This is a genomic window from Paraburkholderia lycopersici (assembly GCF_900096975.1).
Classification (GTDB): Bacteria; Pseudomonadota; Gammaproteobacteria; order Burkholderiales; family Burkholderiaceae; genus Paraburkholderia; species Paraburkholderia lycopersici.
Window position 1 is genome coordinate 115,344 of record NZ_FMYQ01000011.1, and the last position, 55,807, is coordinate 171,150.

Here is a 55,807-nt window from a genome sequence, read left to right on the forward strand (position 1 = left end):
CGCGCGCAGCACGTTGCGCGATGGGCGAGGCGGCTTGCGGCAAGGGCGGCTCGCCATCGTGCTGTCCGCGAGGGGTAGAGGGACCGGCATTCATCGAAACCCGTCTCAGGAAAGGAGCGGCGACGCAATGCAAGTCGATTGCGCGTCGGCAGGGAGATTTTCGGCGCGCGCCTGATGTCGGGCTTGATGCATGTCAATCTGTCAGACGCTGTTCGTCATCGCGGTGGCGGACATCGGACGGCTGCTGGCGGCGCGGACCGCACGGGAGAGGTTTTCAGCCGGCTCAGCCTGGGGTTCAGTTCAGTGCCGGGACGGGAACTTCGACTGACCTGGCCGCTGGAGCCGGCATCCCGCCACGAACCAGCTTGCAGACCAGCAGCGCGAAAAGCACGCATACGGCGCGGGCAGGATTGCGGATGCATGCATCGACCTGGTGGCTTCGCCCTTGCCCGAGCACACACCAGAGGCACAGGTGTTCGCAATTGTTGGTGAGCAGCTTGTAGTTCTGCTCGCCGAGGCGAGATGCCGCGCGGCGCGCTACCTCCAGGCCCGTGTATCGCGCCTGCAGGTGCTGCACGACCTGGAGGCCGAAACCCGCCGAAAAATCCTCGATCGAGACGGCTTCGACCGGGCCGCTGCCAAGATGGCGGGAGAGCCCGGCGTAGTGAATGACGCGACCGCTTCCGATGTAGATGCCGTGATGCATGTAGCCCGGGCGCCGCGTGGCGAGGTGGGTGCCCACGGGCAAATCGCGCGTGAACACGATGTCTGTGCATCCCGATTCTTCGTGCTGGCCCATGACTCGCTCCCGGACAGTGTGGCGCTACCCGGCCGCGACTGGCGCGGCGCCAGCAAAGATGGCTTGGCTTGCCGCATGACCAGTGGACCGTTCCGTTCTTGTCACGCCTTGAGTATTGGTTTCGGGCCGGGCGGCAACAATCAGCGCCGGCTGAGATTGGCGTGCGATGTGTGCTGTGCGTGTAGGGAATTTCTGACGCGGGAGACGGGCAACGCTGATATCGAATCGGGAGGATGGGAAGGCGGAGGAACCGCTGAAGCACGCTGCGATGCTGTTGGACGGTACGAGTCCGCAATGGCGAGAAGCCGACGTGCCCGATCCGGTTCCCGCGGCGGGCGAACGGTTCATCGGCGGGCAGGTGTGCAGCGTGTGCCGCGCCGGCCTTTATGTCGTCGACGACGGCTTGACGCAGCCCGAGCGCTGCCCGTGACTCCGGGCACGTCGTAGACGAGCACCGGGATGTCGGTCACGTACCCGGTGCGCCGCTGTCGTCCCGACCGCGTTTTCCTCTTGATGCAAATCAATTACGAGCCGCCGTCCAGACCGATGATGGGCATCAGGCAAGGCACTGCGGCCCGGATATCCGGGGTCAGGAGGCAGACCATGTACGAGGAGATTCTGGTGGCGTTCGACGGCAGCGAGACTTCGGACCGTGCGCTCGCCGAGCCGCTGCACGTCGCTCGCCTGACATGCGCGCATGCGATCGACATCATGGCGCCGTTCGGCAGAGCGCGGGCCTGCATGCCGGCGGCACTGATCGCCGCATATCGGGAACGCGCCCGAACGGTGGTGCCCGAATCGGCCCGCTCCGAGGCGAAGGCGCGGGGCGCGGACCGCGAGACGGCTTGCCCGGTGCTGCTCGTGCGGGGTGCTTCATGAACGCCGCATGCTCCCCGGTCGTCTGGCTCGCGGAGGTCACGCGCGCCGATCTCGCGCGCGTCGGCGGCAAGAACGCGTCGCTCGGCGAACTGATCGCCAATCTCGCGCCCCACGGCATCAAGGTGCCGCCCGGCTTCGCAACCACCGCGCAGGCGTATCGCGATTTCATCGAGGCGAACCGTCTCGATAAAGTGATTACCGGCGCGCTGGACGATCTCGAGGCCGGGCGGCGCCCGCTCGCCGAAACGGGCGCGCTGATCCGCGCGGCGATCTTGCGCGGCGAATGGCCGGCGGCCATCGCGGACGCCATCCAGGTCGCCTATGCGGAACTGAGCCGCCAGAGCGGCCACGAAACGCTGAGCGTCGCCGTGCGTTCCAGCGCGACAGCCGAAGACCTGCCCGAGGCGAGCTTCGCCGGCCAGTTCGAAACCTTCCTGAACGTGTGCGGCGGCGCGGCGGTGCTCCACGCGTGCCGGCGCTGCTATGCGTCGCTCTATACCGACCGCGCGATCAGCTACCGCCAGGCGAAAGGCTTCGACGCGCTCGCGGTCGCGGTGTCGGTGGGTGTGCAGCAGATGGTGCGCGCCGACCTGGGCGGCGCGGGCGTCATGTTCTCGCTCGATACCGAAACCGGTTTCGAGCGCGTCGTTCTCATCGACGCGGCGTGGGGGCTCGGCGAAAACGTCGTGCAGGGCGCCGTCGACCCGGACGAGTACGAGGTCTTCAAGCCGTTGCTGGACAACTCTTCGCTCACGCCCATCGTGGGCAAGAAGCGCGGCGCCAAGACCGTCAAGATGGTCTGCGCGCGCAGCCGCATGCAACCGACGCGAAACGTGCGGACGTCGCTCGCCGAGCGCCGCGCCTACGTGCTGCAGGACCATGAAATCCTGAAGCTCTCGCGCTGGGCCTGTCTGATCGAGGCGCACTATGGCTGCCCGATGGACATGGAGTGGGCGAAGGACGGCGCGACAGGCGAAATCTTCATCGTGCAGGCGCGCCCGGAAACCGTGCAGTCGCGCCGCGACGCGGGCGCGCTCAAAACCTGGCGCCTCGGCAAGACGGGCCCGCGGCTCCTTGCGGGCGTGAGCGTCGGCGAGGCGATCGGCGCGGGGCCGGTCTGTGTGATCGAGCAGCCGCGCGACATGGCGCGCTTCGTGGACGGCGCGGTACTGGTCACGCAGACCACCGACCCCGACTGGGTGCCGATCATGCGGCGCGCGTCCGCGATCGTCACGGATCACGGCGGCCGCACCTCGCATGCGGCGATCGTGAGCCGGGAGCTCGGCCTGCCGGCGATCGTCGGCACCGGCAACGCGACGCGCGTGCTGCGTAACCGTCAGCCGGTCACGGTGAGTTGCGCGCAAGGCGAGGAAGGCGTGGTGTACGACGGGATTGCCGAATTTCACGCGGACGAAATCGACTTCTCGGACCTGCCGTCCACGCGCACCGGCATCATGCTCAATCTCGCGAACCCGGCGGCGGCTTTTCGCTGGTGGCGCATTCCGGCCGATGGGGTGGGGCTCGCGAGGATGGAGTTCGTGATCGGCAGCCAGATCAGGGTCCATCCCATGGCGCTCGTCCATTACGACAAGCTGAAGGACGAACAGGCGAAGCGCATCATTCGCGATCTGAGCGCCGGTTACGACGACCGCACGGAGTATTTCGTGGACCAGCTCTCGCGTGCGCTCGGGCGCATCGCGGCCGCGCACTTTCCGCATCCCGTGATCGTGCGCATGAGCGACTTCAAGACCAACGAGTACGCCAACCTCGTCGGCGGCGCGCAGTTCGAGCCGCGCGAAGCCAACCCGATGCTCGGCTTTCGCGGCGCCTCGCGCTACTACTCGCCGCTGTACCGCGAAGGCTTTGCGCTCGAATGCCGCGCGATCCGGCGTCTGCGCGAAGCGATGGGCTTCACCAACGTCATCGTGATGATTCCGTTCTGCCGCACACCCGAGGAAGCCGACCGCGTCCTGGCGGTCATGAAGGAGAACGGGCTGGAGCGCGGGCGCGATGGTCTGGAGATCTACGTGATGTGCGAGATCCCGTCCAATGTCGTGCTCGCCCGTCAGTTCGCGCAGCGCTTCGACGGCTTCTCGATCGGCAGCAACGATCTCACGCAGCTCACGCTCGGCGTGGACCGCGACTCGGCGCAGCTCTCCGGGCTCTTCGACGAGCAGAACGACGCGCTCAAGTGGATGGTGCGCAGGGTGATCGAAGAAGCCCATCGATCTGGCGCGAAGGTCGGGTTATGCGGCGAGGCCCCCGCGCACCATCCCGAATTCGCCGCGTTCCTGGTCGAGTGCGGCATCGATTCGATCTCGGTGAGCCCCGACAGCTTCGTCGCGGTCAAACGCTGCGTCGCGGCCAGCGAGCCGGCGCACGATGCGGAACCGGGCATGCCGGCGAGCCTCGCGGAGCGGTTGCCGCTATGAGCCGCGCAGGGGGGCCGCCGGCTGGTCACGAGCGGCGATGCCCGGAATGTCGGAGCGCCGGGAAGCCGGGACTCGCGCCGTGCATGCGGCGTCGAAATAGCGGCGTCGAAATAGCGGCGTCGAAATAGCGGCGTCGAAATAGCGGCGTCGAAATAGCGGCGTCGAAATAGCGGCGTCGAAATAGCGGCGTCGAAATAGCGGCGTCGAAATAGCGGCGTCGAAATAGCGGCGTCGAAATCATTCGTTAGTCATCCTTTCATTCACGGCTGCGGCATGGCCGCGTCGTCGCTCGATGTAGCTTGCTCGCCCGGTGCTTCGGCGGGCGCGGCCTGAACGGCGGCGTCCGGTTCCGCGCACTTCGCGAGCAGCGCTGCGCGCGTGCGCTCGCGCAGGCTCACCATCGCGTGGAAATCGCGTCCCTCGGCGCAGAGCGGCTCGAGCAATTCCACCTCGATCCCGCCGCGCTCCGGAACCCGGCGCCCATCGCGCAGCGCCTGGCGCGCGCCGCGCACGGCGATGGGCAGCACCGGGCGGCGAGCCAGCACCGCCGCGCGGAACGCGCCCAGCCTGAAGGCGCGCAGGCCGGCGGCGGCCACGAAGGTCCCTTCGGGGAAGAACAGCAGCGTTTCGCCAGCGCGGGCGCATTCGACGAGTTGCGCTTCGTCGGCGAGGCCCTGGCCATAGTCGTCGCGCGCGACGAAGCGCGTGCCGAGCGCACGCAGCAGCGCGCCGACCAACGGCTGGCGCGAGAGCTCACGCTTGGCGACGAAGTGAACCGGCTGAGGCAACGTGGCGAGCAGTGCAACCACGTCGAGATAGCTCGTGTGATTGGCGGCCAGCACGGGAGGCGCGGCGGCATCGAGGTGCTCCGCGCCGCGCAGCGTCGCGTTCAGGCCAACGGCGCGCAGCACGATGCGGCACGCATGAGCGGCCGCGCGCCAGCGGCGCGCCGGGTCGCGATCGAGCGTTACGTACAGACCGACGGCCGAAAACGCGATGCCGGCGAGCGACCAGCACCACGCGCCACGTCCGATGCGTCTCAGCGAGGCGAAGGCGGCCCGCGCGAGCGGGACCGCGGTGGCGGCCGCAAGCGAGAATGTCTGGCGCCAGGGCGCGAATGCGCCTGCCGGCTTCGCACGAGGCGTGCCGTGCCGCAGGCGCTCGATCGTCGCGGCGCGGCGGATCTTGCCGCCAGGCGTCTTGAGAATGCTGTGAGGCGCGACGAGCATGACGCGCTCGGCGGGCGACCCGCACTGCCGCAGCACGACGGCGTTCACGCGCGCTTCGAGATCGGCGCGTGCGGCAACTTCGCGCAGCGCGGTTTCGACGATCACGACGAGGCGCTCGGTACCCGCGATCGGGTCCGGCTCGCCGCAGGCGGCCACGCCGCCCGGCTCGATGTCCCCTAGCCGTGCCACCGCGTGCTCCAGCTCGTCGGGGAAGATGTGGCGGCCGGCGCGGATGATGAGGTCCTTGCTGCGGCCCGTGACGAAGAGTTCGCCGTCTGCGAGATAGCCCAGGTCGCCGCTGTCGAGCCAGCCGTCGTGCACGAGGCGGGCGGTTTGCTCCGGTTTGCGGTAGTAACCCGCCGTCGCGCTCGCGCCGCGAAACTCGATATGGCCGATATGGCGCTCGGCGAGCGGCTGGCGCTGCGCGTCCACGATGCGCAGCCCGGTACCGGCAAGCGGGTATCCGCAGGCGACGAGCGCGAGCGCATCGTCGCCGGGGGGCGCCTGCACGGCTTCGCCGCGCGTGGCAAGCGCGTCGCGCTGCACGAGATCGACGCGCAGGCCGCGCGAGGGCGGGGGGAACGTGACGGCGAGTGCGTTCTCGGCAAGGCCATAGACCGGCGTGATGGCGCGCGCGTCGAACCCGAACGGGGCGAAGCGTTCGGCGAAGGCCCGCAGCGTGTCCGGATTCACGGGCTCGGAGCCGCAGAACGCGAAGCGCAGCGAGCTCAGATCGAGGCCCGCGAGCAGGTGCGCGGACAGGCGCCGCGCGCACCATTCGTATGCGAAGTTGGGCGCGGCCGTGATGGTCGCGCGACGTTGCGAAATCGTCTCCAGCCAGAGGGCCGGGCGCGCGAGAAACGCGAGCGGCGACATGGCGACGAGCGGAAAACCGAAATAGAGCGGCGCGAGCCACGCGCCGATGAGCCCCATGTCGTGATAGAGCGGCAGCCAGCTCACGAGCCTGTCGTCGGGCCGCACGGCCATGCGCTCGCCCATTGCGCGGATGTTCGACAGCAGGTTCGCATGGCTCAGCATGACCCCTTTGGGCTCGCCGGTGCTGCCGGACGTGTACTGGAGCAAGGCGAGTTCGTGTGGGCCGGTCCTGACGAGCGGCGCCTGCTCGTCATGTCCCGGCGCCTCTTCGAGGGCTGCGCCGTCGAGGATCTGGCGCAGTGTCGGCACCTTCAGCCTGAGCAGTTGCGCAACGGCGCCCAGCGCTGCCGAGGCGATCAGCGTGGAGACCTCGGCATTGGCAAGGATCGAGGCGTGGCGTTCGACGTGTTCCTTGACCTGCGCGAGGCTCGCCGGCGGATAGATCGGTACCGGCACGGCGCCGCACAGCATCAGCGCGCCGAAGGCGACGAAATAGCCGGCGCTGGTGGGCAGCATCAGCGCGACGCGTGCGCCCGGGTCCACGCCGAGCGCGCGCAGCGCATTGGCCACCCGCGCGGCGCGCTGAAAGAGCGCGCCGTAAGTGAGCTCCGTGGATGCGCCGTTTGCGATCAGCGTGAGATGAAGCCGGTCCGGATGCTTGCGGGCGTGCCATTGGAGCACCTCGGTGACAGTGCGGGCCTGCTCCGGCACCGTCGCCGCGAGCTCGCTGCGCACCTGCGATGAGGCGCGCGCGGGCGGCGCGGCTTCGCCAGGCGCCGCCCGCGCGCCCCCTTCTATGGCCTTGAGCAGATCGGCCGGCGTGACGGCCGCGAACGCGTCGGGCGGCAGGCGCACGGCAAAAGCTTGCTCGATGCGTTCGGCCAGTTCGGCCCGCGCGAGGCTGTCGAAGCCGAGATCGCGCTCGAGCTGCGTTGTCATCGAAACGCGCCCGGGACGGTGTCCTTCGCCGTGCAGCTCGGCGGCGAGCGTCTCGATGAGCCGCATGAGACGTGCGGCGCGGGTGTCGTCGGGCAGCGGATTCATGGACATACCCTCGCGGAACCGCTCAGCGCGGCACCCAGTACGCACCGTCGCGGACGTAGAGCCGTTTGACGGCCGCCCAGGCGATCCGGCGCGCCGCTTCCTCCTGGCGCGGGTCCGAGGCGTGGTCGGCCCACGCGTGATTGAACGCGGCGCGGAAGATGTCCTGCGCATGCGGCGGCAAATGATTGCGTACGCCCGCAGGCAAGTCGGCGTTGGTTGGATAGGGCACGGTGAGGGAGTGTCGTGTGCGAGGTGAGTCGGAGCTATTGGGAGACTCGCGCGGGCGGGCCGATCGGCGTCTGATTCAAATCAAGAGAATTCGGCGGCGCACACCACCAAGGAGACCACTGATTCAAGTCAATCGCGCGAAGCGCCCCGCCGTTAGATTGAGTCAGGCATGCGGCTCGCCGGGGCAAGCCGGGCGGCGCCCCGGTTACGGGGCGGCAAAGGCGACGCCGGGCATGGGCGCGGGCGCCTGTCTTCTGAATGTCGGTTGAAGTGCAACACGAGGAGCAGGGTCATGTATCGCTTGTTTCGTCGATTCGAATGGCTGGCGTTCGGCATGGTGACGGCGTCGGCTATCGCCTGCGCGGGCTTCATCGTCGCCGCGCGGTGCGGCGTATCCGTGCAGCGCCTCGCCGACGCGCTCGCCGCCAATGCGGCCGCTTGCGAGCAGGCGAGCCCGCCGGCCTCGTGCGAACAATTGCTGGCCGGATGGAAGGAGGCGAAATGAATGCTTTCTCGCTGTGCACACGCGAAGTCGCCACCTGCGGCCCACAAACGTCGATCGTCGAAGCGGCGGCCAGAATGCGCGCGCTGCACGCGGGCGATCTCGTGGTGGTGCGCGAGGAGGCGGGCGTGCGCGTGCCGGTCGGCGTGCTGACCGATCGCGACATCGTGCTGGCCGTGGTGAGCCGGGACGCGTCGCCGTCCACGCTGTATGCCGGCGAAGTGATGTCGGCGCCCCTCGTGCTCGCCCAGGGCGCCGACGACTTCTGGCTGCTCGCGAAGCGCATGCGCCTGCATGGCGTGCGCCGGCTGCCCGTGGTCGGCGAGGATGGCGGACTGGTGGGCATCGTCACGCTCGACGACCTGCATCATGCCGCCGCGAACCTGCTCGACGAGCTGCGTCTCATCGCGGCGCGCCAGGAGCATTTCGAAGAGAAGCGCCGCAGCTAGGCGGCGCTGTTCGTGCAGCAGCAAAATCCCGTGGAGGCGGTCATGAATGCCCCGTCGCGGGGCCTCGTGGTTTTCTCCTCGCGACGCGGGACGACGGCGGGGTTCAGACGGCGCGGGGGCATTCGATTCCTGCGCTCGATCCTCGACGGGGTGCGTACGCACCCCGCACATCTGCGGCCGATGGCACAGGCGCCCACAGGCACGCACAGGCGCCCAGACGCGACATCGAGCCCCGATATCGTCGCAGGTCGCGGCGACGCGACGGGATCGGGCCTAACGGCGGCGGTCGCCCATCAGGCGCAGCAGGATGAGGAAGATGTTGAGAAAGTCGAGATAGAGCGCAAGCGCGCCCATGATCGCCTTCTTGCCTGCGACGGCATCATCTTCCGCCCCGACATAGATATCGCGGATGCGCTGCGTATCGTATGCGGTGAGGCCCGTGAACACGATCACGCCGATCACGGAGACGACGAACTGCAACGCGGTCGAGGCAACGAAGAGATTGACGAGCCCGGCGATCACGATGCCGACGAGCCCCATGAACAGGAACGACCCGAAGCGCGAGAGGTCGGCCCGCGTCGTGTAGCCATAGAGGCTGGTTGCGCCGTAGGTCGCCGCGCTGATGACGAACACGCGTGCGATGCTTTCGCCCGTGTACACGAGGAAGATGCCCGATAGCGACAGGCCAACCAGTGCGGCATAGGCCCAGAAGCTCACCTGCGCCGCGCCGAGGCCGATGCGCTCGATGCGAAAGCTCAGCAACAGGACGAGCGCAAGCGGCGCGAGCAGCACGATCCAGAAGAGGGGCGTGGCGGCGATCGACGCATACAAACCACTTGTCGCTCCGATCCAGGCGATGGCGCCGGTCAGCAGCAGGCCCGCGGCCATGTAGTTGTAGACGCGCAGCATGTACCGCCTGAGGCCGGCGTCGCCCCATTCCTGTCCCCGCGGGTCCTCGTTCAGCCGCGAGCCGTCGGCAAAGTCGTTTTTCATGGTCAGTCCCCTGGCGCGAGATTGCGAGACCGGTTCAGCGCAGCGGCACGCCGTCTCGCGTGATCTGGACGGCCGTTGCCTCGACATAGTCGACCTTCACGCTGTCCCCCGGCTTGAGCCCGTCGAGCAGGCTATCCGCCGACGCCTGCAGCGTCACTGTGCGCGTCGGGCCGCGCAAGGTGATCTCGTGCTTGTCGCGATCGACCTGCATGACGGTTGCCACCGCCGCGACCCGATAGAGGGAGAGGGACGAACCGAGCGAGACGCCCGAGGTGTATCCCTTGTCGACGCGCTCGCGTATTCCGCTCGGGTTGGACTTGTCGGCGCGCAGCAGCAGCGCCCGGCTGAACGTGACGGCGACGGTGTCGCCAAGCTGAAGTTTGGCGACGTTTCCCAGGCTCCGGTCGACCATCACGTCCACGGGCTCGCCGTTGTCTTCGAGCAGCGTGATGCTGTTGCGCCCGGTATCGATGGCGAAAACGACCGCGTTCGCATGTCTGACGCTGGTGCCCGAGACCAGGTCGGCGGGCGCCGCCGGCGCAGTGGTTTCGTCGGCGGACGCCGTGCATATCGACGACGCGCCAATGGCGAGCGCTGCTACACCAGGAAGAATTCCACTTCGCCATATGCGTTGCATGGTGCCTTCTCCGTTGTATGGAAACCGTACGCGCGTCTTCCAGGGTGCGCGCCGTGGCGCGAGCGCAGCGCATGATCGGCGCCCCGAAAAACGCGTCTCGAGGTACAGGGTTGCCTTTTTTCACGCTGTCACGCTTGATATGCATCAAGCGTTTTACGCCCGTTCGTTCCAGTGCTTGCCACGTCGACCGGCCGCGGCGCTGCGAGATGCAGCGCGCAGCAGGCCGTAGTCGAGGCGCGCGATCATCGGAGGATTATGGTGGCCCGGGGCGCGCGAGACGGCATGCGCGTAGGCGGCCGGGCGGGCGCGGGCGCCAGCCTGGCTCTGTCCTGCCGCGGCATTGCCGCGACATCAATGGGTTCGCGGTTGGCGCGGAGTACCGCCACAACCCGGGCCGGCGGTTCCGCGCGGGTCAGTCGCGCTCGATGGGGATGCCGTATTTGCGCAGGCGGTAGGCCAGCTTGGGCCGGCTGATGCCCAGCACGCGGGCGGCCAGCGAAAGATTGCCGTTCGCTTCGGCAACGGCTGCATGCAGCATGGCGGCTTCGGTTTCGGCGAGCCCCGGAATTCCGGCGGCGAGCGTGGAGGGCGGGGCAGGCTCGACCGGTTCCCCGAGCGGCGCGATATTGCCGCTGCGCTTCAGCATGAACGATGAAACGTCGATTTCCTCGCCCGTGGTAAACAGATGGCACAGGTCGAGCGCACCGCCGTCCTCGGCAAGGATCACGGCGCGCTCGATCATGTTTTCGAGCTCGCGCACGTTGCCGGGCCACCCATAGCTGATGAGGGCGTCCACGGCGCGCTCGCGAAACCCGGTGATGAGCTTGCCGTGCTTCTTGGCGAGGCGCTGCAAGAACCAGTTCATCATCAACGGAATGTCGTCGCGCCGCTCGCGCAGCGGCGGCACCTGAATCGGGAATACGTTCAGGCGGAAGAACAGGTCCTCACGGAACTGTCCCGCCTTCACGGCCTCCCGCAGATTCACATTGGTCGCCGCCACGACTCTCACGTCGATCTTGCGCGTGCGCGTGTCGCCCACGCGCTCGAGTTCGCCTTGCTGCAGCGCGCGCAGGAGCTTGCCTTGGGCAGTGAAGCTCAGCGTGCCGACTTCGTCGAGAAAGAGCGTGCCGCCGTTGGCGCGCTCGAAGCGCCCCGGGCGCGAAGACGTGGCCCCCGTATAGCCGCCGCGCTCCACGCCGAACAGTTCGGACTCCATGAGATGCTCGGGAATCGCCGCGCAGTTGACCGCCACGAACGGGCCGTCCGCGCGTTTGCTGAGGCGGTGCAGGTTGTTGGCGAAAACTTCCTTGCCTACGCCGCTTTCACCGAGAAAGAGCACCGTCGCCTCGGTAGGGGCGACCTTGTTGACCATGTGGCAGACGGTATTGAAACCCGCCGAGATGCCCACGACGCCAAAGCTGTTCTCAGGGGCGTTGGCGAGACGCTCGGCGATGCGGCTCGTTGCGGGCAGCATCGCCTGCGGCTCGAGCGACCATTTGACGAAGTCGCCGATCTGCAGGAAACGCAGGTCGTCCTGCGGGTCGTCCCAATCTTCCACGGGCTTGCCGACCACGCGGCATTTCGCGTGGCCCATCCCCCGGCATTCGATTTCGCGCCAGAGAATAGGCCGCCCCATGAAGGCGCTCGTATAGCCGCAGGCATAGCCGATCAGCATCCAGCACACCGATTCGTTACCGATGCCATAGCTCGCGATATGGGCCTCGGCTTCGGCGCAGTCGATCAGGGAGAAGTCGCCGAAGTAGTGACCGCGCTCGACGTCGATATCGAGCGCATTCGGCTCGCAATGGACGATGCCTTCGAGCGACACGAGTTGAGGACCCGCGAGAAAATCGTCGTAGCGGTTGGAGCCGGCGCGCACCTTGCGCGTCATCGCGGCATCGCGCGAGCCGGCCTGATAGCCGATTCGGGTCACGAGGCCACGAGCCGTTTCCTTGCCGAGGCTCTCGATCAGCTCCTGGCGCAGCGCGCCGAGCGAGCTGATGTGCATGAGCATCATGCGCTGGTCGTCGAGCCAGATGCGGCCCTGCTGAGGCGCGAAGCGCAGCCGCTTGGCCAGATCGTGGATGGCGGGAACGCGGATCTCTTTCGACCGTTGGCGCTCGGCCAGTTGACCGGGCGTATCCGTGCGAGAGGGAGTCCGGGCGACTCCGCGCGTGCGGCTCTTGGGCATGCTGACCTCGATGGCTACCGGAGTGGGGCTCGAGGCCATGCGCGATGTGGCGGAATCGCCGCGCGGATGATGCGCCGCCTGCGCCGGGAGCGGGAATTGGACAATAACCAGATCAGGTTACTCCACCGCCCAGGCAGTGGCGATTGGTGTTAATACGCGATCCTGAGCGTAGCGGCGGGTTGCGCCCGGCTCGTTCGGCCGGAGAGCGGCGTTCAGACGAAACGGTCGAAGTGAAGCTGGTTGTACGGCACGCGATGTCTTTGCATCAGCATTTCCTGCACGGCCTCAATCATGGGCGGCGGCCCTGCAAAATAGAACTCGTGCTGATCGAGCGGCGCGGCGAGCGAGCGTTCGACTTCCGCATGCACGAAGCCGGTTGCGCCCCGCCATGGCAACGAGGGCTCTGGAGACGACAGCACGATCGAAGCGCGTAGACGCCCTTGCGCAAGCTCGTCGAGTTCCGCGGCGGCGCCAAGGTCGGCTTGCGTGCGCGCGCCATAGAAGAAGTGCACGCACCGTTTGCCGGCCTGCGCAAGCACACCGCGTGCGACCGAAAGCATGGGCGCGAAACCCGAGCCACCCGCAATGCACACGATGTCGCGAGCGTTGTCGTCGCGCAGATAGCCATGCCCGTAGGGCCCGTCCATTGCGATCTGGTCGCCGGCCTGGAGCGAGTCGAACAGCGCATTGCTGCCCGCGCCCCCCGGCACGCGCCGGATGATGAATTGCCACAGCCCCTCGCCGTTGGGCAGGTTGGACATCGAATAGGCCCGCGCGCCTTGCGTCCGGGATGGGTAGAGCAGCGCGTACTGCCCCGCACGGAACTGCGCGCGCGCGGGAATGTGAAACGTGAATTCGCTCATGTCCGGCGTCAGCGCGCGACGGCGTTCGAGTCTTGCCAACCAGCGGGCGGGCGCCACGGCAGGAAGATAGCTGTCGTCGCAGCGAACGCGTATCGTGCAATCGCTGAGCGGCCGCGACTGGCATGCGAGCCGTTTGCCGCGCTTGCGCTCGCGTTCGGTGAGCCCCGGCGCCTGCGCCCAGAGCGTTTCCATGTCGCCTTCGACGAGTTCGAAGCGGCACGCGCCACATCCGCCCACGCTGCACTCGTGCGGCAGTCCGACATCGGCGCGCAATGCGCCGCGCAGCAGGCTGTCTTCCTCGGCGCCGACGCTGAACTGCGCGCCGCCCTCGATCGTGATCCGGTGTTCCCGATGTTCCCGATGTTCCATTTATCGCTTCCAGAGTTTCGTGGCCGGCTTGCGCCGGCACTTGCTTCACAGCCCGATGCTCCGCAGGCTCTGGCTTCAGAGGCCGATCGCCCGCCTGAACTCGCGCGTGGCTTCCTTCGCGCAAGCGCTTGCGCCGCTTGCGTCGGGCAGGGCGGCGCACCACGCCTCGATGGCGTCGTCCGCGAGCGGCGCCCACTTGCTTGCCCACGCGCTCAGCACGGCGTGATTGCCTTCCTGCTCGAGGGCCATCCGTACCAGCGCGGTGGCCCAACGCCGATGGCGCTGCGCATCGGCGAGCTGGGCGTCGGTGATGAGCCCCAGTAGCGTGTCGTTGTTGTGACGCGCCGCGAATCCGAGTCCGCGCAAGACGGTTTCTTCCACGGCGGGGCGCACGACGAGGTTCAGCGCGACGAAGCTTTCCGCCCAGTCCCACGCCGTAAGCGCCTGCTCGACGAGCTTGCGCCACCCCTGCCATGCCGGGTCGCGCTCCCAGACGCCGCGCTCCTCGCTGCCGAAGCCGAGGTCGGCAAAGGTCTGCGACAGCTCCTTCGTGCGATACGCGGTATGCGTGAGCCAGCGCAACGAGTCCGCGCTCTGGTACGCGCAACAGTTGGAGATCGTGGAGGCGGGCGCCATCTGGGTCAGATAGGCCGAGCCCATTTGCAGCGCATGAAACAGGAAGCGAGCGGGCGTATAGAGCCGCGCGAGCGTACCGGCCCACGTCGGCGAGAGCATCGCGTCATGGCCGCGCGCCGAGAACTGGTCGAGCAGTCCGAATACATAGGTTTCCTGACCATCCTGCAGCATGTTGTAGGTGCGGTAGACGAGCTCGTCGGGATCGCGAAATGCGTTCCAGTCGGGGTGCGTCAACGGCGAGGCGTTGCGGTTGCGCTTGAACCATTGCGCCATTGCGAAGTTCGGGTCGAGCTCGAAGGGCGCGTCGGGGTTGTCGGTCGTGTAGTGCAGGTTGGTCGAGACGATTTCGTACTCGCTCGGCTTGCGCCGGCGGCCGGCCAGATGGCTCCACGTTTTCAGCGGCTTGAGGACTTCGGGTTGGGTCATGCTCGTCTCCGGTTAAAGCGTTTTCTCGTAGTAGAAGCGCACGTAGTCATCGGTCGTTTCGATGCGGCCGGCAAACGAGCTGAGGTTGACTTCGAGCTCGGACATCCTGAACGGCCGGCCCAGCGTTTCCTCCAGCGTGGCGCGGCGCAGGATCAACTCGCCATCGGTGTCGATGCGCACATAGGCGAGTTTGTCGTCGACGCGAATCTCCTTGCCGGGATTGTCCTCGTGCGCGGCTTCGATGACGCCGGCCGTAATGCTGCCCGCGCGAAGCACGGGCCCCACGCGGTTGTTGCGGTAGGCATCGGCGGTGTTGTCGGTGGTCATGGTGTGTTCTCCGGAAACATCAGGAATGCGAAAATAGCGGTTCGACGCCACCCACGGCAACAAGGACATCGTCGCCTTCGATCTTCACGGCGTACTCGGCAAGACGGCAGTCGCCTGGATTGATCCCTTCGCCGGTATTTGCGTCGAAGGTCCACTGATGGGCGCGGCACATCAGTACGCGGCCGTCGAACTTGCCTTCCACGAGCGGGATGTCCTGGTGTGGGCAGATACCCTGAAACGCGCGCGGCTCCCCGCCTTCGGGGCGCACCAGCACGATCACGTGGCCGTCCACTTCCACTTCGGTCATTTCGCCTTCCCACAGGTCGTCGAGCGTGCAAACTTTCTGGTATTTCATCTCGACCTCATTCGTCGCAAAAGATAAATTCGAGCGTTTCCATCGGCTTGATGTCGGTTTCTTCGAGCTTCGCGTCGCGCGCATAGAACTGCTCGCCGCCCTGGCGACGCACGCGCACGACCTTGCCGGGCCGCGGCGCGACGCGCCGGCCCACCGAATGGTGCGCGGCGGCGGCGGCAACCTCGTCCATCGTGTTGCCGGTGTCCACTGGAACGAGCTGCAATACGAAGTCGTACTGAAAATTGGAAATCACAGGAAAAAGTGCCATGTCGTCCTCCATTGACGCGCCGCTTCAGGCGGCCTTCTTGTTGTCATGCGTGTTGCGGTATGCCTCGACCCACGCATATTTGTGCGCATCGTCTCCGCTCTCGCCCGGCGCCAGCCCCATGTACTTCAATGCGCCCGTCAGGTCGGGCGGCTGGATGTGGCCCGCGAGGAAGCGATCGACGAGCGTGAGGTGGTCGCGGTAGCGCACCGGGTCCTGCTGAAACACCCAGCGGTCGATCTCGGAGTTGAAGTGGTACGTGCGGCCGTTGTAATCGAGCGGATAGTCCTTCACGTTCCATCCGTTGCCCGGAATGGCGCAGATGGGCAACTGGCTCATGTTGCAGACGATCGGCAGCGTTTCGGGCATGGTGAGCTCGGGCTTGCCCGCGAGCAGGTTCTCGATGACGACGTCCCAGGCCTTGCCGAACGTGTCGTTCCAGCCCGGGTACTTTTCTTCGAGCCAGTCGCGGCATTCGGGCGTCATGCCGGCGGCGGGGTTCCACCAGACCGTGGGGCGCCAGAACCAGATGCCGAGCTGATACGCGTGATGCTGGTAGTCGAACTCGTGGATCATCTGGTCCCAGTACCACGGCAGGTCCAGACCCAGATCGATCAGCGTGCGTTCGAACTGGCCGACGATCCACTCACGCATGAATTCCTTGAACGACTGCTTGCGATGTTCGAGCGGCGTCGCATAATCCATCGACGAGCCCGTGAGCAGACAGAAGAGGCGCCACGCGCGCGCGATGGCGATGTCCACGAGTTTCTGGGCTTCTTCCTTGCGGCCGTTGGCGATCAGGATCTGCAACGCCGGGCCGCCGATTTGCGCATGGCGCGACTCGTCGGTCTGAATGCTGGAAATCAGGCTTGCGAAGGTGAAGTCGCCCGCTTCGGCGGCGTCGGCTGCGAGGCCGAGAAACTGCATGTTGGTGAAGCCGGTTTCGAATGCAAACGTGAGCATGACGGCGATCTCGATCGCGCTGCGCGACATGAACAGATCGTCGAAGGTGCTGCGGGCGGCAATCGCACCCCACTCATTCGTGTGATAGGCCTTGTGCGCCCAGTCGAACTGACGGTCTTTCGGGCAGTAATCGTGCGGGAAATAGAGCTGCAACTGGCCATGACGGTTCTCGTCGAGCATGCCGAAGGTGGCCATGTTGCGCATACCGGGCGCGCGGCCGAAGCGCGCCATGCGTGCTTCGGCGCTCATGGCCGCATACTCGCCGAGCGCAATGGCGCCGTAATGAGACTTCAGGATGGAAAGCCAGCCAGGATCGGCTTCCTCGAACATGCGGCTGCGCTCGAGCGCGGCCTTCACGGAGTAGGCGCCGGCGTCCTTCTCGCGCTGGACGCGGACGTACTCGGGATAGGACGTCTTGTACGGTTCGTCGTAGGTCTCCCAACTCGCCATGGGAATGCCCTGGGCACCGGACATGAGATCGGGAAAGAGATCGGACTCGGCGACATAAGTCGGGGTCCAGTTGGTGGCACGGGCGATGTCGTACCAGGCCGCACGTTCCAGTAACGCCATGTGATGTCTCCTTGTTGGGATGGGAATTGCGCCTGTCCGGCACAACATCCGTTGCACCGGGCGGCTTCTTTCAGAGCAAGGTCGATGCCAGGGAGCAGGCTGTAGTCGTGCCGATGAGGGAAAATCCCGAGATTTTTCGCCGCGTGAACACGCGACTCCCCATGTGCCGGCACTTGTTTTCGCCGTAAGCACGTGTGCGTTTGATGTTCTGCTTAAATTCCGGATCCGCTGTGAGCAGCCGGCGCTTGATCAATTGATAAAAATATCGATATTTATTCAGTGAGTGTTAAAAACATAAATGACTGAACGATCCGGACGCCTGAATGCAAGGGGGTTCCTTGTGACGTGATCGTTTTCGCCAAAAGCACCTATTATTTCGGATGCCGAATCATGCTTTGCGTGCTGTGACGACGGGAGACGAGGCGGGTCAGCCTCTTCGAGAACGCGCCGGTTTCAATGGATCTGGCGTTCGTCGTCATTCTTCGTATGTCCGCAACGGACGACAGCCATGCGGACCAGATCCTGCAACGCGCGCAATGCCCGTGTGCCGGAGAATGAGCGCTGGACTCCCGCCAAGGACCGGCGCCGCGTCTTTTGCAGTGGCGTGGCGACGCCGATCATGGATGCGACGTTCAAGGGCTTTGTGAAAGTCGTACGTCATGTCGCCAGCCGCAAGCGCCTCGACCACGAAAAAGACGCTGCACGGCGTCACGCGCGGAAGGACCGGCAGACGGCGCCGTAACGTCGGAGGTCGAACTCGTCGCCGGGCGCTAGCTAACGCTGCCGCTGTGCAACCTGGCGGCGTTGGCCACTCTGCCAGCCCGCGCTGGTCACCTGGTTTCGGGGCCGCTCAACCTTCCATGACCGGTACCGCGATTGCTTTCAGTTCGTTGCGGTCGATCCTGCGCTTCGGGGTCTGCTCCGCGCCGGCCTTGACGCCGGGCGCAGCGGTCGCGGCGCCTGCGGTCCAACGGAAGTTCAGGCTCCCCGAGGCGAACTTCTACGCGTCCGCGGCGTCCCGCTCGCGAGGGCGCCGGGGAACCCCGTCAGCGAAGCGTTTCGTTACGCAACCCGGTCGCCCCCAGCGGTCCGGCGACCTGGCGCTCTACGCGGGCGGCAAGCGAGAGCAGCGCCTTCTCGCTCGACGCGGGCCCCACGAGGCTCAATCCGAACGGCAGATTCCGGGCGGTAAAGCCGGCTGGCACGCTGATGGCGGCCAGCCCCAGCGGATTCGCGAAATAAGTGTAATAGCCCATGTTCGCGTTCAGGCTCACCGGATCCCGCTCCACCTCGTCGCATCGGTAGATCGTTCCCGCGGTCGGCAGGGCAAGGACGTCGATATCGTCGAAGACCCGCAGCGCGCGGCCCCTCAGCGCGTGCTGTCGGTAGAGCGCGCGGAACGCATCGGCGGCGTCGTATTTTCGTGCAGCGACGATCGCGTCGTACACGGCAGGATGGACGTCGTCGCGGTGCGTCGCCGCGAATTCGCCATACGTGATCCAGCGCTCGGCGACCAGCGCGCTGCCGAAAACCAGCCCGCCCGCTTCGGCGAACGGCGCATAGTCGACGCCAATCGCTTCGCCGCCGAGATCTTCCAGCATGCCGACGACGGCCCGGTAGTGAGCTTCCGCGTCGCGATCGCCGAAGAAGCGCAGTTCGTCCTCGCGCGGAATGCCGAAGCGGAACGCGGTACGTGCGTCCGCATGCGCCGAGCCGCTGCTGATCGTTGCGGATTGGGCGTCCTGCTTCGTCAGCACGTCGAACACCCGGCCCGCATCGCCGACCGTAAGGGCGAACACGGGCGGTACGTCGAAGCTGCGATTGCAGTACAACATGCCTTCCGTTTCGATTGCGCCTGGCGTGGGCTTGAGGCCGACGACGTTGTTGAGCGCGGCGGGCACCCGGCCCGAGCCGCCGGTGTCGGAACCGATCGAGAACGCGGCCTGGCCGGTTGCCACCGCAACGGCCGATCCCGAGCTCGAGCCGCCCGGAATATACCGTTCGTCGAACGCGTTGCGACAGTGGCCGGTCAACGACCGGATGCCGACGAGACCGGTGGCGAAGTGATCCATGTTCTGCTTGCCGATCAGGATGGCGCCAGCGGCTTCGAGCCGCGCGACGAGCGGCGCGCTGCGTTCCGCGATGTAGCCGAATGCCGGGCACCCCGCCGTGGTGGGCAGACCGGCCGCGTCGATGTTGTCCTTCACACCGAATGGAATGCCGTAGAGCGGCAACGACGCGCCAGCGCGACGCGCGCGTTCGATGCGCTGCGCCGCGGCACGCGCGGCGTCGTGCCCGACCACGTGCGTCCACACGTGGTCGCCGGCACGTGCTGCGAGACGGCGGTAGATCTCGTCGATCAGCGACACAGGGGTGATCGCCCCGTTCGCGTACGCATCGGCGAGCGACTGGAAATCGAGGCTCAGGCGGGAGAGAGTCATGGCGGCGTCAGGACGACCAGTGAACGACATGCCGCGCGAGCGCCTCGAAGAGGCGGTCGGCGAGCAGCGAGAGAAAGCCGAGTACGAGCAGGCCGGCCATCATCGTGGCGATCTGCAGGTTCTGCTGCGTGATGGCGAGGCGATACGCGACGCCGGCCGATGCGCCGGCCAGTTCGGCGGAAACGAGCGCATAAAACGCAATCGTGATGCCGGTGCGCAAGCCGACGAACACGAACGGCAACGCGGCAGGCAGCCGGATCGTCCACAGCACTGTCGACGCATCGGCGCCGAGCGAACGTGCCGCGCGCACGTAGGTTTCGCTGGTGCGCTGCAGGCCGAGATGGGTCGAGAGCCAGACCGTGAAGAACACGCCCCAGCAGACCACGAACCATTTGCCGAACTCGCTGAGTCCGAACCAGACGATGACGATCGGCACGAACGCGATGGGCGGGATAGGGCGCAGCAGCTGGAATACCGGCGTGAAGAGGCCGGCCGCGACGCGGTTCGCGCCCGTCAGCAGGCCGGTGGCGATGCCCGCCGCCGCGCCCGCGCCGTAGCCGATGGCCGCGCGCGCAAGGCTCCAGCCAATGTCGGTCCATCCTTCGCGGCTGCCGAGATAGCCGTAGAGTGCCTGCAGGACCCGCGTGGGCGGGGGAAACAGCAGCGCGTTGACGAGGTGCGATGCCGCCGCGAGCTGCCATAGCCCGGCAAAGAGCGGCAGCGAGAGCATCGTCGCGAGGAACGCCGCGCGCCTCATTGCGCGTTGCCCGCGCGCGCCGGCAGCCGCACGCGGTCGGCCGCGACCTGCGCGAGCGGCGCGCTGAAAACGATGCGGCCGAAGTCGGGCAACGCTGCGCCTTGCGGCGCATTGCCGGTCGCGAGTCGCCATTGCGCGTGACGCTGCAGCGTATCGAGCGTGCGCGCATCGAGCGTCAGATCGAACACGTAGTCATGCCAGATCGCGGCCAGGTCGTCGCGCGGCATGCGCGTGGCAGCGGCGATCGTCGTGATCGCGTCGTCCGGATGCGCCTTCAGCCACTGTTCGGCTTCGAGCAGCGCGCGCAGGAATGCGGCGGCGGCCGTGCGATGCGCCTGCAGCCATGCCTGCTCGACGACGATATTGAACGTCTCCGCATAGACACCCTGGGTCGGCAGCTCGCGCGCGTCGGCGCCGAGCGCCTTCTTGCCGTTCGAGATGAAAGGCTCCCAACTGTCGTAGGCGTCGATGCTCCCGCTGGCGAGCGCGGCCGGCATGTCCTGCGGGCGCAGGTTCACGAGCGTCACGTCGCCGGGCTTCAGGCCCGCGCGTTGCAGCAGCGTGTTCGTGTAGATGTCGCTGCCGGTGCCCGCGCTGAAGCCGATGCGTTTGCCGCGCAGGTCGGCGGGCGTCGCGATGTGCGCGTCCGTGCGCGCGAGCGTCTTGTCGTCCGAATATTCCATCCGCGCGAGCAGTGCTATCTTCTGGCCGGCGAATACGGCGGCCGTCACCGGCGCCTCGGCCGTGGTCGCCACGTCCGCGCCGCCGCCGAGCACCGTCTGAAGCGCCTCGCGGCCGCTGCTGAAATTGCTGACTACGACGTCCAGCCCGTTCTTCTCGAAAAAGCCGCGTTCCTTCGCGATGATCGTCAGGCCGGAAATCGGCGCGAGATTCTGCGCGAGGCGTACCGTTTCGGCGGCGTGGGCGGCGGACGAGACGAGTGCCGCGGCAAGGGCTGCCGCGAGCAGCTTGCCGAAGTGCGTGAAGCGGTCGTGCATGAGAATCCCCGAAAGCAGATGTGGTGAAGGTGTCGTCCAAAGCCGCGCCGGTCGCATCAGCCCTCCGGTGCCGTGGCGTATGCAACGGGCTCGCCGGCCGGGGCGGAAGGCTCCGCGTCCGTGGTTGCCCGAGGTGCGTCGTCGTCGAAGGCCTTGAGGCTTTCGTCGCGCAGCAGCGCGAGCAGCCGCGAGCGGATCGAAAAGAACTCGACCGACCGCGTCGTGGCTTCGTCGCGGGGCCGCGCGAGCGGCACCGGCACGATCTCCTTGATCCGGCCGGGGCGAGCCGTCATCACGTAGATGCGGTCCGAGAGAAAGATCGCCTCGTCGATGTCGTGCGTGATCAGAAGCACCGAAAGCCGCAGGCTGCGCCACATCGACGTGAGCAGTTCCTGCATGATCGTGCGCGTTTGCGCGTCGAGCGCGCCGAAAGGCTCGTCCATCAGCAGGATGCGCGGCGACGTCGCGAGCGCGCGCACGATGCCGACGCGCTGCCTCATGCCGCCCGAAAGCTGCTCCGGAAACATCGTCTCGATCGACGAAAGGCCCGCCATCGCGAGTAGTTCGCGAGCGCGCTCGCGGCGCTGGGCGCGCGGCATGCCCCGACGCTTGAGTCCGTACTCGACGTTGGCGCGCACGCTCATCCACGGAAACAGCGAATATTGCTGGAACACGACGCCGCGGTCGGCGCCCGGCCCGATCACCGGGCGGCCGTCGATCGTGATGGCGCCGGACGCGGGCCGCTGGAACCCCGCCACGGCATTGAGCAGCGACGATTTTCCGCAACCGGACGGGCCGATTACCGCGACGAACTCGCCCGGCGCGACTTCGAGGCTGACGTCGTCGAGCGCCTGTACGGCCGCCGCGGGTCGTTGCCACGGGTAGGGGCGCCGCCCTTCGAAGCCGATCGACAGGTGCGCGACTTGCAGATGGCCGGCGTCCGCACTCATTGGCTGGCCTCGGGCAGATGGCCCGGCGAGAATGAAGGCGGCCACGCTTCGCCGCCCGGGTTGCCACGGCCCAGCGCGTGAAGCCACGACCACGGGTAGATGCCGCGCGCGTGGCCGTCGCTGAACGAGAGCTGCACGCCATAACCCATCGGCTCGATGCCGCTCAACGTCACGTCCGGGGAGACTACGACGGCGGCGGCCGGGTTGCCGGCGAGCCGGACACGCCTGCATCCGGCGCATGGGCACGCCGCGCGCAGTTGCGCATGCGCGATGCGCTGGGTCTCGCCGTCCGGCCAGCGCAGCGTGAGCACGCGGGCCGTGGCGTCGATGCGGATCTCGTCCGGCGTTCTCATGGCGCGCGGCCTTCAATCTGGCCGATCGCGATGCGTATCGCCTTGCGCACGTCCGGATCGCGGTCTTCGAGCGCGGCTCGCAGCGCGGGCAGCGAGTCGCGCGAGCCCAGTTCGCCGAGCGCAAGCGCGGCCTCCTTGCGCAGATTGCTGATCGTGTGCGCGAGCAGCGCCGCGACGGCGGACGCCGCTCGCGCGTCGCGCAGTTGCCCGAGTGCGCGGACCGCGCGCAATCTCACTTGCCAGTAAGCGTCGTCGAGCGCGGCGATCAGCGGTTCGCTTGCCGACGCCGCGCGCAGCTTGCCGAGCGTGGTCGCCGCCTCTTCGCGGACCTGCCACGCCGGATCGCGCAACGCCGCGAGCAGCGCATCGACGATTGCCGGATCGGACGGCGACGCGAACCCGAGCGCGCCGACCGCCGCGCGCCTCACGTCGGCGTGCGGGTCGCCGGCGGCGAGCGAAGCAAGCGGCGCGAGCGCGCGCGCGTCCTTCAACCAGCCGAGCACCGCGACGGCCTCGATCCGCACCTCGGCGCTCGCGTCGGGCAGCGCGTGCAGCGCCGGCTCGAACGCCTGCGCGAAGCGCAGTTCGCGCAGGCCGCGCAGCACGGAGCGGCGCACGAACGGCTCGGGCCGCGCGGCCCAGCGGCGCAGCACGTGCCCCGATGACGGCGCCTTCAATTCCGACAGGCTCTGAGCGGCCGCTGCGCGCACATCGTCGTCGCCATCGAGCAACGCGGCGCAGAGCGCTTCGACGACATCGTCCTCTTCCCATGCAGCCAGCACGGCGGCCGCTTCGCGCCGCACGTCGGGCGCGGGGTCCTCGCGCAATGCCGCAACGAACGCGGGCAGCAGCGCGGGGTCTTCCAGATCCGCGAGTTCGAATAGCGCGATGCGGCGCACGGCGGGGTCGGCGTCGGCGAGGCGAGCAAGCAGCGCGGCAGCTTCGGCGGGCAAGTTCTGCGCGTTCGCGAGGGGCAGCGAGGAAACGGTCATAGGTAACGAAGAATGTCTGGGGAGGTGGGCGTCAGCCCGCGTCGCGCAGCAGCGCGAGACAGCGGCGCTTGATATCGACGAACGCCGCTTCGGTCGTGCTGTCGTCGGTACGCGGCCGCGGAAGCGGCACCGCGATGTCGGCGACGAGCCGCGCCGGCCGCTGCGACAGCATCAGAATGCGGTCGCCGAGGAACAGCGCCTCGTCGATGTCGTGCGTGACGAATACGACGGTGGTATGGATCCTCGCCCAGATGTCGAGCAGCAGCGTCTGCATCATGCGGCGCGTCTGGGCGTCGAGCGCGCCGAAAGGCTCGTCCATCAACAGGATGCGCGGACCGTTGATCAGCACGCGCGCGATTTCCACGCGCTGCTGCATGCCGCCCGACAACTGCGCCGGGTAGTGCGACTCGAAGCCGGCCAGCCCGACGAGCGCGAGGAGATCGGCGGCCTGCCGCCGGCGCTCGCGCGCGCTGACGCCCTTCATCTTGAGACCGAACGCGACGTTGTCGATCACGCGCTTCCACGGAAACAGCGTGTGCTGCTGGAACACGATCCCGCGCTCGGGATGCGGCCGGTCGACGGCGAGCTCGTCTACCACGATTTCGCCGCGCGTCGCCGCAACGTGGCCGGCGATCGCGCCGAGCAAGGTCGATTTTCCGCAGCCTGACGGTCCGAGCACGCAGACGAATTCGCCGGGCGCGATGTCGATGTCGAGCGTGTCGAGCGCCGCGAAGCGCGCGTGCGGCGGTCCGACCTCGACGGTAAGCGAGCGAACCTCGATATGGCCTGGCCCGTGGGACGCGAGCGGCGCGGCGGCTGCAGTAGCGGCCGGCGTGCTCATTGACGTGCTCCGCGCAGCCGATACCACGGCGTCAGCGCGGTGCCGATGCGCTTGACGAGCAGGCTGCTGCCCATGCCGAGCACGCCGATCAGCGCCATGCCGACGACGATGTCCGCGTAGTTCTGCAATGTATAGGATTCCCACGTGAAGTAGCCGATGCCGTACTGTCCCGCGATCATTTCGGCGGTGACGAGGCAGAACCAGGCGGTGCCCATGCCGATCGAAAGCCCGGTGAAGATCGACGGCGCGGCGCCCGGCAGCACGACCTCCGTATAGAGCGACAGCGTGCCGGTACCGAGCCCGCGCGCGGTCGCGACGAGCCGCGGATCGACCGCCTCGACGCCGTGGATCGTGTTCAGCAGGATCGGAAACAACGCGCCGATGAACGTGATGAACATCATGCTCAACTCGGAAGACGGAAACATCAGGATCGCGAGCGGAATCCATGCGACGGCCGGAATCGGGCGCAGCACTTCGAGCGGCGGCAACAAGATGTCCTCGAGCGCGCGGTAGCGGCCGATCGCGAGGCCGAGTCCGACGCCGGAGACGGCAGCCGCGCAGAAGCCGGCGAGTACGCGCGTGAGGCTCGCGGCCAGATGCATCGGCAGCTTCGGCGAGTGCAGCAGCTCCCATAGCGCCGGAATGGCGTCGGCCGGCGACGGCACGTTCGCGAACGTGACGATGCGCAGCGACAGCCGGTAGTGCACGGCCAGTTGCCAGGCGGCGACGAACAGCACGATCGACGCGATGCGCAAGGCGCGCCGGAAGGCCGGCGAGCGGCGGCCGTCCGCCGCCGTCGGCGCGCGTTCCGGCGCCGTGGCGCGCCGGCGTCCGGTGAGATCGAGCGTGGCAGACATGCGGACTCCTCGAAGGGGGCAATATCGATGCCGGTTTAGCGTGCCGCGACGGCCTGCGACGCGGCCGTCGTCTTCACCGCCGCCGCATAATCGACGACGGACCCGGACGTGTGCTGCGCATACGCATCGGCGCCCGCCTTCTGCAGGAATGCGGTGATGTTGCCGTGCGCGTCGCGCACGTACCACGCGTCCGGCGCGAGCAGCTTCAGCCCGCCGTCATGGTCATGCACGTACACCGCGCGGGCCTTGCCCGTGGACGGCCCGAGCTTGGCGAGGGCCGCGAACGCTTCCTCGACATTCGCGTAGTTGCGCACGTGCGCTTCATTCGGCAACCAGATCTGCGCGACGTCGTTGAAGTCGCGAATGGGCTTGCCGGTCAGCGCGTCGTTTGCGACGAGCGGCTGTCGCGCATGGTTTTTCAGCGCGGCGTCGTAATCGAGCCCGGATTCCTTGAACGCTTCGCGGATGTAGCGATCGTCGACGAACGTGTTCGCATCGAGATTCACGTCGGTCTTCCTGAGCAGCTTCAGCGTGTCGATCGCGGTCGCCACGGCCTGCCGGTATTCCGGCTTCCATGTGAGATCGCGCGTCTGCAGGCCGAGCGGGCCGTGATACAGATAGTCGACCGGCGCCTCGATGCCCGTCACCTTCTCGATCAGCAAACTATATTTTTCGGGGTCCTGAGCGATCAGGCGATTGGCTTCGATCGCCGCCCGCAAATAGGCGACGACGACTTCGGGGTATTTCTGCGCATAGGCGGCGTCGACGAGCGCGCCGTGGAAGGTCGGCGCGTGGCTCTGCGCGCCGTCGTAGATCTTGCGCGCGATGCCGCGATACGGGAACAGGTCCGCGAACGGCACGAAGTCGGCGTGCGCGTCGATCTTGCCGGCCTTCAGCGCGCTGCCCGCCACCTCCGGCGCCTGCGTGATGATGTTCACGTCGGTGTCGGGGTCCCAGCCTTGCGCCTTGATTGCGCGCAGCAGCATGCCGTGCGCGGTCGAGGCGAACGGCACCGAGATCGTCTTGCCCTTCAGGTCCGCGATCGAATGCGCCGGCGAGTTCACCGGTACGACGATGCCGTTGCCGCTACCGTCGATGCTGCCTTCGAGCACGGTGATGAAAATGCTCCTTCGGCCAGCCTTCTGGAACGCCGCGCCATTGAGCGAGCCCGGAAAGTCCGCCATCGCGCCGAAGTCGAGTTTGCCGGCCACCATCTCGTTGGTGAGCGGCGCGCCAGAGGTGAAGTCTTTCCACTGCACGTCATAGGTGACGTTCGCGTACTTGCCGGTATGCGGAAGATACTTGTCGAGCAGATGCAGTTCGCGGATCAGCAGGCCGCCGGTCGCGCAGTTGATCGTGGTGTCCTGCGTGCCGATCGCCACGCGCAGGGTTTCCGCCTGGGCGGTGACGGCCGCCGCGAACAGCAGCGGCGCGGCGATGAGGCGAACAATCCGGTGTCGTATTTTCATGGCGTCGGGGGCGTAAGTGTGGAGCCGTTCGTGGGCAAGCCGTTAGCGCAGCAGATAAGGGATTTCGACCTTCACCGCGTCGGTCGGGCAATCGCGCTCGCATGGCATGCAGTACCAGCATTCGTCGAACTGCATGTAGGCCTTGCCTTTCGTGAGGTCGATCGCGAGCAGGTCGAGCGGGCAGACGTCGACGCACACCGTGCATCCCTTGTCGGCGATGCAGCGATCCTCGTCGATCGTGACGGGAGCATTGCTGCGCTGAAAGATTTCGTGGGGCGTATGGGACATGTCGAATTCCTCAATTCGCGGGCGAGAGCGCCGCGCCTTCCCGGATGCGCAACTGGTCGTACGCGGAGCGCTCCTGCTCCCCGAGCGGCACGACGTACGGCGCGACCGCGCGTTTTTCGCTCGTCATCCGGCCCGACGCATCCTTGCGCAGATGCGTGTGGCAGAACCATTCGGCGTCGTTGCGCTGCGGATAGTCGACCCGGTGGTGATAGAGTCCCCAGCGGCTTTCGGTGCGGAACAGGGACGCGCGCGCAGCCATTTCCGCGCAGTCGCGGATCGCGCGGACTTCGGCCGCGCGCATCAGCTCATGCGGGTTGTTCGCCTTGATCGTGTCGATGTCTCCGGCGATTTCATCGAAGCGTTGCAGGCCGATTTCCATCTTGCGCGTCACCTTCGGCGGCTGCAGATAGTCGTTGACCATCCGGCGCAGCTTGTATTCGACCTGGGCCGGCGCGAGTCCGTCGTCGCGGGAAAGCGGTGCGTAGATACGCTGGCGCTCGGCCTCGACCTGGCCTTCGTCGACGGATGCGTGATCGCGGCCTTCGACGTATTCCGCCGCGTTGCTGCCCGCGAACCAGCCGTACGTGAACGCGCCGAGCATGTAGTTGTGCGGTACGGCCGCCATGTCGCCCGCTGCATACAAGCCGGGCACGGTGGTCTCGGCGCGCGCGTTCACATAGACGCCCGATGCGCTGTGCCCGCTGCAGAAGCCGATCTCCGAGATATGCATCTCGACCATCTGCTGCCGGTAGTCGGTGCCGCGTCCGGCGTGGAAGCGCCCGCGGCTCGGCCGCTCGTTCGTGTGCAGGATCTGCTCGATGGTCTGGATCGTTTCTTCGGCGAGGTGGTCGAGCTTCAGGAATACCGGGCCGTTGCCGCTCTGGAGTTCCTGGTAGAACTCCCACATCATCTGGCCGCTCCAGTAGTCACACTCGATGAAGCGCTCGCCCTTGCCGTTCGCGGTGAAGCCGCCGAGCGGGCCGGTCACGTACGCGCATGCGGGGCCGTTATAGTCCTTGATTAGCGGGTTGATCTGGAAGCATTCGAGGTTCGCGAGCGCGGCGCCCGCGTGGTAGGCCATCGCATAGCCGTCGCCTGCGTTGGTCGGATTCTCGTAGGTGCCCATCAGATAGCCGGAGGCCGGCAGGCCGAGCCGGCCCGCCGCGCCGCAGCACAGAATCACCGCCTTCGCGCGCACCACGTAGAACGCGGCGGTGCGGCAATCGAAGCCGAGGACCCCGCATGCGCGGCCGCGAGAATCGGTCAGTACGCGCGTGGCGACGATGCGGTTCGTGATCTCGATTCGCGCGCGCTTGAGCTGGCGGTACAGGATCTTCTTCACGTCGTGCCCTTCGGGCATCGGCAGCACGTAGGCGCCCATGTGGTGGACTTTCCTGACCGCGTAATCGCCGTTGCCGTCCTTCTCGAACTTCACGCCCCAGCGGTCGAGCTGCTCGATGGTCGTGAAGCTGTGCGTCGCGTATGCGTACACGGCGTCCTGATCGACGATGCCATCGTTCGCGATCGTGATCTCGCGCGTGTACTGCTCCGGCGTGGCGTGGCCCGGAATGATCGCGTTGTTCAGTCCGTCCATGCCCATCGAGATCGCGCCGCTGCGCTTGACATTCGCCTTTTCGAGCAGCAGTACCTTGAGTGCGGGATTCCGCTCCTTCGCCTTGATCGCGGCCATCGGGCCGGCCGTGCCGCCGCCGACCACGACGACGTCGTATTCGAGCACCTCGGTTTTCATCGTGCTTTCCTTCGGGGTTTCTGGCGGTCGACGCGCAGCCGGTACTGGAACGCATCGCCGCGAAAGTACAGGTATTCGTAGTCGATCGGCATGCCCGACGCGTCGTGAGTCAGCCGCTCGATGCGTAGCACGGGGCTGCCGTCCTCGACGCGCAGGGCCTCTACGATGTCGTCGTCGGCGAGAATCGCGCCGATCGACACGTCGGCATGACCGAGCGGCACGCCGCAGTCGTTTTCGAGAATCAGGAAGATGTCGCGCGTGACGAGGTCCGCGTTCGCGAGCCGCTTGCCGATCGCTTCGGGGACCCAGGTGAGTTCGAGCGACACCGGTTCGCGGTTGAGCAGCCGCACGCGATGGATTTCCGCAACCGGCGCGCCCTCCGGCAGATTGAGCCGCGTCGCGATATGGCGGTCGGCCTTCACGATCCTGAAGCTGCGCAACTGGTTGACGATCTCATAACCCATCGACGACATCGCCTCCGAGAAACCCTGCAGCGAGGTCACATTCTGGAACGCCTTGGGCTTCGAAACGAACGTGCCCTTGCCGTGCACCTTGAATAGCAGCCCCTCTTTCTGCAGGTCGCCCAGCGCCTGGCGCACGGTGATGCGGCTGACCTCGAAGATCGCGCACAGCTCGTGTTCGGATGGCATCTGGCTGTGCGGCGCGTAGGTGCCGTCGAGGATGCGCGCGCGCAATGCATCCTTGATCTGGACGTAGAGCGGCTGTGGCGACAGCGGCACGAGGTTGCTGCGGGACATGGTCGGTTCGGCTTGTCATGACAAGATGGGTCGCAGTCTAATCAGAGTTTGATATGGGACAAACGAACCATTTCTGATATGTAATTCAGATTGTCCGGTGGCGTGATTTTTGCCGCGCAGCCTGACGTTTTGACGTTGATCCAGATGTTCTGACGGCAGGTGGCCTGCGTCATATCGAATACCGGATGTCTTTCGTGCCGGCCCCGGGAGATCCGGGGCGAGCGTGAGCCGCATGGCAGATGGCGGTCAGACGCACCGGAGGTGGCGTGGCCTGACCCGGATCGGGTAACCAGACGGCAAGTGAGTTCTCTTATCCCGGGCAACGAGAACATCTCGTGCAAGGCGCACATTGCACGCTCGCTTCGACGGATCGGTTGCGGGACGTCATCTCTATCGGCAGCCTTTCGACGATCATCGGCACGGGAGTGCGCGCGGGCTTCATCGTTGCCGATCGTGACGTTCCCGAAGGCCTTCTCCATCAAAAGCTGGTTTCGGGCATGGCGACGCCGACTGTCGCCGAGCGCCAATGCCGTGGCGCTCATACGCGGTTTCGCGCGTCGCCTCGATTTCCTGCCGCGCGCGAACGGCATTCCATCCCAACACCTGCGCTGCAAGGGCGGAAACTTCGAGCAACAAGGCGCGAGTCAAATGTCCAGAGATCGCAATGGTGGTGCGTCGGAAAAGCAGGTCCGCGAGGTGCGTCACCATGTCGTGCTCGCACAGGTATTGAATCTCGCGCACGGTGTAGCCCGGCTCGCTCGTAAGCGAACGATCCGCGCTTCCGTCCCGCGCGTGCGCGCAGAATGCGGCAACCGCTGCCGCCGCCGTGCCGTATCGGACGAAAAGCGTCTCGACGCGCGCGGCCGGAATAGCGTTGCGTCGCGCGATTGCCGCAATCCATGCGTTTCGTTCCGTTGCATCTCGCGGATAGTCACGACCGCCGCCGATCGGCTCGTGGCGTGTGCTGATCCTGCGCGGGCGTCCAAGGCGTCTGAGCGCATCGTCGGCGACCGATTGCGCGAATCCACGAAAGGTCGTCCATTTGCCGCCTACCAGCGAGAGCACGGGGATCTGCGTACCCGGCAGATGATCGACGTGCATCACATGATCGCGGCTCACGTCGCCCGGATTCGCCGCGTCGGACCAGGGAAGCGGGCGCACGCCGCTGTACCGGAAGGTAATATCGGACTCCTCGATATCGACGCGTGGAAAGATCTCGCGCAATACGCCGAGCATGTAGGCAACCTCGTCGTCTTCGCAACGCACACCGTCCGGATCGTGGATGCGGATATCGGTGGAGCCGATCAGAAGCTTGTCCATGAACGGGTAGACGAGCGAGATGCGGCCATCCTTCGAGCCGTAGTACACCATGCGGCCACGCAACTGCGCATGGAGTTCGGGATGGTCGACGATCAAATGCGAACCCTTCGTTGCGCCGATGTACCTACGCTCGATCCCGAGCGCGCCGTTTACGCGGTCGATCCACGCGCCGCCCGCATTGACGACGATATCGGGCTTCGTGGCAACGCGTTCTTGCGTCACGAGATCACGCAGCCATACGACATCGTTTTCCGCTCGTTCGACACACACGTAATTGGCCGCGGCGGCGCGCTCGCAGGCAGCGAGGCCGTCCGCGACGAGTTCGAAGTTCAGCCGCTCGGCCTGGGTCACCCGGGCGTCGTAGTACGTGGCTGTGGCCTTGATTGCCGGATCGAGCAGCGGCAAGCTCCGCAGCGATTGCCGCCTGAGCGCGAAATGATGCCGCGGCATCGTGCGGTCATGGCGGCCAAGAAAATCATACATCGCGAGGCCGATCTTCGAAATGACCGCGCCGCGATCGGTCAGCCGGGCCTTCATGCCGAAGAAGCGGCGCGCGGACGCGATCATTCCGCCGAAGTACGAATGAATCGGCAATACGGTCTCGAGCGGCAGCACATAATGCGGCGCGTTTTTCAACAGCAGGTTGCGCTCCAGCGTGGATTCGGCCACGAGGCGAAACTCGCCAGTTTCGAGGTACTTCACGCCGCCATGGATGAGGCGCGACGGCGCGCTGCTCGCACCGGAGGCGAAATCCTCCTTGTCGATCAGCAGGCAGTCGACACCTTGCAGGCAGAGGTCGCGAAAGAGGCCCGCTCCGTTGATGCCGCCACCGACAATCAACACGCTGACTTTTGGGTGCTGCTTCACCCGGTCGAGAAAGAATTTGCGGTTTCGTACCGTCATCGATGTTCTCCGGCTTCAGTGCAGGACAGACGCGTGATCGAGCCCCGGCCATAGAGGCTGGATGGCTGCGATGAGTCGTGTCCAGAGCGCATACGCCTCGTCGAGCCGGGTGTGCCGTTGGGCGTCCGGGCAATATGTGCGCGCGACCCGGCACGCACGCGCGCACGCATCGGAAAGCGAGGCGAAAACGCCCACGCTGACTCCGGCGCAGAGCGCCGCGCCAAGCGCACTGGCCTCCTGACTCTCCGGAATATCGATCGCGATACCGAGGACGTCGGCGAATAGCTGCGCAAGCAAGGGGCTCGACGAGCCGCCGCCAGTCAAACCGGCCCGGCGCGCGGGAAACGCACCCGTCAATGCTTCGATATGCCAACGGTGATTGAACACCATGCCTTCGATCACGGCGCGCGCCAGATGCGCGCGACGATGCCACGAGCGTATGCCGAAGAACGACGCACTTGCCGGCTGCTCGAACGGCGAGCCGAACAGGAAGGGGTGAAACATGACCGAAGCGGGCTCCGTGAACGCCGCTTGCACCTCGTCGCCGATCAGGTCGAACAACGAGCAGCCGAGCCGCGCGGCCTCCCGCGTTTCGTGCTGAAAGAGTTCGCGCAAGGCCCAGTCGACGTTGCTGGACGACGCCGGCGAAATGGACATGTTCATCCACTGACCGGGGCGCGTGCCGTTGCGGCACGACCAGCGCGAATCCAGTTGCGGACGATCGGACAGGATTTCGTTGATGCTGAACGTGCCCGCCGTAATCGAAAGCGCGCCTGGCTCGATGTTGCCCATGCCGAGGGCGCTCGACGTCACATCGTGCAGCCCGCAGGCAACCGGTGTGCCTGCCTTCAGACCGGTCTGCGCTGCGGCACGCGCCGTGATGCGTCCAGCCGCCGACGCCGACGCAATGACTCCTGGTAGCGCATGGGCGATCGACGTCAGGCCGTAGAGCGCCAGCACATCGTCGCTGTACGTCTGGGTGTTGACATCGGTGAAGGACGAACTCGCTTCCGTCGGATCGGTGGCCGGTGTGCCGGTCAGGCAAAGACGTAGCCAGTCCTTGCAAAAAAGCACATGGCCGATCTTCGCGTAGCGCTGCGGCTCGTTGAGCTGAATCCACTTGAGCAGGCTCACGGCAGCGTAGGGATAGGGCTGCTGTCCCGTCAGCGTCAGCGCTTTTTCGAGGACGCCTTCTTGACGCCAGCGTTCGGATACGTCGAAGGCGCGGCTGTCGAGCGACAGAATGCCAGGACCGAGCGGCGCGCCGGCATGATCGACGAGATAGAGCCCGTCGCCGTGCCCGGTCACGCCGACCGCGGCAATCGCGTCCGCCGGGATCTTGCCTAGCGCGTCACGAATCGCGCCGCAGGCCGCGGCCCAGGTCTGCCGCATATCCCGCTCGACGTGCCGTGCGCGCGGTTGGCGCTGCTCCACGCGCCGGCTGCCGACCGCGACGGTGCGCCCCGACGCGTCAAAGATCACGGCCTTCGTAGCAGTCGAACCGCTGTCGACGCCGAGCAGATATCTCTCCATCGTGTCTCCATACTGTTTTTTTTGCGCTGCAACACACCGCTTCGAACCCATTGACCAGGCACGACATATCCAGGGTTACAGCGGATGGTATTCGCCGAAAGGGATGCTTATCTTGAAGTCACTGAAAAAAATTTCAGCACGAGAAAAAAATATCACTTTTCACGTGCGCATGGAGGCAACATGACGAAAATCGCCGGAAAGCGCGATGCCGAAGACAGCCTGGCGATCCGCGCGGCGTGGCTGCACTACGCCGCCGGGCAGACCCAGGCCGACGTCGCGTCCCGTCTTGGCGTGAGCAGCGTCAAGGCGCATCGGCTGATTACGCGCGCCAATCAGAGCGGTGCGATCAAGTTCACGATTGACGGCGATGTCGCCGAGTGCGTCGTGCTCGAAGCCGAACTGACGCAGCGCTATGGACTGAGCTATTGCGAAGTGGTGCCGGATCTGCACGAAGGCGATTTGCCGTTGCGTGCGCTGGGCGTTGCGGGGGCCTATTTCCTGCAACGCGAGATCGCGGTGCGCCAGGACGGTGTGATCGGCATCGGGCACGGGCGCACGCTCGCCGCCGTGGTGGCGAATATCCCGCGCATGGACGCGGGCACGGTGCGCTTCGTGTCGCTGCTCGGCGGCGTGACGCGCAAGTACACCGCGAATCCGTATGACGTCATCCACAAGCTCGCCGATCAGACGGGCGCAGTGTCGTACGTACTGCCGCTGCCGTTTTTCGCCAATACCGCCGAGGACCGCGAAGTGCTGCTTTCGCAGCGCGGCGTGCGCGAAGTGTTCGACCTCGCGGCGCATGCGGATTTGATGGTCGTCGGCATCGGATCGGTGGACGCGGACGCGCAGCTCGTCGCGTCGCAGATGATCGAGCCCGCGGAAATCGAAGAAGTGCGCAGCAAGGGCGGCAAGGGCGAATTGCTGGGGCATTTTTTCATCGATGCTGGCGAGTCCGTCGAGACTTCGCTGGCGGCGCGCACGGTGGCCCCCGCGCTGGCCGATCTGACGAGCCGGCGCATCGTGGCCATCGCCGGCGGCACATCGAAGATCGCGGCGATCCGCGCCGTGCTGAACAGCGGCCTCCTCAGCGGCCTCATCACCGACGAGGCCACCGCGCTGGCGCTGAAGCAGGACCCTGCCGCGGCGGAGGCATCGTGACGGGCAGCACGGCGCGAGATCTCCTGATCGGCATCGATGCCGGCACCTCGGTCATCAAGGCCGTGGCCTTCGATTTATCAGGACGACAGATCGCTGTGGCATCGTTGCCCAACCGCTACGCAACGAGGGCCGACGGCGCAGCGACCCAGTCGCTCGACCAGACCTGGGCGGACTGCGCGCAGACCTTGCGCGATCTCGGCGCGAAGGTCGAAGACCTGGCGCGACGCACGCGCGCCCTGGCGGTCACAGGCCAGGGCGACGGCACGTGGCTCGTGGGCGCGGGCAACAAACCCGCGAGCGATGCATGGCTGTGGCTCGACGCGCGTGCCGCGAACACGGTGCGGGCGCTCCAGGAAGCGCCAGCGAGCCGCGCGCGCTTCGAGGCAACGGGCACCGGCCTCGCCGCGTGCAACCAGAGCGCGCAGATCGCGCATATGGCTGCGACGACGCCGGAAGGACTGGTGCGCGCTGAAGTCGCGCTCCACTGCAAGGACTGGCTGTATCTCAACCTTACCGGCGTGCGCGCGACCGACCCGTCGGAGGCCAGCTTTACCTACGGCAACTTCCGCACGCGCCGCTACGACGACACGGTCATCGAGGCGCTCGGTCTGGGCGCGTGGCGCCACCTGTTGCCCGACATCATCGACGGAACCGAACTCACGCACCCGCTGTCTGCCGAGGCAGCGGCGGCGACGGGCCTGCTGGCCGGTACGCCCGTGTGTCTCGGCTTCGTCGATATCGTGCTGACGGCGCTCGGCGCGGGCATTCACACCGCAGGCGCGGCGGGCGCGAGTTGCTCGATCGTCGGCTCGACGGGCATGCACATGCGGGCCATGCGCAACGAAAACGTGCATTTGAACGCGGAAGGCACGGGCTATGTCATCGCGCTGCCGCTGCCGGGCATGTCGGCGCAGGTGCAGTCGAACATGGCGGCCACGCTGAACGTCGACTGGGTGCTCAATCTCGCATGCGATCTGCTCACGCAGTTCGGCACGAGCCTGTCGCACAGCGAGCGGATCCATTGCATCGACGGCTGGCTGCAAACGGGCCGGCCGGGTTCGCTGTTGTATCACCCTTATATCTCCGACGCGGGCGAGCGCGGGCCGTTTGTCGAGCCCAACGCACGTGCCGACTTCATCGGATTGACGAGCGAAAGCCGGTATCCCGATCTGTTTCGCGCGGTCGTCGAAGGGCTCGGGATGGCCGCGCGCGACTGCTATACGTCGATGGGCATTCCGATGCCGGACGAGCTGCGCCTGACCGGCGGGGCGACGCGCTCGCGCGCATTGCGCGGCGTGCTCGGTGCCGTGGTCGGCGCGCCGACGCGGATCTCCACACGCGAGGAAGCGGGCGCCGCCGGTGCGGCCATGATGGCTGCGGTTGCGCTCGGCGTGTACCCGGACATGAACGCGTGCATTGCCGAATGGGTGACGCCGCTGCTCGGACAACCGGAATCCCCCGATCCGGAACTGACGCAGTTGTACGCGCAGCTTTTTCCCGCGTATCGCAAGGCGCGCGAGGCGCTGGTGCCGACGTGGGCTGAAACGGCCAGATTGCTGAAATCGCGGCATCGGCCGGACGCGCTTTCCGCAAGCCTCAACTAACGTCGGACATGGAACGCTGAGATGAGCGAGAAGGACATGGTGGACCTGTGTGTCGTCGGCGGCGGCATCAACGGCGCAGGTATCGCGCGCGATGCGACGGGCCGCGGGCTGTCGGTGGTTCTGTGCGAGAAGGACGATCTGGCGCAGGGCACGTCGTCGCGTTCGGGCAAGCTCGTTCATGGCGGGCTGCGTTATCTGGAGTACTACGAATTCCGGCTGGTGCGCGAGGCGCTGATCGAGCGCGAAGTGCTGCTCAATGCCGCTCCGCACATCATCTGGCCGCTGCGTTTCGTGCTGCCGCACAGTCCCGGCGATCGCCCCGCGTGGCTCGTGCGCACGGGTCTCTTCCTGTACGACCATCTCGGCGGCCGCAAGAAGCTGCCGGGCACGCGCTCGCTCGACCTGCGGCGCAACCCCGAAGGCGCGCCGATCAGGGACGAGTACCGCAAAGGCTTCGAGTACTCCGACTGCTGGGTCGACGACGCGCGCCTCGTGGTGCTCAACGCGGTGGACGCCGCGCGGCGCGGCGCCGAAGTGCTCACACGCACCGCGTGTATAGCGGCGCGGCGCGAAGGCGGAGCGTGGCGCATCGAACTTCGCGACGCGCGCAACGGCTCGACGCGCGTGGTGAATGCCCGCGCGCTGGTCAACGCGGCTGGGCCTTGGGTGTCGGATGTCATCGGGCGCGCGGGTGCGAAATCGGCGCGCAAGGTGCGGCTCGTCAAGGGCAGCCACCTCGTTACGCCGAAGTTCTGGGAAGGTCCGCATTCGTACCTCGTTCAGAACCACGACAAACGCGTAATTTTCATCAACGCATACGAGGGCGACAAGGCGCTCATCGGAACGACCGACGTTCCCTGGGACGGTGCGCCGGAAACGGTGGCGATCACGAATGACGAGGTCGACTATCTGCTCTCCGCGGTGAACCGCTATTTCAAGCATCCATTGCGCAAACAGGACATCGTGGAGACGTTTTCGGGCGTGCGCCCGCTGTACGACGACGGCAAGGGCAATCCGTCGGCCGTGACGCGCGACTACGTGTTCGACCTCGACGAGAGCGGCGGCGCGCCGCTCTTGAATGTCTTCGGCGGCAAGATCACGACTTTCCGCAAGCTCGCGGAGCACGCGCTGCAAAAGCTGCAACCGACCTTCCCGAAGATGGGCGCGGACTGGACCGCATCGGCGGCGCTGCCGGGCGGCGACATCGAAGGCGCAGACGTGCCGCGTTTCATGGCGAGCCTGCAGAAGCAGCACGAATGGCTGCCGCGCGACCTGCTGCGCTATTACACGCAGACTCACGGCACGCTAACGGCACAGGTGCTCGGCGGCGCGACCTCGCTTGCCGGTCTGGGGCAGCAGTTCGGGCCGAACTTCTATGAAGCGGAGGCGCGTTATTTGATGGCTAACGAATGGGCCGAGTCCGCCGACGACATGCTCACGCGGCGCACCAAACACGGCTTGCACATGAGCGCCGCACAAAAGGCCGCCTTCGAAGCCTGGCTCGACGGCCTCGTCAGGAAATCCGCGTAAGCGAGGCGGCCCGCGACGCAACCCATACGACACGAGACAGACATGGCATTCACGCTTGCACTCAACACGAATCCGCTGGTGAACCGTTTTGCCGAGCCGGCGGATCTCATCGATGCCATAGCGCACGACATGAAAATCCGTGACGTGCAGTTGACTCACGAGTTCATCAATCCGTCGTGGCCGGCGGCAACCACACGCAGGCTGACGCGCGAGATGTGCGCGGCAATGACGCGAACCGGCGTGCGCATCACCTCGGGTATGACCGGGCCGTACGGGCGGCTGAATCATTTCGGCCATCCGGATGCCGACGTTCGACGCTATTACGTCGACTGGTTCAAGACCTTCGCGGATATCACCGCCGATCTGGGCGGCGATGCCATCGGCACGCAGTTCGCCATCTTCACCTACAAGGATTTCGACGACCCGGCGCGCCGTAATGCGCTGACCCAGGCCGCGATCGATTGCTGGGCCGAGGTTGCCGGGCATGCGAAGGCGGCGGGCCTGAAATACGTGTTTTGGGAACCCATGTCGATCGGCCGCGAATTCGGCGAGACCCTTGCCGCGTGCAAGGCGCTGCAGGACAGGCTGAGTGCCGCAAACATGGCGATTCCCATGTGGATGATGGCCGATATCGACCACGGCGACGTGACGAGCGCCAATCCCGACGACTTCGACCCGTACGCGTGGGCGCGCGCCGTGCCGCGGGTGTCGCCGATCATTCACATCAAGCAGTCGCTGATGGACAAAGGGGGGCATCGTCCTTTCACGGCCGAGTTCAACGCGCGCGGCCGCATTCAGCCCGAGCCGTTGATCAAGGCGCTGCACGAAGGGGGCGGACGCGACAACGAGATTTGCCTCGAGCTGTCGTTCAAGGAACGCGAGCCGACCGACCGGCAAGTCGTCGAACAGATCGCCGAGTCGGTGGCGTTCTGGGCTCCGCACTTCGATTCCGGCGTGGCAGATCTGAATATATGAGGAGAGCAGACGATGCAGGGCGCGAGGACACAGAAGCTGATCAACGACGGCGCCGCCGCTGTCGACGAGATGCTGGAGGGCATCATGGCCGCCCACGGCGACCTGCTGACGCGCAACGACAGCGCGCCGCGCGCCATCGTCGCGCGCAACGGTCCGCGCGACGGCAAGGTGGCGCTCGTGATCGGCGGCGGATCGGGGCATGAACCGACGTTCCTGGGCTTCGTCGGCAAGGGGCTGGCCGACGCGGCGGTGATCGGCAACGTCTTCGCGTCGCCGCCGCCGCAACCGGCCGTGGATGCCGCGCTCGCGGCGCATGGCGGCGCGGGCGTGCTGTTCATGTACGGCAATTACGCCGGCGACGTGATGAACTTCGATATGGCTGGCGAGATGCTCGAACTCGAAGGCATCGAGGCGCGCACGGTGCTGACGACCGACGACATCGCCTCGGCGCCGCGCGAGAAGCGCGAAACGCGTCGCGGCGTGGCGGGCAACGTGTTCATCTTCAAGGCGGCGGGCGCAGCCGCCGATCTGATGATGCCGCTCGACGAAGTGGAGCGCGTCGCGCGTCATGCCAACGCGCGCACCTACACGCTGGGCGTCGCGCTCGCGCCGTGCTCGTTGCCGCAGACGCGTCGCCGCAACTTCGAGATCGCGCCGGGTGAAATGGAAATCGGCATGGGCATTCACGGCGAGCCGGGCATGCGCCGCGAGGCGCTGCGCTCCGCCGACGCCATTGCCGACGAAATCATGGACGCGATTTTCACCGAGATGGATGCCGCAAAAGGCGATCGCGTCGCCGTGCTCGTGAATTCGCTCGGTTCCACGCCGCTCATGGAGCTGTACATCCTCAACCGTCGTGTTGCGCAGCGGCTGAAGGACGCGGGTCTCGTGGCGCATCGCACGCTGGTGGGGCCGCTTTGCACGTCGCTCGAAATGGCGGGTGCGTCGATCACGGTGATGCATCTGGACGACGAACTCGAGCGCCTCATCGATCACCCGTGCGAATGCGCGATGTTTCAGCAGAGGGCGGCATGACGTCCGCGCTGACGACCGCCGACGTGGCACGCCTCTTCCGCGAGCTCGCGGACACTATCGCGCAGGCGCGGGACGAGCTCTGCCGCCTCGATGGCGTGATCGGCGACGCGGATCACGGTATCGCGATGGAGCAGGGCTTCACCGCCGCCTCGCAAGCGATCGACGCGCTACCGGCGCAAGCCACGCTCGCGGATCAGTTGAACGCGGCGGCGAAGGGCTTCCTCAACGCGGTTGGCGCGTCGTCGGGGCCGCTTTACGCCACCGCGTTCCTACGCGCGGCGAAGGTTGCCGGCGCGCGGCACGCACTGCCGCTGAACGAGGCGCCGGGCCTGATCGTCGCCATGGCCGAAGGCATCCGCTTGCGCGGACGCGCCGGGATCGGCGAAAAAACCATGGTCGACGTCTGGGCGCCCGCCGCCGCAGCCATTGAACAAGGCATGGCGGACGGCTTGCCGGTGCGCGAGATCATGACGCGCGCGGGCGAGGCGGCAACGGCGGGCGCCGAGTCCACGATCGCGATGGTCGCGACCAAGGGGCGCTCGTCGCGTCTCGGTGAACGAAGCGTCGGACACGTCGATCCGGGCGCCGCCTCGGCTGCGATGGTGCTCAACGTGATCGCAGAAAACTGGAGGAGACATGACGCAGATTGAATGTGCCGACGACCGGCAACGCCGGCGCTCCAACGCAAGGGAGGTGAGCCAATGAGTGCGGTTGCTCCATCGATGAAGGGTCGCGGCCGGCGCAACGTTCGCATGGCGACCGAGATCGTGTTGCTGGCGATTTTGCTGGTTGCGATGGCGACGAGCACGAAGCTCGTGAAGATCGGCTCCGGCGCGGACTCGCAGACCCGTGAATTCGAGCCGGCGGCCTACGGGAAGACGCAATTCCCGAAGACGCGGGCGGCGATCGAAAAGCGCGCCGTCGATGCCGCCACGCTGGCTGCGGCCATCGCCAAAGATCCGGACGAGGCGGGCAAGCAGTACGGTGTGGCGGGCGGCGGCGTCGGTCCCGAGATGTCCGTGAAGTTCACGGGCGTAGCGGGCAAGGAAGACTCGGGCGTGTACGAAGTGAAAGTGCCGGGGTTGCCCGATTCGCTGGTCGTCCGCGTGCAGACGGGGCCGGCGATCAACGGCACCGATCTGCGCGACGGCACCGGTGACATCAGCTTCGGTCAGTTCACCAACCAGATCGACTATCAGAACGCCGGCTACGCGGTCAATGCGGAAATGAAGAAAGAGGTCTTGTCGAAAATCGATACGGCCAGGCTGACCGGCAAGACCCTCTCGGTCGTCGGCGTGTTCCAGCTCGTCAATCCGGACGGCTGGCTCGTCACTCCCGTGAAGCTGGACGTCAAATGAGCACCGCAATCCCAATCACGGCACCGGCCGAAGCGAAGGGCAGCGTGTTGCTGTCCGCGCGCGACATCGTCAAGTCATACGGCGGCGTGCACGCCCTGAAGGGTGTGAACTTCGAGATCCATCGCGGCAAGGTCACGACGCTGTTCGGCGAAAACGGCGCGGGCAAGTCCACCTTGATGAAGATCCTCTCCGGCGTGGAAAAGCCGACGTCCGGGGAGATCGAACTCGATGGCGAGCGGGTCGCCTTTGTTTCGGCGAGCGATGCGCGCGATCACGGCATCTCGATCATTCACCAGGAGTTGAGCCTCGCGCCCAATCTGAACGTGCGCGACAACATCTTCATGGGCCGGGAATTGCGCACGCCGACGGGCGTGGACTTTGCCGGGGAGGCGCGCCAGACGCAGGCGCTGATGGCCGATCTCGAGGAAGAGATCGACCCGATGACGCTGATCCACGACCTGCGCCTCGGCCAGCAGCAGGTGGTGGAGATCGCGCGTGCGCTCTCGGTCGATTCGCGCATCCTCATCATGGACGAGCCGACTTCCGCGCTGAGCGCCTCCGAGGTCGAGGTGCTCTTCAGGGTGATTCGCGACCTGACGAGCCGCGGGGTTTCGATCGTGTACATCTCGCATCACCTCGAGGAGGCGTTGCAGGTCACGGACTATGCCGTGGTGTTGCGCGACGGCAGGATTACCGCGACGGCCGAGAGGAAGGACATCGACCTCGGATGGATCGTGCGCAACATGGTCGGCGAGAATTTCGATCTCGGCTCGCCGCCGACGGGGTACGCGTTCGGCGAGGCGGCGCTCGACATCGACGACCTCAGCGTTGCCGGCGAATCCGGCACGGGCGCCCCGGCGGTCGATCATCTGTCGCTCAAGGTGCGCGCGGGCGAGATCGTCTGCATCTATGGATTGATGGGCGCGGGCCGCACGGAACTGCTCGAAGCGGTGGCCGGCCGCACGCGGCTTCCCGTCACGGGGGGCAGGGTGCTGCTCGAAGGCGAGGACATGGCGTCGCTGGGTATTGCCGAACGCATCGCGAAGGGCCTCGTGCTGGTGCCGGAGGATCGTCAGCGCGATGGTCTCGTGCAGACCATGAGCGTCGGCTCGAACCTGTCGCTCGCGAGCGTGCGCTCCTTCGTGAGGAGGCTGCTGATGTCGCCTGCCGCCGAGCGCGATCTCGTCGGCGAATCGATCCGCAACGTTCACGTCAAGACGGCGGGAGCGGGCGCATCGATCCGGTCGCTATCCGGTGGCAATCAGCAAAAGGTCGTGATCGGCAAGATGCTCGCAACCGGGCCGAAAGTGATCCTGCTCGACGAACCCAGCCGCGGCATCGACATCGGCGCGAAAGCGGAGGTGTTTCGCCTGCTCGCGGAGAACGCGAAGAAAGGCCTGGCCGTCGTGTATTCGACTTCGGAAGTCGGCGAGTGTCTGAGCGTCGCCCATCGCATCGTCGTGATGCGGCGCGGCAAGATATCCGCCGAATTCGGCCCGGATGCCAACAAGGACGACATCATGGCCGCCTCGGGCGAAGCCGTTGTCGTCTGATCGTAGCAATGCCAGGAGACATTCAACATGAGCCATGCCGCCAAAACATCGGGACCTCATCGCTTCGGCGCGGAGGGGATCGACCTTGGCAAGATCCTGCTCGAAGGACGCGCGTTTTTCGCGCTGATCGCCATCGTCGTCATCTTTTCCTTTCTGTCACCCAATTATTTCGCACTAGAAAATTTTCTGACAATGGCCTCGCACGTGGCCATCTACGGGATTCTTGCGATCGGCATGCTGCTCGTGATCGTCAACGGAGGGATCGATCTGTCGGTCGGCTCCACGCTCGGGCTTTCCGGTGTCGTCGCGGGTTTCTTCATGCAGGGCGTGACGCTGAACATGTTCGGCGTGGTGCTGTATCCGTCGGTCTGGGTGGTCGTGGTGCTGTGCTGCGCGCTCGGCGGCTTCATCGGCCTCGTCAACGGGATTCTCATCGCGCGTTTCAGGGTGCCGGCCTTCGTCGCCACGCTCGGCGTGATGTACGTCGTGCGCGGCTTCGCTCTGCTGATGACCAATGGTCTGACCTATAACAACCTGGGCGGCCAGGCCGATCTGGGCAATACGGGTTTCGACTGGCTGGGCTTCGACCGGCTTTTCAACGTGCCGGTAGGCGTGCTGATTCTGGCTGTCATCGCGGCCCTCTGCAGCATCATGCTCAATCGCTCGGCATTCGGCCGCTGGCTTTACGCCTCGGGCGGCAATGCTCGCGCGGCGGAACTCTCCGGCGTGCCGGTGAGGCACGTACAAATCAGCGTGTACATGCTCTCCGGCATCTGCGCGGCGATAGCCGGGCTGATTCTCTCCTCGCAGCTCACTTCCGCCGGTCCGACGGCGGGGACGAGCTACGAACTGACGGCCATCGCGGCCGTGGTGATCGGAGGCGCGTCGCTGATGGGCGGTACCGGCAATATCCGCGGCACGCTGCTCGGCGCATTCGTGATCGGCTTCCTGTCCGACGGTCTCGTGATCATCGGCATCTCGTCTTACTGGCAAACCGTATTCACCGGCGCGGTCATCGTCCTCGCGGTGTTGCTGAACGCCATTCAATATCGCCGCCGCGTCAAGCGTCCCGCGCCGACCGGTGGACAACTGGCTTCTCCGCAAAGCGGCGGCAAGGCATAAGCAGTACGACCGGCAAGCGGGAAGTGTACTGAAACCCTACGTCATTACCCATTCAGGAAGAGACCTCACATGACCATGAAGACAAAGACCATGATCCTTGCTGCCTTCGCCCTGGCGGCGCCCTTGTTCGTCGGACAGGCTCATGCGGCCGGCGGCCTCATCAGCATCATCGTCAACGATCCCGCGAACCCGTACTGGCTTGCCGAAGGCAATATCGCCGCGGCCGAAGCCAGAAAACTCGGTTACACGGCCAACGTCTCCGCGTCGAAAGGCGACACGAATACCGAGAGTCAGCAGATCGACACCGCCATCACCAACAAGTCGGTCGCGATCATTCTCGACCCGGCGAACGCCAGCGGTTCCGTTGGCGCCGTAAAGAAGGCGGTCGCCGCGAATATTCCGGTGTTCCTCGTCAATGCGGAAATCAATCAGCCGGGTCTCGCCAAGGCGCAACTGGTTTCGAACAACGCGCAAGGCGCCGCGCTGGGCGCCCAGCAATGGGTCAAGGATGTCGGCTCGAAGGGTAATTATGTCGAACTGCTCGGCGCACCGTCCGACAACAACGCCGCGACGCGCTCGAACGGCTACAAATCCGTGCTGAGCCAGTATCCGGATCTGAAACTGGTGGGCTCGCAGGTGGCGAACTGGGACCGCACGCAAGGCTTCAACGCAACGCAGAGTCTGATGCAGGCGCATCCGGACGTGATCGGCGTCATCAGCGGCAACGATGAAATGGCACTTGGCGCGATCGCGGCGCTCAAGCAGGCAGGCAAGCTCAAGAGCGTGAAGGTGGGCGGCTTCGACGGTTCGCCCGCCGCGGTCGATGCGGTCAAGGCTGGCGAGTTGCAGTACACGGTGCTGCAACCGGTTGCCGTATTTTCCGCCAAGGCGGTGCAGGAGGCAGACCAGTTCCTGAAAACCGGCAAGACGGGTGCATCGGGCGAGAAGCAGCTTTTCGACTGCGTGCTGATTACGAAGGCGAATGCTTCGAAGTACACGGCGCCGTTCGTGATGTCGAAGTAAGTTGACGGGCGTATTTATCCGTGCACCGGGCTGGCGGTTTGGATCGCTTCCGTTGGTTCCGGCGCGACATGCGCTGCGAAACCGCTGCGAAACATAAGCGCATTTGTGCAACAAGGTAACCATGACTGATTCCCTGTTTTGGGTCGGTACAAGCTGGAAGATGAACAAGACGCTGGCGCAAGCCATCACGTTTGCCGAGCGCATGCTCTCCAGTCCGGACGATCCGCGAATTCAGTGCTTCGTGATTCCGCCTTTTACCGCGATTCGCGAGGTCAAATCCATGCTTGCGGAGACTGGCGTCAAGGTTGGCGCGCAAAACATGCACTGGGCCGAGCACGGCGCGTGGACCGGCGAAATTTCTGCACAGATGCTGGTCGATTGCGGAATGGACCTCGTCGAACTTGGCCATTCCGAGCGGCGCGAGCATTTTGGCGAGACCGACGACACCGTGGGCCTCAAGGTAGAGGCGGCCGTTCGCCACGGGCTGACGCCGTTGATCTGTATCGGCGAGACGCTCGCCGACAAGCAAAGCGGCCGCGCCGTGGAAGTCCTGGCTGCGGAAGTGCGCGGCGCACTGGCAAGGCTCAGCCCGCAACAGCGCGCGGTGCCGATTCTGCTCGCGTACGAGCCCGTGTGGGCCATTGGCGAACGCGGCGTTCCCGCCAGCGCTGAATACGCCGATGCGCGACAGGCGGAAATCGGTCAGGCAGCGCAGGCGATTCTCGGGCGCCGCATACCGTGCCTGTACGGCGGCTCGGTCAACCCGGACAACTGCGCGGAACTTGCCGCCTGCCCGAATATCGACGGGCTGTTCATCGGCCGTTCGGCGTGGGACGTCAGCGGATATCTGGACATATTGAAGCGCGTCGGGGCCGTCCTCTGACTTCGATGCGTGCTTGCAAACCCCAATTCTCAAGGAGATCGTCATGAAAGTGGCCATTGGAGGGGACAGCGCCGGAGTCGGATTGGCCCGCGTGCTGGCCGACTATCTGAAGGATCGCTTCGAAGTCTTTGAAGTGTCGAGCAACGAATCGAATCCTAACGAGTTCTATGCCAATCTCTCGGACCGCGTGGCAACCGGCGTGGTCAGCGGCGCATACGACCGGGCGATTCTTGTCTGTGGCACCGGCATTGGTGTCAGCATATCGGCGAACAAGGTACCAGGCATTCGCGCCGCGTTGTGCCACGACACCTACTCCGCAGAACGCGCGGCGCTTTCGAACAACGCGCAGATCATTACCATGGGTTCGCGCGTGATCGGGCCTGAAGTGGCCAAAGCTATCGCCGATGCCTTTCTGGAAAACACCTTCGATGAAAACGGACGAAGTGCAGGCAATGTCGCGGCAATCAACGAAGTGGATTCAAAATATCACCATCGGTAGCGCGCGTTAAATGTTGTTGGCGCGTCAAGAACGCATGCGGCGCGGCACATTACCGGCCATTATGTTGGGTAATTCCTGCCTAAAACCGGACCCGAGTTATGCTGCTCCGGCGACACGATGACCGGCCGCTCGTCGATGCCCTGTGCAACTTCGGTCAGCCACCTGGCATAGCGCAGCCGGAGGCGCACCTGTAGATATTCCGGCGCTGCGCGTGCAAGGTCGTCAATCATATGGATACCGAAGTAACTCGCGCTTCTCGCTAGCCTTCGGTCCGATGCCGTTCACCTTGCGCGCGGGTGGGCGAGGACCTGGTGAAGACGCTTCGCTGGGGATTGCCGATGAGGCACGCGCGACGTTCATTCATGCCCGAGGATCATCCCATCCGAACGCTGCGCGCGTTGCACTTCCGCGAAGCAGTTCGCGATGTGCTCGAGTTCGGCGCGGCTGTCCGGCAGCCGCGCGGTGGAGACGCGCAGGAATTCCCCCGTCCTCGGCCCGACATGGCAGCGCTGGCCGCTGCCGACCGAAATGCCGTGCGCCGCGAGCGAGACGATGGCCGTTTCCTCGCTCGGCACGCGTACCCAGAGATTCAGGCCGTCGGCGCCCTGCACGGCGAAACCGCGCGCCTGCAACAGTTCGAGCAGCATCGTGCGCCGGCTCGCGTAGCGCTGCCGCGCTCGCGCGACCGCCGCACTGGTGCGTTCGTCGTTGATAAGCCAGGCCAGCGCGCCTTGCAGGATGCGGCTGTTCATCGCCGCGCCGAAGCTGCGCAGGCGCCGCATCCGGTCGATCAGCGATGACGAGCCGCCGACCACGCACGTACGCAGGTCGATCCCGTACGTATTGCAATAGCCGCGCACGAGCAGGGTGCGCTCGGGGAGGAGCGCGCCCATGCTCGGCGCGTTGACGAGCGAGAGCGGGCCGATGAAGTCGTCTTCGACGATCTGGGTGTCGGGGCTCTGCTGCAGTTCGCGCGCGAGTTCTGCGAGACGCGCCGCGTCCACTGCGTGCCCGAGCGGCACCTGCGCGCGCGGCTGATAGACGAATGCGGCCGGACGGCGCGCGAGCGCCTCGCGCAGCGACCCGGGCGTGGGGCCGTGGCCGTCGCACTCGACCGCGATCAGTTCGACGCCGAGCGTGGTGCAGATATCGAGCAGACGCGGGCTCGTCGGCGACTCGATCGCCACGGCGCCGCCTTCGCCCGCCACCGCCTGGATCGCGAGCAGCGTGCCTTCGGTGCCGCTGCCGGCGGTGCTCCACGCGTGCGGCCGGAACGGCCAGGTGGGCGCGACGGCGGCGACGAGGCTCGGCACCGCGTGCTCCTTCGACGCGCGATGCACGGACGGCTCGTCGAGCCCCGCGACGAGCGCCTGCCGCAGGTCCGGCAGCAGCGCGTAGTCGATCAGCCCTTGCGCGAGATCCCACGATTGCGTGTCCGGCGCGCCGGAACTCCCGGCGACGCGCGGCCCGATGTCGATCACGACCGTGCCGCCGCGCCGGCGCGTCTCGATCATCCCGAGGTCGCGCAACCGGGACCACGCTCCGGCGACCGTCGCGGGGCTTACGCCGAGCAGCGGCGCCAGCATTCGCACCGTCGGCAGCCGGGCGCCGGTTTGCAGCCGGCCGGTGCGGATCAGGTCGCGGATGCCCTGCACCAGGTCGCCGCCGCCGTCGGTCTGAACATAACGGGCCAGCCATTCGGCCTCGGCCAGTTGACCGGTCTCCGAATCGAGGCTGGCAGGCGGGGTTTGTCGCTTCGTCATTCAATCGTCCGTTGCTGTGATTCGCGCTGTGAAAGAGGCATCATGTCCCGGCCGGTCAGGAGTTCCGGCCGTTTCCCGGTCCGCCAGTCTACGCCACTCCGGGCGGTCGCCCGCGCTTTCCCATCGGCATTTTCGCTGCCGCAGGGTGGAGTGAACATATTTATATGAGATAAACATATCTGAATATGTTACTGGAACAAAACACTTCCGAGGGATTTAATTACGCCACGGCAACTCACAACGACTCTCAGCGAGGCATTCCCATGAGCGAGCAACGCAGCGCAACCACGACGACCATTGGCGTGACCGGGCGCTATCTGGTGGACAGCCGCGGCAATCTTTTCGCGTCCGATTCGCCCTCTGCGCGCGACGGCGACACGGTGGCCGTCGAGCCGTCCGAACTTCTGCTCTCGGCGCTCGGCGTGTGCGCGCTCGGCAGCGTCGAGAAGGCCGCGCGCGAATTGAGCCTCACGGTGAAGCACGCGACGGCGGCCGTCGATTCGGTGCGCGACGCCGAAGACCGCACGCGTTTCGAGCGCGTGCACATCGACGTGACGGTGCACGGCGTCACGCAGCAACAGGCGCAGCAACTGATCGACCACTTCACGAGCGGCTGCGTGATCTACAACACCGTGCGCCGCGGCGGCCCGATCTCGGTCGCCGTGACGGCCCATCCCTGATCCGTTCGCACGATTCCACCGACAACCGAAAGCAATCATGGCACGCACACCGTTTCACCTCGCATGGTTCATTTCCCGCGGCTTTGGCCCGAAGGCCTGGCGTCTGCCATGGGGCGGCCCGAATCCGAAGGGCTGGACCTCGCCCGACCTGTTCGTCGATCTCGCGCGCGCGCTCGAACGCGCGGCGTTCGACTACGTGATGATCGAGGATTCGTCGAACATCCCGTACACGTACCAGAACTCGCACGATACCTATCTGCGCTACGCGGTCGATTCGCCGAAGCTCGATCCGGCCGTGCTCGCGTCGTTCCTGATCCAGGCGACGCGGCGGCTCGGCGTCGTCACGACGATGTCGACCACCGAATATCATCCGTTCCAGCTCGCGCGCCTCACGAACACGCTCGACCACGTGAGCCAGGGCCGCGCCGGCTGGAACATCGTGACCGGCAGCAACGACGGCGGCGCGCAGAACTTCGGGCTCGACCGCCAGTATCCGCACGACCAGCGCTACGAGATGGCCGACGAATACGTCGATCTGGTCATCAAGCTGTGGGAGTCGTGGGACGCGGATGCGGTCGTCATGGATCAGCATAACGAAATATTCGCGGACCCGGCCAAAGTGAGGCCCGTGCATTTCGAGGGCCAGTATTTCCGCTCGCGCGGACCGCTCGGCGCGCCGCGCTCGCCCCAGGGCCGGCCGGTGATCTGCCAGGCGGGCGGCTCGCCGCGCGGCCGCCAGTTCGCCGCGCGCTGGGCCGAGACGGTGATCGGCACCGCGCGCAGCGTCGCGTCGATGAAGGCGTTCCGCGACGACGTGCGCGCGCGGGCGCGCGAGGCGGGACGCGACCCGGACAGCGTGAAGGTGCTGTTCCTGATCACGCCGATCATCGACGAATCGCGCGAGAACGCCGAGATGCGCCGGCGCGCGCAGCTCGCCGACGCGGAGAAGCATCTCGACGCGCATCTCGCATCGCTCTCGCGCACGAGCGGCATCGACTTTTCGAAGTTCGACCTTGACGAACCGCTGCCGGAGCTCACGTCGAACGGACACCAGACGCTCGTGGCGCAGTACACGGGGCGCACGCTGCGCGAGATCAGCGGCAGCGGCAAGATGCTGTCCGACGTGAACCTCGTGGGCACCGCGCCGGACGTCGCGGCGAGGCTCTCCGAGATCGTCGACGAGGTGGGCGGCGACGGCTTTCTGCTGATGGACCCCGACCTCACGCGCCGCTACATCGCGGAAATCACCGACGGTCTCGTTCCCGAGCTTCAGCGGCTCGGCGTCGTGCGCACGCAGTATGAGCACGAGCGGTTCCGCGACAATCTGCTGGCGTTCTAGCGCATACGGCGGTCCGGGCGTTCGGTGCCGCGGACCGCCGGTTCCCGTAACGCAGTTGCGTCAATTCATCAGGTATCCTGCTTATCATGTACGCTAACCAGTCCATTCGGGAGTCGTCGGCGGCGGGCACGACGTCGATCACGCGGGAAGCATGGGTCGTGCTCGCGATCGTCACGACGTTCTGGATCGCGGACGGCTACGACACGTTCGTGCTGCTCGTCACAGGCCGCCCGGTGCTGGCCGAACTGTTGCCCGCCGAAGTCTCGCACGCCTTCGCACGCTACCTCGGCTATCTCGTGACGATCACGCTCGCGGGCTGGGCGACGGGCGGCGTGCTCGGCGGCATCATGGGCGACCGGCTCGGCCGCCGCAAGACCATGCTGCTGGGCGTGGCGCTGTACAGCGTCGCCACGACGGCTTCGGCGCTGACGCCGACCTGGCAGTGGCTCGCGCTCGCGCGCTTTCTCACCGGTGTCGGCATCGGCGCGGAGTGGGGCGTCGGCACTTCGCTGCTGCAGGAAGTGTGGCCCGAGAAGTGGCGCACGCGCGGCGCGGGTCTGCTTCAGGCGGGCTTTTCGGTGGGCGGCTTGCTGGTGTCGGGGCTGTGGATCCTCGTCGGTTCGACGCTCGGCATGTCGTGGCGCTGGATGTATCTGTTCGGCGCCGTGCCGCTCGTCATCGTCGTCGCCGTATATCGGCGGATTCCGGAGTCGACGCGCTGGACGAAAGCGCGCCACGAAGTGAATCCGCTGGCGCTGTTCGCGCAGCCACAGGTGCGGCGGCATCTGGTCGGTGCGCTCGCGGTGTCGATTTCGATCACGGGCGGCTGGTGGGCGGTCACGTCGTTCCTGCCTACGTTCGTGGCGAGCCTCGCGCACACGCCGCGCGAAGCGGCGTCGCTCGCAGGCTGGGCGGGTGCCCTGTACAACTTCGGCGAGATCGTCGGCTGCATTGCGATGGGCTTTCTCGCGGAAGCGTGGGGACGCCGCCCCACGACGATCGTTTATCTGCTCGGCTCGCTCGTGATCGTGCCGTTCGTTTTCGCGGGGCTCGGTTCCGCGCAGGCGGTGACGATCGCGCAACTGGTGTCCGGCTTCTTCACGGGCGGGCTCTATAGCTGGTACGCGATCCACACGCCGGAACTCTTTCCCACCCGCATTCGCGCCACCGCGATTAGCGTCGTGTTCTCGGGCGCGCGCTATCTCGCGATGGCGGGCGCGATCGCGGCCGGCACGCTGGCCGCTGCGCTCGGCGGCTTCGGCAAGGTCGCGCTGTGGTTCGCGCCGATCTATCTGCTTGGCGTGGTCGCCGTGTGGTTCCTGCCCGAGACGCGCGGCAAGGGATTGCCGGATTGAAGCAGCCGGATTCGGGGGCGCAGGTTGCGCCGCGCCTGCACGGTTCGCCTATACGGCGGATGACGTAGCGCGCCGACATTCATCATTTCTTTCTGAACTCATGCTGGATTTGAAAAGCCCCACTTTCGAAACGGCGCGCCGCGTCGAGGCGCGAAGCACGCCTTTGCGCGCGACGCTGATCGGCTTCGGCTCGATCGGGTCGGCCGTATTCGATGCGTTCGCATCGGACCCGGCTATCGTGGTCGACCAGATCGTCGTGTCGCCGCGCAGCGTTGCCGAAACGGCGCGCAGGGTCGGGCCAGCGGCGACGGTCGCAAGCCGCGTGGATGCGTTGCCGGGCAGGCCCGACATCGCGATCGAATGTGCGGGCCACCGCGCCGTGCGGGAGCACGTGGTCCCGCTGCTGCGCATGGGCGTCGAATGCGCGATGGTTTCCATCGGCGCGCTTGCCGACGATGCGGTGCGCGATGCGTGCGAAGCGGCGGCCCTGGAAGGCGGCGGCCGCGTCTCGCTGCTCTCCGGCGCGTTCGGTGGACTGGACGCGCTCGCAGCGGCCGCGGTCGGCGGACTCGACGACGTGCTTTACACGGGCAGCAAGCCGGTCGAAGCGTGGAGGGGCACGCCGGCCGATGCGGCCGGCGCGCTGGACGGCCTTCGCCATGCCGCGACGATTTTCGAAGGGACCGCGCGCGATACCGCGCAGCGATATCCGAAGAACGCGAATGTCGCCGCCGCCGTCGCGCTCGCGGGCGCCGGCTTCGAGCGCACGCGCGTGCGGCTCGTGGCCGACCCGGCGGCGGTGCGCAATACCCACGTGGTTCGGGCGCGGGGTGAATTCGGAGAACTATGCATCGAGATCGCGGCGACGCCCTGCGCGCGGAATCCGAAGACCTCCGCGTTGACGGCGTTCAGCGCGATCCGATTTCTGCGCGACCGGGCGCGGAGCGGGATCGGCGTGATGGCGGCGAGGCCATGAGCGCTTGTCATCCGTCCCGGTGGTGGGCGATGACCTGGGCGAACATCAAGGCGTCGTCGGGCTCGTTGGCGGCGGATTTCGTCGCGGAGGGGGGCGCAGCCAGCGGCACTTGCTTGTCCGGCGCGGCCGGCGCATTCACCGAGATGGCGATGCCGCGCACGAGTTCCCTCGGCGGCCCGTCGCAGAGCGTGTACGTGACCGATTTGGCCTGGCGGCTCGCCGTGAGGATATTCGCATCGCGCAGCACGCCGAGGTGCTGCGACAGGTTCGGCTGGCGCAGGCCGAGCGCGCTCTCGATTTCGGACACGGAGCACGGGCCGTCGAGCAGCAGCAGCGCGATCGCGAGCCGGCTCGGATGGCTGATGATCCGCAGATAGTTGGCGACCGCCGTGAGTCCGGGGCGTCCGGGTTCGGTCGGGTTCATCGGCGGGCCCCCCGTTTGGCGGCATGGGCCGGTTTCGCGGGCGCGGTATCGCGCGTCTGGTAGTACCAGTCGGAGACATTGTTTTCGGCGAGACGCGCCGAGGCGTCGCCGATCGTCTTCGGCGGCGGCACCACACACGGTTGCCCCGGTTGCCAGTCCGCCGGTGCATAGAGGTTTTCATGCCACGTCATCCGTACCGCCTGAAACAGCCGGAACGCTTCCTCGACCGAACGTCCGGTCGAGATCGGATACCAGCTGATCGCCTTGATGATCCCTTCCGGATCGATCAGGAACATCCCGCGCACGGTGCTCGACGATATCGCCTTCGGGGGCAACATGCCGTATGCCTTCGCGATCGCCATCGACGGGTCTTCGATCACCGGGAACGGGATGTCGATGTCGAAATGGTCCTTGATGCTGCGCAGCCACGCGAGGTGCGAATACAGCCCGTCGATCGACAGTGCGAGCAGTTCGCAGTCGAGTTCCCGAAAGCGCGGCGCGATACGCGCGAACGCGATCAGTTCGCTCGTGCAGACCGGGGTGAAGTCGGCCGGGTGAGAGAAGAACAGCAGCCATTTTCCACGGTATGCCGTCGACGAAATCATGCCCACCGTCGAGCGCGCCTCGAAGTCGGGTGCCGGTTCGTAGAGAAAGGGGGGGCGGGTCGGGCGAACGTCGTCGCTGATGTCATCCATTCGAAATCTCTGCCATAGCGTGAAACACCAAAGTTAGGGAATAACGAAAGTCCATATGGTTTGTTGACTTGCGAAAGATGGAAATTAATATTGGATAAATCCTCGATATTGCCGGGATAAAGAGCTGAAAGACGCTGTAAATTTACCAATAGTTATTAAAACCAGCAAGTGACAAACGATAACTCTACTTTGCCTCCGGCGCTCGTCGTACCGCCGCTGACGCCGTTCGACGCGGCGCTCAACGTCGATCGCGCCGCACTGGCCTCCCATGTCGACTATGTCGTCGACGTATGCCACGCGACGATGGTCGTGGCCGCAGGCGTCGAAACACAGGAATACCACTATCTGCCGTTCGACGAACGCAAGGCCCTCATCCGCGAGACCGTCGCCGCGGTCGGCGCACGCGTGCCGGTGGTCGTGGGCATTTCACATCCGTCGTTTCGCAGTGCGATCGAGCTGGGCCAGCTGGCCTCTTCGCTCGGCGCCGACGCGATCCAGTTGCTCGCGCCGCTGCGTCCGTTCGGCGGCGCGCCGGCCACGGCCGAGCTGGTCCGCTACTTCGAGCTGATCGCGAAGGAAACCGACCTGCCGATCATGCTCTATCTGAATTCGGGGCCTGGCGCCGATCTGTCCGTCGATGCGACCGTCGAGCTGGCGAAGCTCGACCGCGTGCAGTTCGTCAAGGAGAGTTCGCGCGACCTCTCCCGCGTCGGGCGGCTGATTGAGGAAATCGACCTGGCCGGCCATGCGCGCTATCTGACCACGGCGCAGATGCTGCTGATCTCGCTGCAGCTAGGCGGCAGCGGCGTGACGATGCCGCCGCCGCTTGCCGAACTGGGCGCGAAGGTCATCGCGGCCTTCACGGCCGGCGACACGCGCGAGGCGGCCCGCCTGCAACGGCAGTTTTCCCTTTTCCCCGCGCGCTGGATGCACTGCGGCCTGATGCCGGTGATGAAGTCGGCGTTGACGGCGCTCGGCCGCGGCATCGGCTCGCCGTATCCGCCGTTCGGCGCGCTGACCGAAGACGAAACCGCGCAGCTCGACGCGTTCCTGCAAACCACCGACCTCGGCAAGGTAACTGCCCATCATGCTTGAAATCAAACGACTCTCGCTTGCGGAAGCGGCGATCCTGATCGAAGGCTCGCGCCGCAAGGCCGACGAACTGGGTATCCCGATGTGCACCGCCGTCACCGACGAATCGGGACATCTGATCACGTTCGAAAGAATGGACGGCGGCAAAGTGAGCAGCATCAGCATCGCCATCGACAAGGCGTTTACCGGCGCGGTCGCGCGCAAGGGCACGCACGTCTACAACCAGTTGTGCGTGCCGGGCAAGGGCACGTTCGGCATTCACGTGACCAACGGTGGGCACTTCAGCATTATCGGCGGCGGGCTGCCGGTGACGGTGAACGGCACGATCGTCGGCGGCGTCGGCGTGAGTTCCGGCACGGCCGACGAGGATCTTTTGTGCGCCGAGGCGGCGATCGACTATTTCCGGCAACAAACCGGGTTTGCCGAATAACGGCTCGCGCCGCCCCGGGCGGCCGCCCGTCGCCGGATGGAAAGCGCGGCGCGGCGGCAAAGCCATAAACTTTGGAGTGCAAATATGTCAACGTTGATTGCGGAAAACCGCGGCATTGCCCGCGGTCCCCTGGATTATCCGGACAGCCCGCTGTCGAAGGCCGCCCGGCAGCCGTTGTTGCTCGGCCTGTTTCTGCCGACGCAGACCGGCGGCTATTCGCAGTCCACCTATCCGCGCGGTACGGACTGGACGTTCGAATACAACAAGCGTCTTCTGCAGAAGGCCGAAGCGCACGGGTTCGATCTCGCTTTCAGCCTGCAGCAGTGGTTGCCCAAGGGCGGTTTCGGCGGCGCGACGCACTATCGCGAGAATTTTCTCGATCCGTTCGTCGCGAGCATCGCGTTCGGCGCGGTGACGTCGCGGCTCATCACGATCTCCACCGTGCACGTGCTGTACGGGAATCTGCATCCGCTTTATCTCGCGCGTTTCGCGGCCACCGCCGACCACATTTCCAACGGCCGGTTCGGCATCAACGTCGTGACCGGCTACGACGCGAACGAACCGCGGATGTTCGGCATGACGCGCGTCGATCACGGCGAGCGCTACGAGCGTGCCGACGAGTTCGCCTCGGTGATGGAGGCGCTCTGGGACGGCAGCGAGAACGTCACGCACGACGGGCGGTTTTATCAGCTGGAGGGCGCCTACGTGTCGCCGCGGCCGCGCTACGGACGGCCGATCATGGTGTCGGCGAACGCATCGCAGGCAGGCTACGAATACGCGGCGAAGCACTCGGACATCGTGTTCACGTCGAGCCCGGCGGGCGCGGCGTTCGAGCGCGCCATCGAGGCGCTGCCGGAGCACGTGAAGCGCATTCGCGCGCCGTATGCAGCAACGGGCCGGTCGCCGAAGGTTCTCCTCTTTCCGCTCATCATCTGCCGGCCGACGCGCGAAGAAGCGTTCGCGTATCGCGACGCGATCGTCGCGCAGGCCGATTACGAATCGATCCGCTCCTATACTGCGCGTCATTCGGGCGGCGATGCGCAGGGCTGGAAGGAGCACGTGCCGGCCGA

Annotated in this window: 55 protein-coding genes (2 of these 55 only partly in view); 25 read left to right on the forward strand and 30 right to left on the reverse strand. The window is 66.0% G+C overall.

The genetic code is table 11. The features are described from left to right. Together BLU17_RS14235 and BLU17_RS14240 are read right to left on the reverse strand one after the other, a co-directional pair. Positions 1-94, reverse strand: the beginning of a protein-coding gene (locus tag BLU17_RS14235) for a lysylphosphatidylglycerol synthase transmembrane domain-containing protein (protein WP_091997460.1). It extends 1,058 nt beyond the left edge of the window; the window shows 94 of its 1,152 coding nt (coding positions 1-94); the start codon lies at positions 92-94; the stop codon falls past the left edge of the window. A gap of 201 nt (positions 95-295) precedes the next feature. Beyond that, positions 296-799: a lecithin retinol acyltransferase family protein gene (locus BLU17_RS14240; protein ID WP_091997461.1), complete on the reverse strand. Its 504-nt coding sequence runs from the start codon at positions 797-799 to the stop codon at positions 296-298. A 268-nt stretch (positions 800-1,067) separates the two neighbouring features. Here BLU17_RS14240 and BLU17_RS33150 point away from each other — a divergent pair, with 268 nt between their 5' ends. The 3 genes from BLU17_RS33150 (at position 1,068) to ppsA (ending at position 4,110) form a co-directional block, all read left to right on the forward strand. Next, entirely contained in the window at positions 1,068-1,229 is a 162-nt protein-coding gene (locus BLU17_RS33150) for a hypothetical protein (protein ID WP_176929091.1), read from the forward strand. A gap of 173 nt (positions 1,230-1,402) precedes the next feature. Then, positions 1,403-1,678 carry a universal stress protein gene (locus BLU17_RS14245; protein ID WP_091997462.1) on the forward strand — a complete coding sequence of 92 codons (276 nt, stop codon included), beginning with the start codon at positions 1,403-1,405 and terminating at the stop codon, positions 1,676-1,678. Next, positions 1,675-4,110, forward strand: coding sequence for a phosphoenolpyruvate synthase (gene ppsA, locus BLU17_RS14250; RefSeq protein ID WP_091997463.1), 2,436 nt, complete (start codon positions 1,675-1,677; stop codon positions 4,108-4,110). Before BLU17_RS14245 ends, ppsA begins: the two co-directional genes overlap by 4 nt. Positions 4,111-4,370: 260 nt before the next feature. Here the strand turns inward: ppsA and BLU17_RS14260 are convergent, their stop codons facing one another. Next, positions 4,371-7,259, reverse strand: a complete 2,889-nt coding sequence (locus BLU17_RS14260; RefSeq protein WP_091997465.1) for an AMP-binding protein — start codon at positions 7,257-7,259, stop codon at positions 4,371-4,373. A 22-nt stretch (positions 7,260-7,281) separates the two neighbouring features. Continuing rightward, positions 7,282-7,488 (reverse strand): ChaB family protein, encoded by a 207-nt coding sequence (locus tag BLU17_RS14265; RefSeq protein ID WP_091997467.1) that lies wholly within the window; start codon positions 7,486-7,488, stop codon positions 7,282-7,284. 291 nt (positions 7,489-7,779) lie between these two features. On the opposite strand from BLU17_RS14265, the gene BLU17_RS14270 reads away from it, so the two are divergent. Next, on the forward strand, positions 7,780-7,992 hold the full coding sequence (locus BLU17_RS14270; RefSeq protein WP_091997469.1) for a hypothetical protein: 213 nt from the start codon (positions 7,780-7,782) through the stop codon (positions 7,990-7,992). Next, positions 7,989-8,438 (forward strand): CBS domain-containing protein, encoded by a 450-nt coding sequence (locus BLU17_RS14275; protein WP_091997471.1) that lies wholly within the window; start codon positions 7,989-7,991, stop codon positions 8,436-8,438. Before BLU17_RS14270 ends, BLU17_RS14275 begins: the two co-directional genes overlap by 4 nt. Before the next feature lie 273 nt (positions 8,439-8,711). Here the strand turns inward: BLU17_RS14275 and BLU17_RS14280 are convergent, their stop codons facing one another. The 9 genes from BLU17_RS14280 to BLU17_RS14320 all read right to left on the reverse strand — a co-directional run bounded on the left by BLU17_RS14280 (position 8,712) and on the right by BLU17_RS14320 (position 17,033). After that, positions 8,712-9,431, reverse strand: a complete 720-nt coding sequence (locus BLU17_RS14280) for a Bax inhibitor-1/YccA family protein (protein ID WP_091997473.1) — start codon at positions 9,429-9,431, stop codon at positions 8,712-8,714. A gap of 34 nt (positions 9,432-9,465) precedes the next feature. Further along, positions 9,466-10,068, reverse strand: a complete 603-nt coding sequence (locus BLU17_RS14285; protein WP_091997475.1) for a hypothetical protein — start codon at positions 10,066-10,068, stop codon at positions 9,466-9,468. A gap of 412 nt (positions 10,069-10,480) precedes the next feature. Next, positions 10,481-12,259, reverse strand: coding sequence for a sigma-54-dependent Fis family transcriptional regulator (locus BLU17_RS14290; RefSeq protein WP_245746859.1), 1,779 nt, complete (start codon positions 12,257-12,259; stop codon positions 10,481-10,483). A gap of 212 nt (positions 12,260-12,471) precedes the next feature. Next, positions 12,472-13,491, reverse strand: a complete 1,020-nt coding sequence (locus BLU17_RS14295; RefSeq protein WP_091997477.1) for an NADH:ubiquinone reductase (Na(+)-transporting) subunit F — start codon at positions 13,489-13,491, stop codon at positions 12,472-12,474. A 75-nt stretch (positions 13,492-13,566) separates the two neighbouring features. After that, positions 13,567-14,553, reverse strand: a complete 987-nt coding sequence (locus BLU17_RS14300; protein WP_091997479.1) for an aromatic/alkene monooxygenase hydroxylase subunit beta — start codon at positions 14,551-14,553, stop codon at positions 13,567-13,569. 12 nt (positions 14,554-14,565) lie between these two features. Beyond that, positions 14,566-14,880 carry an MmoB/DmpM family protein gene (locus BLU17_RS14305; RefSeq protein WP_091997481.1) on the reverse strand — a complete coding sequence of 105 codons (315 nt, stop codon included), beginning with the start codon at positions 14,878-14,880 and terminating at the stop codon, positions 14,566-14,568. Between the two features lie 19 nt (positions 14,881-14,899). Next, the gene (locus BLU17_RS14310; RefSeq protein WP_091997483.1) at positions 14,900-15,235 is read right to left on the reverse strand and encodes a monooxygenase system ferredoxin subunit; all 336 of its coding nucleotides are present in this window, start codon (positions 15,233-15,235) and stop codon (positions 14,900-14,902) included. Positions 15,236-15,242: 7 nt separating this feature from the next. Further along, positions 15,243-15,503: a toluene-4-monooxygenase system B family protein gene (locus BLU17_RS14315; protein ID WP_091997485.1), complete on the reverse strand. Its 261-nt coding sequence runs from the start codon at positions 15,501-15,503 to the stop codon at positions 15,243-15,245. A gap of 24 nt (positions 15,504-15,527) precedes the next feature. After that, the gene (locus BLU17_RS14320; RefSeq protein WP_091997487.1) at positions 15,528-17,033 is read right to left on the reverse strand and encodes a ferritin family protein; all 1,506 of its coding nucleotides are present in this window, start codon (positions 17,031-17,033) and stop codon (positions 15,528-15,530) included. A gap of 604 nt (positions 17,034-17,637) precedes the next feature. Between BLU17_RS14320 and BLU17_RS33155 the strand changes: the two genes are divergently transcribed. Further along, on the forward strand, positions 17,638-17,775 hold the full coding sequence (locus BLU17_RS33155; protein WP_176929092.1) for a hypothetical protein: 138 nt from the start codon (positions 17,638-17,640) through the stop codon (positions 17,773-17,775). Between the two features lie 304 nt (positions 17,776-18,079). Here BLU17_RS33155 and BLU17_RS14325 read toward each other — a convergent pair whose 3' ends face one another. The 14 genes from BLU17_RS14325 to BLU17_RS14395 all read right to left on the reverse strand — a co-directional run bounded on the left by BLU17_RS14325 (position 18,080) and on the right by BLU17_RS14395 (position 33,243). Next, positions 18,080-19,474, reverse strand: a complete 1,395-nt coding sequence (locus BLU17_RS14325) for an allophanate hydrolase (protein ID WP_176929093.1) — start codon at positions 19,472-19,474, stop codon at positions 18,080-18,082. Positions 19,475-19,481: 7 nt separating this feature from the next. Then, the gene (locus BLU17_RS14330) at positions 19,482-20,231 is read right to left on the reverse strand and encodes an ABC transporter permease (RefSeq protein WP_091997491.1); all 750 of its coding nucleotides are present in this window, start codon (positions 20,229-20,231) and stop codon (positions 19,482-19,484) included. After that, entirely contained in the window at positions 20,228-21,229 is a 1,002-nt protein-coding gene (locus tag BLU17_RS14335) for an ABC transporter substrate-binding protein (protein ID WP_091997493.1), read from the reverse strand. The genes BLU17_RS14330 and BLU17_RS14335 overlap by 4 nt, the downstream gene beginning before the upstream one ends. Before the next feature lie 56 nt (positions 21,230-21,285). Continuing rightward, on the reverse strand, positions 21,286-22,179 hold the full coding sequence (locus BLU17_RS14340; RefSeq protein ID WP_091997495.1) for an ABC transporter ATP-binding protein: 894 nt from the start codon (positions 22,177-22,179) through the stop codon (positions 21,286-21,288). Next, entirely contained in the window at positions 22,176-22,532 is a 357-nt protein-coding gene (locus BLU17_RS14345; RefSeq protein WP_091997497.1) for a gamma-butyrobetaine hydroxylase-like domain-containing protein, read from the reverse strand. Before BLU17_RS14345 ends, BLU17_RS14340 begins: the two co-directional genes overlap by 4 nt. Beyond that, the gene (locus BLU17_RS14350; protein ID WP_091997499.1) at positions 22,529-23,524 is read right to left on the reverse strand and encodes a HEAT repeat domain-containing protein; all 996 of its coding nucleotides are present in this window, start codon (positions 23,522-23,524) and stop codon (positions 22,529-22,531) included. Before BLU17_RS14350 ends, BLU17_RS14345 begins: the two co-directional genes overlap by 4 nt. Positions 23,525-23,555: 31 nt before the next feature. Then, a complete protein-coding gene (locus BLU17_RS14355; RefSeq protein ID WP_091997501.1) occupies positions 23,556-24,365 on the reverse strand; it encodes an ABC transporter ATP-binding protein in 810 nt (269 codons plus the stop codon). Further along, a complete protein-coding gene (locus BLU17_RS14360; RefSeq protein WP_091997503.1) occupies positions 24,362-25,222 on the reverse strand; it encodes an ABC transporter permease in 861 nt (286 codons plus the stop codon). The genes BLU17_RS14355 and BLU17_RS14360 overlap by 4 nt, the downstream gene beginning before the upstream one ends. Positions 25,223-25,257: 35 nt before the next feature. Further along, complete coding sequence (locus tag BLU17_RS14365) at positions 25,258-26,691, reverse strand: ABC transporter substrate-binding protein (RefSeq protein ID WP_091997506.1); 1,434 nt, start codon at positions 26,689-26,691, stop codon at positions 25,258-25,260. A 42-nt stretch (positions 26,692-26,733) separates the two neighbouring features. After that, the gene (locus tag BLU17_RS14370; protein WP_091997508.1) at positions 26,734-26,979 is read right to left on the reverse strand and encodes a 4Fe-4S dicluster domain-containing protein; all 246 of its coding nucleotides are present in this window, start codon (positions 26,977-26,979) and stop codon (positions 26,734-26,736) included. Positions 26,980-26,989: 10 nt separating this feature from the next. After that, positions 26,990-28,729: a fumarate reductase/succinate dehydrogenase flavoprotein subunit gene (locus tag BLU17_RS14375; RefSeq protein ID WP_091997510.1), complete on the reverse strand. Its 1,740-nt coding sequence runs from the start codon at positions 28,727-28,729 to the stop codon at positions 26,990-26,992. Then, on the reverse strand, positions 28,726-29,487 hold the full coding sequence (locus tag BLU17_RS14380) for a GntR family transcriptional regulator (RefSeq protein WP_091997512.1): 762 nt from the start codon (positions 29,485-29,487) through the stop codon (positions 28,726-28,728). Before BLU17_RS14380 ends, BLU17_RS14375 begins: the two co-directional genes overlap by 4 nt. Before the next feature lie 438 nt (positions 29,488-29,925). Further along, positions 29,926-31,710, reverse strand: coding sequence for a glycerol-3-phosphate dehydrogenase/oxidase (locus tag BLU17_RS14390; RefSeq protein ID WP_091997514.1), 1,785 nt, complete (start codon positions 31,708-31,710; stop codon positions 29,926-29,928). A gap of 15 nt (positions 31,711-31,725) precedes the next feature. Continuing rightward, complete coding sequence (locus BLU17_RS14395; protein WP_176929094.1) at positions 31,726-33,243, reverse strand: FGGY-family carbohydrate kinase; 1,518 nt, start codon at positions 33,241-33,243, stop codon at positions 31,726-31,728. A 180-nt stretch (positions 33,244-33,423) separates the two neighbouring features. Between BLU17_RS14395 and BLU17_RS14400 the strand changes: the two genes are divergently transcribed. From BLU17_RS14400 to derI, 12 genes are all read left to right on the forward strand, one after another. After that, positions 33,424-34,401, forward strand: a complete 978-nt coding sequence (locus BLU17_RS14400; protein ID WP_091997518.1) for a sugar-binding transcriptional regulator — start codon at positions 33,424-33,426, stop codon at positions 34,399-34,401. Then, positions 34,398-36,005: an FGGY-family carbohydrate kinase gene (locus tag BLU17_RS14405; RefSeq protein ID WP_091997521.1), complete on the forward strand. Its 1,608-nt coding sequence runs from the start codon at positions 34,398-34,400 to the stop codon at positions 36,003-36,005. Before BLU17_RS14400 ends, BLU17_RS14405 begins: the two co-directional genes overlap by 4 nt. Before the next feature lie 21 nt (positions 36,006-36,026). Then, on the forward strand, positions 36,027-37,535 hold the full coding sequence (locus BLU17_RS14410) for a glycerol-3-phosphate dehydrogenase (RefSeq protein ID WP_091997523.1): 1,509 nt from the start codon (positions 36,027-36,029) through the stop codon (positions 37,533-37,535). Between the two features lie 42 nt (positions 37,536-37,577). After that, positions 37,578-38,510 (forward strand): sugar phosphate isomerase/epimerase family protein, encoded by a 933-nt coding sequence (locus BLU17_RS14415; protein ID WP_091997525.1) that lies wholly within the window; start codon positions 37,578-37,580, stop codon positions 38,508-38,510. Positions 38,511-38,522: 12 nt separating this feature from the next. Further along, positions 38,523-39,545: a dihydroxyacetone kinase subunit DhaK gene (locus tag BLU17_RS14420; protein WP_091997527.1), complete on the forward strand. Its 1,023-nt coding sequence runs from the start codon at positions 38,523-38,525 to the stop codon at positions 39,543-39,545. Further along, positions 39,542-40,195, forward strand: coding sequence for a dihydroxyacetone kinase subunit DhaL (dhaL, locus tag BLU17_RS14425; protein ID WP_091997529.1), 654 nt, complete (start codon positions 39,542-39,544; stop codon positions 40,193-40,195). The genes BLU17_RS14420 and dhaL overlap by 4 nt, the downstream gene beginning before the upstream one ends. A gap of 102 nt (positions 40,196-40,297) precedes the next feature. Next, positions 40,298-40,903 (forward strand): DUF2291 family protein, encoded by a 606-nt coding sequence (locus tag BLU17_RS14430; RefSeq protein ID WP_091997633.1) that lies wholly within the window; start codon positions 40,298-40,300, stop codon positions 40,901-40,903. Beyond that, positions 40,900-42,456 carry a sugar ABC transporter ATP-binding protein gene (locus BLU17_RS14435; protein ID WP_091997531.1) on the forward strand — a complete coding sequence of 519 codons (1,557 nt, stop codon included), beginning with the start codon at positions 40,900-40,902 and terminating at the stop codon, positions 42,454-42,456. Before BLU17_RS14430 ends, BLU17_RS14435 begins: the two co-directional genes overlap by 4 nt. Positions 42,457-42,483: 27 nt before the next feature. Then, positions 42,484-43,578 carry an ABC transporter permease gene (locus tag BLU17_RS14440; protein WP_091997533.1) on the forward strand — a complete coding sequence of 365 codons (1,095 nt, stop codon included), beginning with the start codon at positions 42,484-42,486 and terminating at the stop codon, positions 43,576-43,578. 69 nt (positions 43,579-43,647) lie between these two features. After that, positions 43,648-44,601, forward strand: coding sequence for a D-ribose ABC transporter substrate-binding protein (locus BLU17_RS14445; RefSeq protein WP_091997535.1), 954 nt, complete (start codon positions 43,648-43,650; stop codon positions 44,599-44,601). Positions 44,602-44,722: 121 nt separating this feature from the next. After that, a complete protein-coding gene (locus BLU17_RS14450) occupies positions 44,723-45,484 on the forward strand; it encodes a triose-phosphate isomerase (RefSeq protein WP_091997537.1) in 762 nt (253 codons plus the stop codon). Positions 45,485-45,527: 43 nt separating this feature from the next. Next, positions 45,528-45,983: a D-erythrulose-4-phosphate isomerase gene (derI, locus tag BLU17_RS14455; protein ID WP_091997539.1), complete on the forward strand. Its 456-nt coding sequence runs from the start codon at positions 45,528-45,530 to the stop codon at positions 45,981-45,983. A 356-nt stretch (positions 45,984-46,339) separates the two neighbouring features. On the opposite strand, the gene BLU17_RS14460 is transcribed toward derI, so the two are convergent. After that, the gene (locus BLU17_RS14460; protein WP_091997541.1) at positions 46,340-47,746 is read right to left on the reverse strand and encodes an aminotransferase class I/II-fold pyridoxal phosphate-dependent enzyme; all 1,407 of its coding nucleotides are present in this window, start codon (positions 47,744-47,746) and stop codon (positions 46,340-46,342) included. 263 nt (positions 47,747-48,009) lie between these two features. On the opposite strand from BLU17_RS14460, the gene BLU17_RS14465 reads away from it, so the two are divergent. The 4 genes from BLU17_RS14465 (at position 48,010) to BLU17_RS14480 (ending at position 52,096) form a co-directional block, all read left to right on the forward strand. Beyond that, positions 48,010-48,426 carry an OsmC family protein gene (locus tag BLU17_RS14465; RefSeq protein WP_091997543.1) on the forward strand — a complete coding sequence of 139 codons (417 nt, stop codon included), beginning with the start codon at positions 48,010-48,012 and terminating at the stop codon, positions 48,424-48,426. Positions 48,427-48,463: 37 nt separating this feature from the next. Then, entirely contained in the window at positions 48,464-49,765 is a 1,302-nt protein-coding gene (locus BLU17_RS14470; protein ID WP_091997545.1) for an NtaA/DmoA family FMN-dependent monooxygenase, read from the forward strand. Between the two features lie 86 nt (positions 49,766-49,851). Next, entirely contained in the window at positions 49,852-51,120 is a 1,269-nt protein-coding gene (locus BLU17_RS14475; protein ID WP_091997547.1) for an MFS transporter, read from the forward strand. 100 nt (positions 51,121-51,220) lie between these two features. Next, positions 51,221-52,096, forward strand: coding sequence for an aspartate dehydrogenase (locus BLU17_RS14480; RefSeq protein ID WP_091997549.1), 876 nt, complete (start codon positions 51,221-51,223; stop codon positions 52,094-52,096). A 7-nt stretch (positions 52,097-52,103) separates the two neighbouring features. Here the strand turns inward: BLU17_RS14480 and BLU17_RS14485 are convergent, their stop codons facing one another. Beyond that, positions 52,104-52,520, reverse strand: coding sequence for an ArsR/SmtB family transcription factor (locus BLU17_RS14485; RefSeq protein WP_091997552.1), 417 nt, complete (start codon positions 52,518-52,520; stop codon positions 52,104-52,106). Continuing rightward, the gene (locus BLU17_RS14490; protein ID WP_091997554.1) at positions 52,517-53,215 is read right to left on the reverse strand and encodes a peroxiredoxin; all 699 of its coding nucleotides are present in this window, start codon (positions 53,213-53,215) and stop codon (positions 52,517-52,519) included. The genes BLU17_RS14485 and BLU17_RS14490 overlap by 4 nt, the downstream gene beginning before the upstream one ends. A 189-nt stretch (positions 53,216-53,404) precedes the next feature. Here BLU17_RS14490 and BLU17_RS14495 point away from each other — a divergent pair, with 189 nt between their 5' ends. From BLU17_RS14495 to BLU17_RS14505, 3 genes are all read left to right on the forward strand, one after another. Beyond that, entirely contained in the window at positions 53,405-54,310 is a 906-nt protein-coding gene (locus BLU17_RS14495) for a dihydrodipicolinate synthase family protein (RefSeq protein ID WP_245746861.1), read from the forward strand. Beyond that, positions 54,303-54,737, forward strand: a complete 435-nt coding sequence (locus tag BLU17_RS14500; protein WP_091997559.1) for a GlcG/HbpS family heme-binding protein — start codon at positions 54,303-54,305, stop codon at positions 54,735-54,737. The genes BLU17_RS14495 and BLU17_RS14500 overlap by 8 nt, the downstream gene beginning before the upstream one ends. 84 nt (positions 54,738-54,821) lie before the next feature. Next, positions 54,822-55,807 carry the 5' portion of an LLM class flavin-dependent oxidoreductase gene (locus BLU17_RS14505; RefSeq protein WP_091997561.1) on the forward strand. 193 nt of this gene lie beyond the right edge of the window, so 986 of the gene's 1,179 nt are visible here — the first part of the coding sequence; its start codon is at positions 54,822-54,824; the stop codon falls past the right edge of the window.

Excerpts from the sequence above, each read along its gene's own strand:
- BLU17_RS14475 (WP_091997547.1), top strand. The coding sequence starts at position 49,852 with ATGTACGCTAACCAGTCCATTCGGGAGTCGTCGGCGGCGGGCACGACG.
- BLU17_RS14325 (WP_176929093.1), bottom strand. The coding sequence starts at position 19,474 with ATGACTCTCTCCCGCCTGAGCCTCGATTTCCAGTCGCTCGCCGATGCG.
- BLU17_RS14245 (WP_091997462.1), top strand. The coding sequence starts at position 1,403 with ATGTACGAGGAGATTCTGGTGGCGTTCGACGGCAGCGAGACTTCGGAC.
- BLU17_RS14470 (WP_091997545.1), top strand. The coding sequence starts at position 48,464 with ATGGCACGCACACCGTTTCACCTCGCATGGTTCATTTCCCGCGGCTTT.
- BLU17_RS14330 (WP_091997491.1), bottom strand. The coding sequence starts at position 20,231 with ATGAGGCGCGCGGCGTTCCTCGCGACGATGCTCTCGCTGCCGCTCTTT.
- BLU17_RS14410 (WP_091997523.1), top strand. The coding sequence starts at position 36,027 with ATGAGCGAGAAGGACATGGTGGACCTGTGTGTCGTCGGCGGCGGCATC.
- BLU17_RS14340 (WP_091997495.1), bottom strand. The coding sequence starts at position 22,179 with ATGAGTGCGGACGCCGGCCATCTGCAAGTCGCGCACCTGTCGATCGGC.
- BLU17_RS14380 (WP_091997512.1), bottom strand. The coding sequence starts at position 29,487 with ATGTCCCGCAGCAACCTCGTGCCGCTGTCGCCACAGCCGCTCTACGTC.
- BLU17_RS14355 (WP_091997501.1), bottom strand. The coding sequence starts at position 24,365 with ATGAGCACGCCGGCCGCTACTGCAGCCGCCGCGCCGCTCGCGTCCCAC.
- BLU17_RS14315 (WP_091997485.1), bottom strand. The coding sequence starts at position 15,503 with ATGGCACTTTTTCCTGTGATTTCCAATTTTCAGTACGACTTCGTATTG.
- BLU17_RS14320 (WP_091997487.1), bottom strand. The coding sequence starts at position 17,033 with ATGGCGTTACTGGAACGTGCGGCCTGGTACGACATCGCCCGTGCCACC.
- BLU17_RS14435 (WP_091997531.1), top strand. The coding sequence starts at position 40,900 with ATGAGCACCGCAATCCCAATCACGGCACCGGCCGAAGCGAAGGGCAGC.
- BLU17_RS14365 (WP_091997506.1), bottom strand. The coding sequence starts at position 26,691 with ATGAAAATACGACACCGGATTGTTCGCCTCATCGCCGCGCCGCTGCTG.
- BLU17_RS14490 (WP_091997554.1), bottom strand. The coding sequence starts at position 53,215 with ATGGATGACATCAGCGACGACGTTCGCCCGACCCGCCCCCCCTTTCTC.
- BLU17_RS14270 (WP_091997469.1), top strand. The coding sequence starts at position 7,780 with ATGTATCGCTTGTTTCGTCGATTCGAATGGCTGGCGTTCGGCATGGTG.
- BLU17_RS14240 (WP_091997461.1), bottom strand. The coding sequence starts at position 799 with ATGGGCCAGCACGAAGAATCGGGATGCACAGACATCGTGTTCACGCGC.
- BLU17_RS14460 (WP_091997541.1), bottom strand. The coding sequence starts at position 47,746 with ATGACGAAGCGACAAACCCCGCCTGCCAGCCTCGATTCGGAGACCGGT.
- BLU17_RS14480 (WP_091997549.1), top strand. The coding sequence starts at position 51,221 with ATGCTGGATTTGAAAAGCCCCACTTTCGAAACGGCGCGCCGCGTCGAG.
- BLU17_RS14285 (WP_091997475.1), bottom strand. The coding sequence starts at position 10,068 with ATGCAACGCATATGGCGAAGTGGAATTCTTCCTGGTGTAGCAGCGCTC.
- BLU17_RS14430 (WP_091997633.1), top strand. The coding sequence starts at position 40,298 with ATGGCGACCGAGATCGTGTTGCTGGCGATTTTGCTGGTTGCGATGGCG.
- BLU17_RS14445 (WP_091997535.1), top strand. The coding sequence starts at position 43,648 with ATGACCATGAAGACAAAGACCATGATCCTTGCTGCCTTCGCCCTGGCG.
- BLU17_RS14290 (WP_245746859.1), bottom strand. The coding sequence starts at position 12,259 with ATGCCCAAGAGCCGCACGCGCGGAGTCGCCCGGACTCCCTCTCGCACG.
- ppsA (WP_091997463.1), top strand. The coding sequence starts at position 1,675 with ATGAACGCCGCATGCTCCCCGGTCGTCTGGCTCGCGGAGGTCACGCGC.
- BLU17_RS14450 (WP_091997537.1), top strand. The coding sequence starts at position 44,723 with ATGACTGATTCCCTGTTTTGGGTCGGTACAAGCTGGAAGATGAACAAG.
- BLU17_RS14295 (WP_091997477.1), bottom strand. The coding sequence starts at position 13,491 with ATGGAACATCGGGAACATCGGGAACACCGGATCACGATCGAGGGCGGC.
- BLU17_RS14395 (WP_176929094.1), bottom strand. The coding sequence starts at position 33,243 with ATGGAGAGATATCTGCTCGGCGTCGACAGCGGTTCGACTGCTACGAAG.
- BLU17_RS14360 (WP_091997503.1), bottom strand. The coding sequence starts at position 25,222 with ATGTCTGCCACGCTCGATCTCACCGGACGCCGGCGCGCCACGGCGCCG.
- BLU17_RS14305 (WP_091997481.1), bottom strand. The coding sequence starts at position 14,880 with ATGACCACCGACAACACCGCCGATGCCTACCGCAACAACCGCGTGGGG.
- BLU17_RS14375 (WP_091997510.1), bottom strand. The coding sequence starts at position 28,729 with ATGAAAACCGAGGTGCTCGAATACGACGTCGTCGTGGTCGGCGGCGGC.
- BLU17_RS14370 (WP_091997508.1), bottom strand. The coding sequence starts at position 26,979 with ATGTCCCATACGCCCCACGAAATCTTTCAGCGCAGCAATGCTCCCGTC.
- BLU17_RS14420 (WP_091997527.1), top strand. The coding sequence starts at position 38,523 with ATGCAGGGCGCGAGGACACAGAAGCTGATCAACGACGGCGCCGCCGCT.
- BLU17_RS14465 (WP_091997543.1), top strand. The coding sequence starts at position 48,010 with ATGAGCGAGCAACGCAGCGCAACCACGACGACCATTGGCGTGACCGGG.
- BLU17_RS14350 (WP_091997499.1), bottom strand. The coding sequence starts at position 23,524 with ATGACCGTTTCCTCGCTGCCCCTCGCGAACGCGCAGAACTTGCCCGCC.
- BLU17_RS14260 (WP_091997465.1), bottom strand. The coding sequence starts at position 7,259 with ATGAATCCGCTGCCCGACGACACCCGCGCCGCACGTCTCATGCGGCTC.
- BLU17_RS14415 (WP_091997525.1), top strand. The coding sequence starts at position 37,578 with ATGGCATTCACGCTTGCACTCAACACGAATCCGCTGGTGAACCGTTTT.
- BLU17_RS14390 (WP_091997514.1), bottom strand. The coding sequence starts at position 31,710 with ATGACGGTACGAAACCGCAAATTCTTTCTCGACCGGGTGAAGCAGCAC.
- BLU17_RS14310 (WP_091997483.1), bottom strand. The coding sequence starts at position 15,235 with ATGAAATACCAGAAAGTTTGCACGCTCGACGACCTGTGGGAAGGCGAA.
- BLU17_RS14300 (WP_091997479.1), bottom strand. The coding sequence starts at position 14,553 with ATGACCCAACCCGAAGTCCTCAAGCCGCTGAAAACGTGGAGCCATCTG.
- BLU17_RS14500 (WP_091997559.1), top strand. The coding sequence starts at position 54,303 with ATGCTTGAAATCAAACGACTCTCGCTTGCGGAAGCGGCGATCCTGATC.
- BLU17_RS14275 (WP_091997471.1), top strand. The coding sequence starts at position 7,989 with ATGAATGCTTTCTCGCTGTGCACACGCGAAGTCGCCACCTGCGGCCCA.
- derI (WP_091997539.1), top strand. The coding sequence starts at position 45,528 with ATGAAAGTGGCCATTGGAGGGGACAGCGCCGGAGTCGGATTGGCCCGC.
- BLU17_RS33150 (WP_176929091.1), top strand. The coding sequence starts at position 1,068 with ATGCTGTTGGACGGTACGAGTCCGCAATGGCGAGAAGCCGACGTGCCC.
- dhaL (WP_091997529.1), top strand. The coding sequence starts at position 39,542 with ATGACGTCCGCGCTGACGACCGCCGACGTGGCACGCCTCTTCCGCGAG.
- BLU17_RS14280 (WP_091997473.1), bottom strand. The coding sequence starts at position 9,431 with ATGAAAAACGACTTTGCCGACGGCTCGCGGCTGAACGAGGACCCGCGG.
- BLU17_RS14485 (WP_091997552.1), bottom strand. The coding sequence starts at position 52,520 with ATGAACCCGACCGAACCCGGACGCCCCGGACTCACGGCGGTCGCCAAC.
- BLU17_RS14440 (WP_091997533.1), top strand. The coding sequence starts at position 42,484 with ATGAGCCATGCCGCCAAAACATCGGGACCTCATCGCTTCGGCGCGGAG.
- BLU17_RS14345 (WP_091997497.1), bottom strand. The coding sequence starts at position 22,532 with ATGAGAACGCCGGACGAGATCCGCATCGACGCCACGGCCCGCGTGCTC.
- BLU17_RS14400 (WP_091997518.1), top strand. The coding sequence starts at position 33,424 with ATGACGAAAATCGCCGGAAAGCGCGATGCCGAAGACAGCCTGGCGATC.
- BLU17_RS14335 (WP_091997493.1), bottom strand. The coding sequence starts at position 21,229 with ATGCACGACCGCTTCACGCACTTCGGCAAGCTGCTCGCGGCAGCCCTT.